The sequence below is a fragment of the Consotaella salsifontis genome, from assembly GCF_900167365.1.
In the GTDB taxonomy this organism is placed as follows: Bacteria; Pseudomonadota; Alphaproteobacteria; order Rhizobiales; family Rhizobiaceae; genus Consotaella; species Consotaella salsifontis.
Map to the genome: position 1 here is coordinate 1 of NZ_FUXL01000014.1, position 57671 is coordinate 57671.

The window sequence follows — 57671 nt, forward strand, 5'->3', positions numbered from 1 at the left end:
CGCGAGGAGCAGCGGCAGGCGCAGGAACAGGAGGCGGCCCTCACCAGTCGCCTGTTCGTCGCCCAGCAAGGGGGCCGTGGAGCCGCAGTTGGCGACCAAGGAACGGCGTCAGCGGCGCCGGGTACCGGCGCGCCGCTTGCTCAGGATCGACAGCTCGCCTTCCTCAACGCCGCAGCCGATCACCGCACTGTCTCGGCCGAGCGCCTGGCCGCTCCCGCAAGCCCCTACGTCCTTCAGGCCGGTGCCGTCATTCCCGCCGCGCTCGTCACCGGAATCCGCTCCGATCTGCCCGGCCAGATCACCGCCCAGGTGACGGAGAACGTCTTCGACAGCCCCACCGGCCGCTTCCTGCTCATTCCCCAGGGAACGCGCCTGATCGGCACCTACGATCACGGCGTCGAGTTTGGCCAGCGGCGCATCCTCCTGGTCTGGAACCGGCTGATCCTGCCGAACGGCAAATCGATCGTGCTGGAACGCCTGCCGGGTGCCGACACCCAGGGCTATGCCGGTCTCGAAGATGGCGTCGACCACCATTGGTGGGACCTTGCCAAGGCCGCCGGTCTCTCGACCCTTCTCGGCGTCGGCACGGAACTGGCGACCGACGATGACGATCGCCTGGTCCAGGCGATCCAGAACGGCGCTCAGGACACCCTCAACGACGCCGGTCAGGAGATCATCCGCCGCAAGCTCGACGTCGCCCCGACGCTCACCATCCGTCCGGGCTTCCCCGTTCGCATCATCGTCACCCGCGACCTCGTGCTCGAGCCTTATGGCGGTTGATCCCGAAGCCGCACGGCATTGGACGTCGGTCGCGCAATCGGAAAGGCATGCCCATGGTCAAGTTGAAACTCGGTCCCCTGGCCGACGAGAAACCTGTGAAGGTCACGCTGGAGCTTCCCGCCAGCCTGCATCGCGATCTTGCCGTCTACGCCGAGATCCTCGCCCGTGAGACCGGCCATCCCGCCGCCGATCCCGTCCGCCTCATCGTCCCCATGCTCCAGCGCTTCATCGCGACCGATCGTGGATTTGCGAAGGCGCGAAGGAGTGGGCCAACGCAGTGGCGTGATGAATGACCTATGCTGACGGTGCGTTCTCTTTTGCCATCGACCGAGCCAAACTGAGCAGCTGACGGAACGCTGGGTTGTCGTTCCGCGGCGACCAGACTGCACTGAAGGACACTTGTTCGTTCGAAATCGGCCGATAGATGACTCCCGGAAATACCACGTCTGTAGTCGCCTCGCTGGTAAGCGTTAGCCCGCGTCCAAGCGCAACGATCTGCATCAAATTGTCTCGGCTGACATCTTGTGGATCAACGCTTGGATGCTCGGAACCCCTCGAAAGATGTCTAATCAAATACTCTGTAATCTTGGGCCCTGGATAATCTGAACTCACGACAAAAGGCTGACCTCGTAAGTCTGACCACGTTATTTCCGTCAGTTCTGAAAGAGGATGGCGCGACGGCAGAACAACGAAAACGCGCTCTGTCCATAGCGGAGCTATATCACATCCCTGTACAGTCGTAGCATCAGTGATGAAGGCCACGTCAAGACGAAACCGACGAACTTCCATAAGATGATTATCTTGATTACCTTCAACAAACTCCATACGAACGCTCGAGTGGGTAGCGTTGTATCTATGCAAGAGGTTGGAAAGAAACCCCGAAGCTAGCGATGAATATATTCCAACCCGCAGTAACCCGATCTGCCCCTGGCCAGCTGCGCCAGCATCCTTAACTGCATAGTTCAGTTGATCTATTGCCTTTTTTGCTCGTGCAAAAAACCGCTGCCCAGCTAGTGTCAGGTGAATCCCACTGCTGTGACGTATGAACAAGGCCGCGCCGATCTCGTCCTCGAGGTCGCGAATACGGCGACTGATAGTCGATTCTTGAACCCCAAGCTCAAAGGCGGCACGGCGGAAACTACCGTGTTCGACGGCCGCTGTCAGATACCGAAGATGGCAAAGTTCCATCTGATGCATCCGCATTGGCGCAGCATTTCGAGCAGCGCGGCGGGCGGAGCAGGCCATCAGAACGTTGCAGTGTGGGCTTGAAAGCCAACTTCACGCCGCAAACGCAACACGAGCTTCGAAAGCTGGTGCCCTCTACACAGTATCAAAAGGAATCTCTTGAGGCCCTTGCGCGAGCGCAGAAGTCGCCCACTATAAGGCGTTCTTGAAGTAGTTTCAAAGGCAGTGATTGGCAAGAGCACGACTTGTGACGCTCCGGCCGATGGGCGCTCGTGCCAAGTCACCTGCCGAAATCAAAGCTCAAAGCCAGGCCTCACTCCCATTTCCTACGCTGCAATATCCTTCTACACGCCGATGGCGGACAAGCTCTTTCCCCATCGTTTTTTCGCTCACATTGTCGTCGATAGCCTAGAATTGATGGAGGTCGACTTGAGCACCCCGAATTCCGAACTGTCAAAGTCCGTTGGCTTCAGCCGGACCATTCGCCGAGATCAGCTCCGCAAGATTGTGCCGCTTGCCGACACCACGATCTACGAGATGGAGCAGCGCGGGGAATTCCCTCGTCGCTTCTATCTCACCTCCCGTTGCGTTGTCTGGGATCTGGACGAGGTGGAACAGTGGCTCGACGACCGTCGCAGGCTGTCAGCCGCAAAGGCGGCCCGGCGAGCTCCGATGCCAGACGTCCACCTCCGTAAAACCCGGCCTGTCAAACGTTAGGCTCCGGCACCAGTAGGTCCATCGAGGGCGGATAGAGGGTCGGAACATACTTCTGCCCTGCCGTCCAGGCATCCACCAGATTGGCCCATTCCTGCAGCATGTGCCGACGCTGATGCTCGTACTCGGCCTTGTTGTAGACGCCCCGGGACGAGCGGCCATCTTCGTGCGCCAGGCACTTCTCGATCCAGTCGCTATTGAAACCGAGTTCGTTGAGCAGCGTCGATCCGGTCCGACGCAGGTCGTGAACCGTGAAGGGCTCCAGCGGCAGATCTTCATCCTTTGCACGTTTGATGATGGCCATCGTGACGCGGTTGAACGTGGCGCGCGACATCGGTGCATCGGCGTCGTAGCGCGACGGAAGAAGATACTTGGAATTCCCAGAGCAGGTCTTGAGGGCAACCATGATGTCGAGCGCTTGCTGGGCCAAGTAGACATTGTGCGGTTTCGACCGCTTCATGCGTTCCTTCGGTATCGACCACACCGCGTTCTCGAAATCGACCTCATCCCAGGTGGCATCCTGCAACTCACTCTTACGCACCATCGTCAGGAGGATCAGCTTCAGACCCAGCCGGATCGTCGGAAGCGTTGCTACATGCTCAAGCTGATTGAGCATGATGCGTATCTCCGCAGGCGACAACGCCCGGTCTTTCGGTGCAAAGGTCGCGATCGACGAGGGGCCGACCTCATCCGCAGGGTTGGCGACCTTCTCGCCATGCAGGATGGCGAAGCCATAGATCTGCTTGACGATGTCGCGGACGTGTATTGCAGTCGCAGGAGCGCCCCGATCTTTCACTTTGGCGCATAACGCTCGGAGGTCATCGGGTTCGATCTCTGTGAGCAGTCTCTTGCGGAACTTCGGCAGGATGTCGCGTTCATAGATCGTCCGGCGCATGGCGCGCGTGCTGTCGGCCATCGGCGCTTCCTGGAAGTAGCGCTCGCCGAACTCACCGAAGCTCTTCGCTTCCTTCAGACGTCGCTTTTGCTGCTGCTTCTCACGCGCGGGAGATCGGCCTTCCTGAACCGCTCGCTTCGCGTCAATCAGCTTTTCCCGCGCTCGCGCCAAGGAAAGGCCAGCGGGTCCGTACCGGCCAAGGATGACCGTCTCCCGGCGACCGTTTATCCGATAGTCGTAGCGGAAGCTTATGGCTCCCGTCGGTATGACGAGCACGTACATGCCGTCGCGGTCCGTCACCTTGTACTTTTTGTCTCGTGGCTTCAAAGCCTTAAGGGCTGTATCGGTCAGCATATTCCCTCCGATATCGGTGGAAAATCGAGGGAAAGTCGCCGAAATGTCCGTCAGGGCATTTTTGCGCCACCTTGGCGGAAAATTCTATTTATTTTCAGCGCGATAAGCTCAAAAAAAGTCCGTCAGCGGCTTTCACACTGCTGACGGTACTTTCAATTTTGATCGACAGCAACGTTTCGGAGGTCCGTCACCCGGTCCGTCATTCGTAACGCTTGCGGGGTGATAGTTCACGAAAGGTCACGGACTATTTTTTATTGTTTTTCAGTGTGTTATGTCGAACTCTGGCGTGCCGCCGGATATTCCCGGCAAGGCCTGAATCATTCCCACTCGATGGTGCCGGGAGGCTTGGAGGTGATGTCGTAGACGACGCGGTTGATGCCGCGCACCTCGTTGATGATGCGGGTTGCGGTGCGGCCGAGGAAGTCCATGTCGTAGTGGTAGAAGTCGGCCGTCATGCCATCCACCGAGGTGACGGCGCGAAGGGCGCAGACGAACTCGTAGGTGCGCCCGTCGCCCATGACGCCGACCGTCTGGACCGGCAGAAGAACCGCGAAAGCCTGCCAGATCGCGTCGTAAAGGCCCGCCTTCCTGATCTCGTCGAGATAGATCGCGTCCGCCTGGCGCAGGATATGAAGCTTGTCGCGCGTGACGCCGCCCGGACAGCGGATGGCAAGGCCGGGCCCCGGGAACGGGTGGCGGCCGACGAAGGCCTCCGGCAGGCCGAGTTCGCGCCCGAGCGCCCTCACCTCGTCCTTGAAGAGTTCGCGCAGCGGCTCGACCAGCCGCATGTTCATGCGCTCGGGCAGGCCGCCGACATTATGATGGCTCTTGATCGTCACCGACGGGCCGCCGGTGAAGGAAACGCTCTCGATCACGTCGGGATAGAGCGTGCCCTGGGCGAGGAAATCCGCCCCCCCGATCTTCTTGGCCTCGGCCTCGAACGTCTCGATAAAGAGGCGGCCGATGGTCTTGCGCTTCACCTCCGGGTCGCTCTCGCCCGTCAGCGCGTCGACGAAAAGATCCTCCGCCTGCACATGGACCAGCGGAATGTTGTAGCTGCCCCTAAACAGCTCGACCACCTGCTCGGCCTCGTTCTGACGCAACAGGCCATGGTCGACGAAGATGCAGGTCAGCTGGTCTCCGATCGCCTCGTGGATCAGCACCGCCGCGACAGCGGAATCGACGCCGCCCGACAGGCCGCAGATGACGCGGCCCGATCCGACCTTGGCCCTGATGTCGGCGATCGCCTGCTCGCGAAACGCCGCCATGGTCCAGCTGCCGGAAAGGCCCGCGATGCGATGAACGAAATTGGCGAGAAGCCGCCCGCCGTCCGGGGTGTGAACCACCTCGGGGTGGAACTGCACGGCATAAAGCCGCCGGCGCTCGTCCGCGATGGCGGCGAAGGGCGCGCCGGGCGACGTGGCGATGACGGCGAAACCCTCCGGAATCTGCGTGACGCGATCGCCGTGGCTCATCCACACCTGATGGCGCGTGCCCTCCGCCCAGATGCCGTCGAAGAGCGGCGAGGATCGCTCGATCTCGATGAAGGCCCGGCCGAACTCACGGTCGAGGCCGCCCTCGATATGGCCGCCGAGCGCCGAGCACATCACCTGCTGACCGTAGCAGATGCCGAGCACCGGCAGGCCCGCGTCCCAGAGGGTTTTCGGCACGCCAGGCGCCTTCTCGTCGAGCACCGAGGCGGGGGAGCCTGAGAGAATGACGGCCTTGGGGCGGAGACGCTTCAGCCCCTCTTCCGCGGACTGGAAAGGGACGATTTCGCAGTAGACGCCGGCTTCGCGCACCCGGCGCGCGATCAGCTGGGTGACTTGGCTGCCGAAATCGACGATGAGAACGGATTCAGGATGGGCTGTCATGACGAGCCATTAGTCGAGGCGATGAAGGAAGGCAAGCGGCGGCCCTTATGAGCCGCTTTTGCGATGCAGTCACGCCTATCGAGTTTCGGAGATTTTCTCAAGGAACACCGTTTGGGGGTCGGCGTTGATGCGCGACGGTCGGAATGGCCGCATGTTTTGAGGAGATACGCCATGTCCGTGAAGACCCTGGACGATCTTTTCCTGCACACGCTGCAGGACATCTACTACGCCGAGAAGACCATCACCAAGGCCCTGCCGAAGATGTCGAAGAAGGCATCGTCGGCCGACGTCAAGAAGGCCTTCGATAGCCATCTGGAAGAGACCAAGGGCCATGTCGAGCGCCTCGACGAGGTCTTCAAGTCTCTGGGCCAGAAGCCGAAGGCCGAAAAATGCCCCGCCATCGAGGGCATCGTTTCCGAGGCCGAAGAGCTGATGGAAGAGATCGAGGACGCAGAGACCCTCGACGCGGCGCTCGTCGCGGCCGCCCAGGCGGTCGAGCACTACGAGATGACGCGCTACGGCACGCTCGTCTCCTGGGCCGAAACCCTCGGCCACAAGGACGCCATCAAGATCCTCGGCGAGACGCTGAAGGAAGAGAAGGCGGCCGACGAGAAGCTGACCAAGATCGCCGAGGCGAAGGTCAACAAGAAGGCCGCCTGATCAGGACGGCTGACTCATGCAAGAGGGCCGGCCCGCGCCGGCCCTTTTTGCTGGGCAGTGGCATGACTGCGCGGCCCCGTCCGTCACCGGCCGTTCATCGACCTGTCAATCGCCTGTCACCAAATTTCGCTGTTGTCCCGCCGTTCACGAAAACGGGGAGACCTCATGAAAGCGATCCTTCTGGCGACGACGATCCTCGCCGCCACCACCAGCATCTGTGCCGCCAACGAGGCCCTCGAAGGCAAGGCGTTCGACGCCACTCTCGTTTCCCAGGCGGTCCTGCCGGCCGATTCCATCGTGGCCGCGCCAGCCGATGCCCCGGCCCACCTCCAGCAGGCCGGCAAGTTCACCACCGCCGACCGCGCCCGCACCGCCGAGCTCGGCGCGCAGAAGGGCAAGGACGGCGTCCGGCACACGGGTTACGGCCTGCCGATCGACGGCCAGAGCCTGCAAGGCTTCTCCGGCATCAAGGCGATGCCCGACGGCACCTTCTGGTCCCTGTCCGACAACGGCTTCGGGTCCAAGATGAATTCCAACGATTCGATGCTGATGCTCCATCACCTCGGCTTCGATTGGGATGCCGGCACGGTGAATCGCATGGAAACCGTCTTCCTGTCGGACCCGGACAAGGTCGCTCCCTTCCCGATCGTCATGGAAGGCTCCGACACGCGCTATCTCACCGGCGCCGACTTCGACGTCGAGTCGATCCAGCCCGTCGAGGACGGGTTTTGGGTGGGTGAGGAATTCGGCCCCTACATCCTGAAATTCGATCGCGACGGCAAGCTCAAGGAAGTCCACGCGACGCGCGTCGGCGAGACCGAGGTGATGTCGCCCGACAATGCCAAGCTCCAGCTTCCCGGCAACCCGACCCAGCCCATGCCGACCTTCAACATCAAGCGCTCGGGCGGCTATGAGGGCATGGCCATCTCTCCCGACGGCGGCCACCTCTACGGCCTTCTGGAAGGCCCGCTCTACAAGGACGGCAAGGCCGAGACCGCCGAGGACGGCCGCACGGCGCTCCGGATCGTCGAGTTCGACACCGCCAAGGGCGACTGGACCGGCCGCTCCTGGCTTTATCCGCTTGCCGCCGGCGGCGAGGCGATCGGCGACTTCAACATGATCGACGCCAGCCACGGCCTGATCATCGAGCGCGACAATGGCGCCGGACGCGCCGACAAGGCCTGTCAGGGCGAGGCCAAGCCGGACTGCTTCGCCACGCCCGCCAAGCTCAAGCGCATCTACAAGATCGAGCTTTCCGACGACAATGTCGGCAAGGCGGTGAGGAAGATCGGCTATATCGATCTTCTGGACATCAAGGACCCCAAGGGTGCGGCGCGCCAGGGCGGCTTCGAGGGTGGCTACGACATGCCGTTCGTGACCATCGAGAACGTCGACAAGGTGGACGACACCCACATCATCGTGGGCAACGACAACAACTTCCCCTTCTCGGCCGGCCGCGCGCTGGACAAGGCGGACGACGACGAGTTCGTGCTTCTCGAGGTGGGCGACTTCCTGAAGGCCGAGTAGACCCTTTCAAGCGAGGGGGCGGCGCCGGCCGGAAATGCCGGCGCCGCCTTTCCCGCTTCAAAGATCCGCAGCGGCGATCGCCTGCTCCAAATGGTCGATCGCGTCCGCAAGGCGCTCGTCGATATGGCCGAGCAGGCTCGTCCAGTCGTCGTAATGGCGAAGTTCCGCCGCGCCGTCCGAAATGCCGCGCAGGCCGATCAGCGGCAGGCCGAAGCGCTGGCACGCGCGCAGCACGGCGAAGGTTTCCATGTCCACCATGTCAGCATCGATGGCGTCATAGGCGGCGCCGGAAACGATATTTCCACCCGTCGAGAGGCGCGCGCGGGCGATGCCCTCGATCGGCGTCGGCAGAGGCGTATCCACCGGATGATCGACGAACGGCGTCACGCCCTTGGCAAAGCCGAGAGGCGAGGCGTCCATGTCGCGCCAGGACACCGAGGAGACCTGATAGACCTCGCCCTGTTCCAGGGTGCGCGATCCGGCCGAGCCGAGCGAAACGACGACGTCCGGCGCTTCGCCCGCATCCTTCAGGGCCTGGAGCGCCAGCCCGGTGCCGAGCGCGGCCTCGATAGGGCCGACGCCGGTCATGACGGGGCGAATGCGCGCCTTCAGCCGCTCGCGGTACTCGGCCCGCGCCGCCATGACGAAGAGAACGCGGCGCCCGGCCAGAACGTCCGTGGCGATCTCCGCCCGCCCGAGAACGCTCATGGCGCCGTCCTCCTCAGTTCATCCACCAGATCGAGGCATTGAGCACCCCGGCATAGGCGACCCAGCAGGCATAGGGCACGAAGCACCCGGCCGCGAGGCGCTCGCCACGCCAACTTTCGGCGATGAAGCTCAGGATGATGACGAGCATGGCGGCGACGACGAGGAGCGAGACCCCGGTCCAATGCAGCGCGAAGAACAGCGGCGTCCAGGCGAAATTGAGGACGAGCTGAAGCCACCACAGCGCGCGGGCGCGGGCGAGCCCGGCGAGATGGACGCGCCATCCGGCAATGGCGATCAGGACGTAAAGCGTCGTCCAGGCGACGGGGAAGACCCAGTTGGGCGGCGTGAAGGAGGGCTTGGCGATCTCCTGATACCAGCCCGAGGTATCCGTCAGCGAGCCCATGATCCAGCCGCCGCCGAGCGTCAGGAGAAGGAAGAGAGCGAGCAGGCCCCAGCGTTTCATGGTCATCTCCGTTCCAGGGCGGCGAAGAAGAAGCCGTCCGTGCCGGAGCGCAGCGGCGTCAGCATCAGGGCGCGCCCCTCTCCCGCAGCGACGGCGTGATAGGCAGGCGCGGCGTCGGGCAGGCTTTCGCGCCACAGGGCTTGCGCATCGAGAACGGCGAAGTCGGGATGGCGTTCAAGGAAGGCGGCGATGCGCTCGCGGTTTTCCTGCGGCAGCAGGGAACAGGTGATGTAGACGAGGCGCCCGACGGGCCTGACGAAGGCGCTCGCGGCATCCAGCGCCGCGTCCTGCTCACCCAGCCGCTTTTCAAGCGCGGCTTCCGATAGGCGCCACTTGGCGTCGGGCCGCCGCCGCCAGGTTCCCGTACCTGTACAGGGCGCATCGACGAGCACGAGGTTCATGCGCTCCCTCAGCTCGCCGAGATCGTCGCGCGGCGCATGGACCTGAACGTTGCGCGCGCCGGCGCGCGCCAAGCGATCATGGATGGGTGCGAGGCGTTGACGGTCGGCATCGTAGGCGTGGATCTGGCCGCTGTTTTCCATCGCGGCGGCGAGCGCCAGGGTCTTGCCGCCCGCCCCCGCGCAAAAGTCCAGCACCTGCATCCCCGCGCGTGCACCGGCAAGGCGCGCGGCGAGCTGCGAACCCTCGTCCTGAATCTCGAACCAGCCTTTCTGGAAGGCCGCCTCGACCTGAACATTGGGATGACGCGCAGCCCCCGTGGTCGGGGCGATGCGAAGGCCCTCCGGGGCCAGCGCCGTCTCGACGGTGGAAAACGGCGCCAGTGCCTTTACCACCTTGTCGCGCGTCGCCTTCAGCGCGTTGGCGCGCATGTCGAGCGGCGGGCGCTCGGCAAGGGCGGCCGCCTCCGCCACCCAGTCCTCGCCGAAAGCCTCTTTGAAGTGCGCCGCCAGCCACTCCGGCAGATCGGCGCGCACGGCATCGGGCGCCTCGGCGAGATCGCGCGCCGCACAGCGCTCGAAGGCGGCATCGTCCGGCAGTGGCGGCGCGAAGCGGTCACCGTCGAGCGCCTGGCGCAGATCATTGGGCGACATGTCCTGACCGGTGAGCATGGCGGCGAAGACGAGCGCGTCCGGCGTCTCCGCCTCCATGCGCCAAGCGAGTGAGCGCTTTCTGCGCAGAACGTCGTAGACCACATTGCCGATGGCGGCCCGGTCCCCCGATCCGGCGAAGCGGTGAGACAGGCCCCAGTCCTTCAGCGCATCGGCCACCGGGCGATGCCGAGCCTCGATATCGGCGATGATCTCCATCGCCGCCGCCATACGACCACCCAGTCTCATGAAGCCTCCTTCTTGGTCAGGGGCCATCTACCGCCCATCCCGCGTCGCGGCAAGAAAAAGGGCCGGCGCGCGGGCGCCGACCCTCGTGATCTCAATCAGGCGAAAGGCGTTGCCTTATTCGGCCGCCGCGCTGTGGCTGGTCGAAAGGCTGGCCTCCGCATCGTCTCGGCCCTGCTCCTCGATGGCCTTGCGCACGCCCGCGCCATAGGCCGGGTCCACCTGATCGAACAGCGCCAGCTGGCGATCGACGATGAACTGCGGGACGCCCTGCATCGCCCCGGCGATGGTGTGGAACAGGCGCTGCTTCTGCCCGTCGTCGAACAGGTTGAACAAGGCGCGCGGCTGGCTGAAGTGATCCGCCTCGCCGCGATGGTCGTAGCGGCCGACCTGCCCCGCATAGCGATGCGGCGGCTCCTCGACGCTCGGGTCCTCGACCGGGCCGTTAAAGCTGTTGGGCTCGTAATAGGCATCCGGATTGGTCTGCAGACCGAAAGGCATCGTGCCGCCCATGTGGTAGTGGGCGACGGGGCTCTTCGGCTTGTTGACCGGCAGCGACTCGTAATGGGTGCCGATACGGTAGCGGTGCGCGTCCGGATAGGAGAACAGGCGACCCTGCAGCATCTTGTCGGGCGAAAAGCCGATGCCGGGGACGATGTTGGACGGGTTGAAGGCCGACTGCTCGATTTCGCAGAAGTAGTTTTCCGGGTTGCGGTTCAGCTCCATCTCGCCGACCTTGATCAGCGGATACATGCCGTGCGGCCAAACCTTGGTGAGGTCGAAGGCGCTCCAGCCCGTCTTCTTCTCGAAGTCCTCAGCTTCCATCTCCGGCATGACCTGGATGTAGAAGGTCCACTTGGGGAAGCGCCCTTCCTCGATCATGCCGTAGAGGGCCTCCTGATAGCTCTCGCGCGACTTGGCGATGACCTTTTCGGCTTCCTCGTTGGTGAAGTGCGCGTGGCCCTGTTCCGTCTTGAAGTGGAACTTCACCCAGAAGCGTTCGCCCTTGTCGTTCCACAGGCTGTAGGTGTGGCTACCATAGCCGTTCATGCGCGAGGGATCGGTCGGGATGCCGCGATCCGACATCAGGATCGTCACCTGATGGAGCGACTCCGGGCACAGCGACCAGAAGTCCCACATCGCCGTCGCCGAGCGGAGGTTGGTGCGCGGATGGCGCTTCTGCGTGTGGATGAAATCGGGGAACTTGTAGGGATCGGCGACGAAGAAGACGGGCGTGTTGTTGCCGACGATGTCCCAGTTGCCTTCCTCGGTGTAGAACTTCAGCGCGAAGCCGCGAACGTCGCGCTCGGCATCGGCCGCGCCCTGCTCGCCCGCCACCGTCGAGAAGCGCGCCAGCATCTCGGTCTTGGCGCCGGGCTGCAGCACCTTGGCGCGCGAATAGCGGCTCACGTCCTCCGTCACGGTCAGGGTGCCATAGGCGCCCCATCCCTTGGCGTGGACCACGCGCTCCGGCACACGCTCGCGGTTCTGGTGCGCCAGCTTCTCGATGAGCTGGTAGTCTTCCAGAAGCACGGGGCCGCGCGGGCCGACCGTCTTCGAATTCTGGTTGCTGGACAGCGGCGCGCCGGCCGTCGTCGTCAGTCTCGTGCGATCAGCCATGATGGCCTCCCTCGATCTCTTCTCTTCGCTTGCCTTCCATCACATCAACGCGATAATTTCCAATCGTATTTGCTTCGCATGCTGATTGGAAAAAATTATGGCATCGCCCACCATTCGCCAGATGCGCTATTTCGACGCCCTGGCGGAGGTGCTTCATTTCGGCAAGGCGGCGCGCCGGCTCAACATCAGCCAACCGGCCCTTTCCGCCCAGATTCAGCAGATGGAGGCGTTCTTCGGCAGCCCGCTTCTGGAGCGGCGCGCCAGTGGCGTCATGTTGACGGCGGAGGGGCGAGCCGTGGCGCAGCGTGTGCGCCACATCCTGGCCGATATCAGCGACCTCGAGGCGCTCGCCGCGCGATCGGACGAGGTTTTGGGCGGCCGGCTCAAGATCGGCTTCATCGCCTCGGTGGCGCCCTATCTGCTGCCGGCGCTTCTGCCCGAGCTGCGCACGCGCCACGCCCGGCTGAAGATCGAGATTCGCGAGAGCATCACGGCGACGCTGGTGGATGCGCTGGATGGCGGCGAGCTGGACTGCATCGTCCTGGCTCTGCCGTTCCGCAGACCCGGGATCGAGGTCATCGACCTCTTCGACGATCCCTTCCACCTTGCGGTTCCCGAGCGCGAGGCCGACGCCTTCCCGTCGCCGGTGAGGCTCGACCTCATCGACAAGGAGCGGCTGATCCTTCTGGAGGAAGGGCACTGCCTGCGCGATCAGGCGCTGCAGATCTGCGGCATCATCGAGCCGGGACGTCTCGCCGCCCTCGGCGCCACAAGTCTGGCCACGATCCTGCGCATGGTGGCCGAAGGACTCGGTGTGACGTTGGTTCCAGAGATCGCCGTCGCCGCCGAAAGGCTGAGCGGGGGCATCGCCATCCGCCCGATCGCCGCGCCCGTTCCGTCGCGCCGCCTGGCTCTCGCCTTCCGCTCGACCTCCGGCCGGCGGCAGGACTATGAGGCGCTGGCTGAAACGATCCGGCGCGTGGCGGAAGTCGATCGAGAAAAACAGGAACAGCCTGCCTTCCGGTGAACGATCGGCCCGCCCTCTCCATCCAAAGATCGACGCACTGGCGTCTCAAAACAACTCGATAGCCGGAGCCCCCGAGGCGGTATCGGCTTCGTCGCCGACACTATGGCGATGGGCATCGCGCTGCGCCGTGCTGACATAGCTGTGGTAAAGCGCTTCGACCACCGCTTGGAGTTGCTCGCCGTCGGCCTGCGAGGGCGCCACGAGCAGCGAAGCACCCATCTCGGTCACCTCGCGCACCCCCCTTTCGATGCGCTCAGTCTGCTGGCGCACGACATCCTGGAACTGGACACAGGCAGCTATCTCCTGGATGGGACCGGCGATGTCGCGGCCCAGCGAACGCACCCCGTCAATCATTTCGGCCTGCTGGCGCCGCATGAGGTCGAGATCGCGCAGCATGGCCTCGCTGACCCGGCTCATGCCCTCGCGCATCTCCGTCTCGTGGTCGTCGCGCTTGTCGACGCAGCCCATCAAGGTGCCTTTGACGAGATCGTCGATGCCGCGCACGCTGTTTCCAAGGCTCGAGGCTATGCCGTCGGTCTGGTCGGACAAGGCGCGGATCTCGTCGGCGACGACGCCGAAGCCGCGCCCCGCCGTACCGGCCCGCGACGCCTCGATCTTGGCGTTGAGCGAAAGGATGCGCGTCTTTCGGGTGATGTCCTCGATGCTATGGAGGCCCTTGACCAGTTGGTTCACGAGGTCGCCAACCTGGTGGATCATCGCCTTCATCCGGGCCGCCTGCTGCCGGTTGATCTCGGCCGTGCGGTTGAACAACTCCACATGCTCGCCCGCCTCCTGCCGCATGCGGCCGATCAGGGTTTCGACCGGCTTGGCCGAGGCGGAGACGTTGTCGGAAAACGATCCGACCAAGCCTTCCAGGGGGCCGAGCAGGCTGAGGATGTCCATCGCAACCTGCTCGGTCTGGTCGCGCACGAGCTGCAACTGCCCGGCGGCGATGTCGCCGAACGAGCGCAGCGCTTCCGCCTCCAGCCGAATGCCATCGTGGGATGGAACAGGATCGGGCGCGGCGACGGGCATAGTGACCGTGTCCTCTTCCCCTTCCCCCGCTTCTGGTTGAAGGGCCTGGAGGCGCGCGGCCGTTGCCGCGTCGGCTGCGGCGACAGCCACCGTGGAGGACTGCGCCGGCCGTGCATCCGGTCCACGGCGCCGCCGCAGCCAGTCGAGCGGCGACCAGCGCGACTGCCGACGCCCTGCCGTCATCAGACCAACCTCACTCACCGCAGTCACCTCACGCAGGCACGAGCTGCTTGACGACGCCGATCAGGGCGTCAGCCGCCACAGGCTTCACCAGCCATCCGGCCGCGCCGGCCGCCTTCGCCTCCGCACGCCTCGCCTGCTGGGATTCCGTCGTCAGCATCAGCATCGGCGTAAAGGCCATGCCGGAAACCTTCTTGGCCTGGCGGATGAAGTCGATGCCGTTCATTCCGCCCATGTTGAGGTCGGTAATGACCAGCCGCGGCTTGGTGCCGGCCTTCAGCTTCGACAGCGCCTCCTCGGCCGATAGCGACTTGACCACGTCGTGGCCGGCCCGCCTCAGAACCGATTCCATGCTTGCCAGAAGGGTCGGCGAATCGTCGACCAACATAACCATCATCGTTGCGACTCCTTGGCTTGCGCGTTCGCGGGCCGGATCAGCGGGACGATCCAGCGTGACAGGAAGGGATCGGTCGGCGCGGCGACGAGGCGCGCGTCGGATTCGTGGAGGATCTGCACGATGGCCGTATGCAGGTACGTGCAGTCCGACAGATCGACCAGGGGATCGGCGGCGTTCTGCAGCCATTCCAGGAGCTGGGGCGCCTCTTCGATGGGGCAGACGCCGGAGCAGCGCACGGTGTGGTCGTCATAGACGATGGTCATGTCCGCCTCCTTCACAGCAGCTCTTTGAGGTTGAGAACGAGCAGCACCTGGCCATTGCCGAGGACGGCCGTCCCGGCATAGCCGGGAAGTCCGGCGAGCAGGCCCGTCATGGGCTTGAGGACCACCTCGATACCGACGTTGAAATCATCGACAACTAGGCCGATCGGCGCGCCGTAGAGCCGGCAAACGAGGACTGCCTCGCTGTCGCGTTCGGCCTCGTGACGCGGTAGCGCCAATCGCTCGCGCATCCGCACCAGCGGTACCAGCGCCTCGCGCAACGTGAACATCTCGGCCTGCTTGAACCGGCGCAACGAGCCCTTCGGCACGCGCACCGTCTCGATCACCGTGTCCATGGGAATGCCGATCAGCATGTCGGCCACCTCGACCATCATGACACGGGTGACCGCCATCGAGAGCGGTAGGCGCAGGAGGATTCGGGTTCCCCTTCCCACCTCCGAATCGAGCGCGATGTCGCCCCCCATGTGCTCGACGGTGGTGCGCACGACATCCATGCCGACACCCCGGCCGGAAAGGTCGCTGGCCTCGTCGCGCGTCGAGAAGCCCGCCATGAACACGAGTTGGACCGATTCCCGGTCGTTGAGCCCCGCCGCACGGGCCTCGTCGATCAGTCCCTTTTCGACGGCCTTGCGCCGGATATGCGCCGGATCGATGCCGCGACCATCGTCGCTCACCTCGATGCAGACGCGATCGCCCTCCTGGAAAGCCTTGAGCTTGATCTGCGCCGTTCGCCGCTTGCCAGCGGCGCCGCGCTCGTCCGGCAGCTCGATGCCGTGGTCGAGGGAGTTGCGCATGATGTGAAGCAGCGGATCCGACAGCGCCTCGATGACGTTCTTGTCGGCCTCGGTGTCCTCGCCCTCGATAACGAGCTCGATGTCCTTGCCGAGTTTGCGTGACAGATCGCGCACGAGCCGCGGATAACGCTGGAACAGCGTGCCGACCGGCATCATGCGGATGTGCATGATGGCGCCCTGCATCGCCTGGCTGATGCGATCGAGCGCACCGTACTGGTGCTTGATCTCGCGAGCCAGTTCGCGGCAACCGAACTCGTTTTCGGCGCGCCGGGCGAGATAAGGCAGAGCGTTCTTGGCCACCACCAGTTCGCCAACCAGGTCCATGATCGCATCGACGCGGCTCTGCTCGACCTTCAGCACCTTCTCGCCATCGCGGCGCGGGGTATCGACGGTTGCCGCGGCTGCGGAGACCGAGGCTTCGGCCGCTATGGCGGGCGCCGGTGACAGGATCTGGGACAGCGCGGTGAGAAGGGGTTCTGCCGCGTTGGCGGCGAGCGTTGCCTCGAACGCCTGCTCGAGCTCGTCGCGGACATCGCGCTGAAATTCGACGTAGACCACCCGGCCGAGCGTTTCGACAACGGCGGCGAGGCGGTTTCGCCACTCCTGGGAACCGGGCTCGGTGGCGATGATCGCCTGCTGTACCTGGAGCACTAGCGCCCCCAAGCTTTCCTCGGAAAGCTGGCGCACCGGCGAGTCGCCAGGGCGAGGCTCCGCCTCAGGCGACGCGCCCAGCCGCTCGATGATCGCGACGACGCCATCAATCGGGGGATTCGGCGCTTCGAGAAGCGTGCGGATCAGGCGGGCGGACGAGCCGATCGAGTCCTCGCGGTCGCTCGCCTGTTCGGCAGCGTTGGCGAGGGCCATCCAATCATGATCGGCCGCGTCTTCCCGCCATTGCGCGACGATCGCCTCGGAATCGGCGGGCAACGGCGTGACGGAAAAGGAAAGAAGCTCAGCGAGCCGCACCTCCCGGACGTCAACTTGTTCCGAAACATAACGGAAGAGCTCGCCGGCCGCATCCCGCGACGCATCGGCCAGCACGCGCAAGCGGACGCGGCAACTGAAGGGGTCCCCCTCGCAGAGCGTCTGCCAATCCTGGCGCCACTCCATCGCAACGCTCAATACGCCAGGCATCTGCTTGACAGTGAACAGCGGATCTTCGCCGTTATAGAAGCACTGGGGATCGGGGTCGTAGGCGATCGCCAGCAACCTGGCATCGTTGCCGAGTTCGGCGAGAAGTCGGACGGCGGCGAGTTGGTCGGCCTCGGGCAGCGTCGCTAACCAGTTTGCGCCCGGCCCTGTCTCCGCCGCTTCATCGACAGCGGCGGCAGCGGGCGCCGGCGCACTCGCCTTCAGGCGCTGGCGGTAGACGGCAACGCATCGTTCGCCGACAGAGGCGGCGTCGTTCGGCAGTTCGCCTTTTTCGTGTAGCCACTCGACCCAATGCGCCAGAACGTCGATGCCCGCCAAAAGCTGGTCGACCAGTTCTGGATCGAGGGCGAGTTGGTCCTCGCGCACGAGATTGAGAATATCCTCGGCAGCGTGCAGCAGCTTGGTGAAGGACGGGATCTCGAAGATCCCCGCGGTGCCTTTCAGCGTATGCACCGAACGGAACAACCGATTGATCGCCTCGCCGTCGGCGGGGTTCTTCTCCAGGGTGAGCAACGCCTCCGACGATTTATCGAGAAGGTCGCGCGCTTCGGGCACGAATTGCTTGAGCAGATGGTCCATCACTGCACCGTCGCGGTCAACAGCCGGACGCAGGCCAGGAACGGCTCCGGTCGGATCGGCTTGAACAGATAATAGTTCGCTCCGGCTGCGTAGGCCTTGTCGACGTCCTCGGGCTTGGATTTCGTGCTCATCATGACAGCGGGGATCGCGCTGAGAACGGGCTGCCGGCGCACTTCCCTGAGCATCTCGTAGCCGTCCATCTTCTGCATGTTGACGTCGACTACAATGAGATCAATCGTGCCCTGCAGAAGCTGCTCCAGACCTTCGAGGCCGTTGATCGCTTCGATCACCTCGAAGCCGGCCTTCTCTAGGATCTGGCGGCAGAAAAGCCGGATCGTGATGGCATCGTCGACCACGAGGACGCGAGTGCCCGGCCAGGTGAATCGGCGCGCGCCCGCTTCGGCGGCGGATGGGGTGGGCAATGCGTTTGTCATGCGCCCCTCGATGGTGCTGGCTTCTGGTAGACGAGCGCCTCGGCGAACTGACGCGGCCTGAAGAGATTGGTGATGCGGCTCATGCTTTCGGAATGGCCAAGGCAGATGAAGCCGCCGGGCGACATCGCCTCGAACATGTTCTCGGCGGCCAGGCGCCTCGATACGTCGTCGAAATAGATCAGGAGGTTACGGCAGAAAATTAGGTCGATCTGGCGATAGCGCGCGGTCTCCAGCGGATCGCTGAGATTGACCGAGCCGAACGCGATGGAGGAGCGCAGCTCGTTGATGACCTGCCAACGTCGCTCGGAAACGAGCTTGAAGTAGCGCGCGCGCAACTGCGGCGGCAGGCGCGAGAGAGAACGCTCGTCATAGGTGCCATCTCGCGCGCGCTTCAGGACATTGCTGTCGATATCGCTGGCAAAGATCTCGATGTCGTAGGAATCCGCCCGCGCCCAGTACTCCAGGATGTGAATGGCGATCGTGTATGGTTCCTCGCCGGTCGAGCAGGGAATGGACCAGATGCGGATCGGCTCGCCGGGACGCTTGCGCCGGGCGATCTCGTCGAGCATCGAGCGCGTCATACACTCGAACTGGTAGTTTTCTCGCCAGAAATAGGTCTCGTTGACCGTCATCTCGTTGATGAGGGCCTCGAGTTCCCCGGCCGCCCCATTCAGCTTGAGGGTCGTGAAGTATTCGAAGAACGAGCGGCATCCCGTGCGCCGGATGCGTTCCACGATGCGCCGCTCCATGTAGTAGCGTTTGCGCTCGTCGAGGCGGATGCCGGTCTTGCGGTAGAAGAACTCCGAGAATTTTGCCAGTTCCTCATCGCTGAGCGGATGCGGCGGCCCCTCCGCCCCCTGTCCTTCCGATGCAAGCGCGCTCATTGTTCGGCCGCTCTTGCGATCGCAACGTCGATGGCGAAGCTGAGGAACGGCTCTTCGGGGAACCGCCTGGCGCAGGCGCGCAGCGCCGGCACGCAATCGGGCCGCCCGATCTCGGTCAGCGCATCCACCGCGGCGGCGCAAACGTTGACGTGAGAGTCGTTCTCCAGGACGTGGCTCAGCCACTTCGGCACGTCGGGATGGGCGAGGCCGACCAGGAGGTTGCAGGCGAAGATGCGCACGTCCGGGTCGTGGTCGGCGAGCAGAAGCTCGATATTCGGCGCCACTGCGTCGGGCATGGCCTCCAGGGCTTCCACCACGGCGTTGCGCAGCGATGCGTCCTCGCTGCGCAGGTGCTCAGCCAAGCCGCGCACCGCATCCTGCGTTCCGAGCTGCATGAGCGAGAGCACCAGCATCTCGCGGACGCTCGCCTCGTGTTCGAAGGCGAGCCTGTCAAGCAGGGCGGCTTCACAGCCCGTCGTCGAACCGAGCCGACGGGCGGCGCTGCGCCTTTCGGCGGGGTCGGCCGCCTGCAACGCGGCGCTCAGCCCGACCATATCATCGCTCGCGCCCGAACCGGTCTTGGTCTTGCGAATCTTGGCTTTGACTAGGCCCATCGACGCTCTCCCCGGGAAGCGGATTTCGAGACGGTGCCGGCGGCCCAGCGGCCGATTTCGCGACCGATGCGATGGCTCGGCAGGACGGCGGTGGCACCGTCGAGCAGGATCAGCTCCCGCGGCATGCCGAAGACAACCGCCGTCTCCTCAGCCTCGGCGATCGTGCGCCCGCCCAGCCGCTTCAACTCCGTCATCTCGGCTGCGCCGTCATCGCCCATGCCGGTCAGCTGGACCCCGATCAAGTGCTCGGGCGTGACGATGTCGAGCGCGCTCTGGACGAGGCGCGAAACCGACGGGTGCCAGAGGCGCGACGCATCCGCCGGAACCGTGGTGACTTCGACGCGCGTGCCGCGCTGCATCAGGATCACGTCGGCGGCGCCGCGCCCAAGATAGATGTGGCCGGGCTTCAGCTCCTGCTTGCCGTTCACCTCGGCGACCGTCCAGGGCGTGATCCGGTTCAACCGCTCCGCCAACGCCTGCGTGAAGCCAGCCGGCATGTGCTGGGCGATCACGATCGCGGCAGGCAGGGATTGCGGCAACGAGAAGAGCAAGTCCTCCAGCGTCGCCGGACCGCCGGTCGAAACCCCGACGAGCACGATGTATTCGAGTGATGTCGCGGTGGCCTTGGGTGGGGCGGAAGACGCTTCGACCGTGCGTTGCCGACTTGCGGTGCGCCGGCGCAGCCGCGCCTGGGCCGCGGCGCGCACCTTGGCGACCATTTTGTCCTGCAGGAGGTGCAGCGATCGCGAGACCGTCCCGTCCGGCTTGTGCAGAAAATCGACGGCGCCGAGGGCGGTCGCCTCCAGCGTCGCGGCCGCGCCCTTTTCTGTCAGTGACGAACACATGACGACGGGGGTCGGACGTTCCGTCATGATCCGCGCCAGGCAGGTCAAGCCGTCCATCTCGGGCATGTTGATGTCGAGCGTGATCGCGTCCGGCTGCTCGCGCCGGAGCGCCTCCAGCGCCTGCACGCCGTTGTGGGCCGTGACCACCTCGAAGCCGCCTTCCGTCAGCATCGTGGCAATCACCTTGCGCATCAGCGCCGAGTCATCGACGATCAGAACCTTCGTCACGATGTCGTCTCCTTGCCCGCACCGTCACGCGGCTGCCTGTTCGCCGTCGACGGCGGTCTGCAGCAGGCGGCTCTCGCGCGTGTCGAGCAGTTGGTCGACGTCCAGGAGTTGGATCATCCGCCTCTGCTCGGCGAGGTTGGCAACGCGCCGGATCAGCTTGGATTGGGCTTCCGACATCTCCGGAGCATCGTTGATCAGCGAGCGCGGGATGCGGCGCACCTCCACGACACTGTCGACGATGAAGGCGGAACGCACGCCCTTCATGGTGAAGACCACGACGCGCTGGCGCTCGTTGCGCTCCATCGGGGCAAGTCCGAAGCGACGGCGCTGGTCGACCAGCGGCACGATGGTGCCGCGCAAATTGATGATGCCCTCGATGAAGCTCGGCGCCTTCGGCACGCGGATCAGTCTTTCGGGCAGGCGGACGATTTCCTGCACGGCATCGATCGCGACACCGAACTCTTCGTCGGCGAGCTTGAAGATGACGACCTGCTCCTCGTCGGCAGTGGCTCTTGCGAGGTTGCGCTCCATGGCCTCGTCCGCTTGTTCCGGGGTTTTGGTGTGATTGGCGACCACCTCGCGCACGTCGCGCTTGTCGACGACGGCGGTGGCATCGAGGATCGAGACCAGCCGCTTGCCGCCGTCGAGCCGGCAGACCGAGACAATCTCATTGAGCGTTTCGCCCCGCACCAGCATCGGCGGCATTGCGTCGATGACCGACGAACCGATCCGCAGCACCTCGCGGACCGCATCGGTGACGAGGCCCACGGTCGTGGTGTGTCCTGTGTCAGCGGGGGAGACGACGATGACGCGGTCCTCCTCGCTGACCGGCTTCTCCGACAGTCCGAGCAGCCGCCTGAGGCTCAGGATCGGCAGAAGTCGGTCGCGCAGCGTCACCATTCCGACGACGGCGGCGGGCGCATTGGGAACGGCTGCGATTGTCGCGGGAACATGCACGATTTCCTGCACGTCCTCGATCGGCAACGCGTATTCCTGACGGTCGACGACGAAGCTCACGAACTGCCGAACGTCCTCGCTCGCTGTCTCACGCGCCGCGGCCGCCGTCTCCATCAGTGCCTGGTCCGGCGCGCGGTTAGCCTGCGTCGTGGTCGGCGCCGCGCATTCGCGTGCCACCACCTCTTCGATGTCGAGGATCATGGTCATCTGCGCCTCTCCGGCGCCGGCGGGCCTCTGGCGGATCACGCCCTTGATCAGCTCGCTATCGACCTGGCTGCGGATGCGCTCGGTGCCCTCGATCAGGGTGGGATCGACTGTCTCCACGGCCGACATGCGGTCGACGACGATGCCGACCGGGCGCCCGATGTCGAGGACGACGACGCGGGTCGCGTCGTCGCTGCCGACGTCCTCGATGCCGAAGGCGCGCCGCAAGTTGAGAACCGGCAGCACCGCGCCCCTGAGATTGGTAATTCCCTGCAGACTGCGTGGCGCCAGCGGCAGGTTCATCAGCGCCGGCATCCGGATGATTTCCTTCACTTGGCGCAGCGGCACCGCGAAGGTCTCTGCCTTGATGAAGAAGGTGACGAACTCGCACCCGCCTTCGCACATTTTTGCACTGACAGACCCGAGAGTCGTGTCCTGAGCTGTGATCTCGCTCATGGCAGTTCCTTTGAGGGCAGGAGGCGGATCGCGGCCGCCGAGCGGCGGCCGGCGCGGCGTCTCGTCAGGCGGCCGACTGGAGCTCGTCGGCCATGGCCGCGATCTCCTCGACGGCGCGCGCGAGTTCCTCGGCGCCCTGGCTCTGCTGGTTGGCGGCGGAGGCGGCTTCCTGAGTGGCCGAGGCAGCCTGCCGGGCGGCGACCAGCACCTGCTCGACGCCCTTCTGAATCGACTCGATCAGCCCTTCCATTTCGTCGCTGCCCGACAGCACCTGACGGTTGCCGTTGACGACCACTGTGATGTCGCTCTTGACCTGGGCGAGATTGGTGGTGATGCGCTTGTTCTTCTCGACCTCCTGCATTGTCTGCGTCGAGATGTCCTGGAGATCGTGCGTCACCGTGCCGATCTGGTCCTGGATGGCGCGCACCAGATCCTTGATCCGCTCAGCGTTCTCCGAGGAGTCCTGCGCGAGATTGCGGATGTCAGTGCTGACCACCATAAACCCCTTGCCGAACTCGCCGGCGCGCGCGGCCTCGACCGAGCCGTTGACCGCCAGCATGTTGGTCTGCACCGAGACCATGGTGATGGAGTCGACGATCTTGTCGATCTTGCGCGACACCTCGGAGAGCGCGCCCATCTGCTCACGGATCCTGGCATTGGCGGCCAGCGAAGCCGACACGCCGCCGATGAGGCTGTCGACGCCCTTGTTGGCTTCGCCGATCAGCGTTTCCACCGCCGTGCCACGATCGAGCGCCGCACCGGCCTTGTCCTTGGTGACGGCAATGCCTTTGCGGATCTGCTCGATCGCCGCGCTCGACTGTTCGGCGGCGGCGCTCTGCGTATCGGCCCCTTGGGAAATCTGGTTGACGGCAACGAGGATCTGCTGAGAGGCGCGGTTGATCTCCTCGACGGTAACCGACAGCTCTTCGGCGGTCGAAGCGACTTCTTCGGCGCTCTTGGAGATATCGGCGGAAGTGCGCAGTTCGTCAGCCACCTCGCCGAGATTCTCCGTCGCCTTCTCCGCCTCGGCGAGGGCATTGGCCTGCTCCTTGAGGGCGTTGAGGCTCTCCTCGCAGGCGGCCGACTGCTGCTCCGCGCCGGCCGCGATCTGCTCGGCACCCTTTTGCGTCTCCTGCGCGGCGGTATCGGATTCTAGCGCATAGCGCGCGATCTCGCGGCCGCCGTCGACGATGACCACCATGTCGGTGCGGACGCGCTCGATCTGCTCGCTGACGTTCTTGCCGTTCTCCACTTCGGTCTTGACCGCATCGTTGGCGGAACGGATCGCCTCGGCTATGCCCTTCACCTCGACCTGGATCTGGCCGATCAGTGCCGAAATCTCGCGGGCGCTCTTCTCCGAAACCTCGGCAAGCGTGCGCACCTCGTCGGCAACGACGGCGAAGCCTCGGCCATGTTCGCCGGCGCGTGCGGCCTCGATCGCCGCGTTGAGCGCAAGCAGGTTTGTCTGGTCGGCTATGTGCGCGACGGTCTTCACGATCTCGCCGATGACGCCCGCCTGGCGCTCCAGCTCCTCGACCACGCGCACCGATGTCCCCTGGCGCTCGGACGACTGGCTGATCGCCGCAATCGAATTCTCGATCTGGCCGCGGACCTCGGTGAGCTGCGTCTGCAACGCCACCGTCTTTTCGATCGACTCGTCGGCGACCGCCTTCGAGCGGTTGATCAGGTTGCCGAGCCCATTCATCGCCTTCAGCGATTGCTGAGCGTTCGACGACGCCTCCTCGGCCGCTTGGGCGATCTGGTCCATCGCCTGCTTCAGCTGTTCGGACGCCGAGGCGGCCTGGGTCATGCCCGAGGCGAGTTCGGCCGTTGCCGAGGAGATGCGCTCGGCCGCCTGCTGTTGGCGCGCGAATGTCCGCGCGCGACGCTTCTGGTTTTCCGCGGCGGCATTGGCGGAGCGCGCCTTGGGCTCGCTGGTGGATGCAGGAAGACGATGGGCAACGTCCTTGACCATATCGGCCACGGGGCCGCCGACCCCGGCGCTGCTCGTGCGCGAGGAAAGCTTGCCTTGATCTTTTCCAGCGAGATTGTGCGTTTTCACAAGCGCCATGGGAGTCCCCGGGGAAGTTGGTTCGGTAAAGAAGGAAGGACGCGCGTCGATCTTTCTCTTGGTCCGGCTATTCCACGTAACTGTTAAGTATTCTTTTATGGCATAATAACATACAAGAGTATATTTGCTGTCCATATATTTCTGCAAGGTTATTCTTATATCAAGATATAATTAGTATTTACCGTTGGGAACGCCGATTTTATGGAATGCTGAAAAAGATCACCCATTGCGGAAGCAGACGACTGGCGAGGCGCGCCGCGACATACATATGGCTCTGCGCGGCTGGAAGGGCTTCGCGGGAGGGCGAAAAACGCCTGCGGCCACGCGCCCACCATCATCTGCGGCAGAAAGGGCAGGCAGGAGCTGGATCCCGGCCACCCCGGAGCGGGGGAAGCACGGCGAAAGCCGGGTATCGATCTGAACTCCATCGGCCCGCTGGCGCCCAAGGTCGACGTCGCACGGCTGGACACAATCGGCCAGATGGGGAACTTGGATCCCCAACCAGATGAAATCTAATCTTCTGATCCTTGGCGTTTCTGCCCCGGAGCCGATGGGCATCAGCTCTGCGCCCCGCAGCGCAAAGTTGCCGTTGCGCAGTCGGCCGGACGAGACGGAAGGCGGATTGGCCGCTTTGGAGCGTTGATCACGTCGTAGCGGACATTTGGTCGATCCCGACCATCCGCAGCGCAGTGCAAGCCTGATGCGACGAGGCGCCAAGCCTGCCAATTCTGGATGGCTCAGCGTTTCATGCGCGCGGCGACGCCATCCAGAATGATCCGGAGGCCGCGCTCGAACTCCTCCGCCTGGGAGGGGTGCTCGACCTCCTCCACGATCCTGGCGATGTTTGGAAAGCGGCCTGTGGCCAGCACGCGCTGAAGATAGGGATAGGTGGCGAGCTGCCACTCCTCCTGGGTCATGCCGCTCGCCTGGATGGCATGGCGTTCGCTGGCCTCGTCCAGGAGGGCGCCGACAACATAGGCGGTGACGGTCTTCAGCGTCTGAAGCGTGACGGCGATATCCTCGAACCCCTTCTGGCTACCGAGCGCGGCGAGTGCCGCCTCGCTATAAGTCATGGCATTCGGGCCCCGGAGCGGGCGTCCGCTCAGAAGCTCGGTCAGCCAGGCGTGTCGATGGGCGGCCCCGCGCATGCGATGCGCCATCGTCCGCAGGGTATCCTGCCAAGTACCCTCGAACGGTCCTTCCGCAATCATCTCGCCGTAGACGGCATCGACCATCAGGTCGAGCAGCTCTTCCTTGGTGGCGATGTAGCCATAGAGCCGCATCGGGCCGGAACCGAGCTGAGCGGCAACCTTGCGCAGGGACACGGACGCGAGCCCTTCCGAGTCCGCCAGTTCGATCGCCGCCTGGACGATACGCTCCCGGCTGAGCGGAGCCGGCGCCGGCCGCCTCTCGGGCTCTGGCCTCTCCCAAACAAGGAGTGGATTCGGGGCGTCTAATTCTTCTTCTCGGTCGGTCATAGCGTTTCGTTGTTGCGCATCGCGACAGCGTTGACAACACTGGATCGCAGCGATACGGTGTATCGATGAAATACGCCATATCGGCGCGATGATCTTTTGATCTCAAAGACCCTTGGAGGTCTTCTCTCGTGTGCCACACCGCTTCCATTCCCTCCCCGGCCCCTGGCCGGCTCTGGTCCATCCTTGCCGTCGTCCTTGTCGCCGACGCCATGGACCTTCTCGACTCAACGCTGACAATGATCGCCGCGCCCTCGATCGCGGCCGATCTTGGTGGCGGAGCCAGTCTCGTGACGTGGCTCGGCGCCAGCTATGCGCTGGCCCTCGGCGTACTCCTCGTCCTCGGCGGGCGGCTCGGCGACAAATTCGGCCAGCGCCGCATGTTCCTCATCGGCATCGCCGGCTTCACGCTGGCATCATTGCTGTGCGGCCTGTCGACCTCGCCGGTCATGCTGATCGCGGCACGGCTGGCGCAGGGCGCTTCCGGCGCTTTCCTCATTCCCCAGGGCATGGCGATCCTGACGGCGACCTTTCCTCGCGACAAGCTGGGCGCCGCCTTCAGCGTCTTCGGGCCGGTTCTCGGCATCGCCGCGGTGCTGGGGCCGGTCCTCGGCGGCTTCCTGATCGATGCCGACATTTTCGGCCTGGGGTGGCGCGCGATGTTCCTGATCAACATCGTCATCGGGTCCGCGGGCTTCCTCGCCGCCCTCAAGATCCTTCCGGAGATCGAGGTCGGACGCGGCGTCGTTCTCGATCTCGTCGGGGCGGCCTTGCTGGCGTTGGCGATGTTCGCCTTCATCGCCGGTCTTTCGCTCGGTGCCGAAACCGGGTGGACCGGTTGGCCGCCGATCGCGCTGGCGCTGGGCGCCGTCTCCTTCATCCTGTTCTGCTGGCGCCAGGCGAGCGCCGCGAATCCGCTGATCGAGCCGAGCCTGCTTGCCAACCGGGGCTTTACGTCCGGTCTTCTGGTCGGGTTCGGCTTCTTTGCCGCGGTCAGCGGGCTCTGCTTCGTGATCTCGCTGTTTTTCCAAGGCGGCCTGGGCCGCAGCCCGACAGGCGCCGCGCTCGGCCTCATCCCCATGGCGATCGGCATCGTCGTCGCGTCGGGGGCGTGCGCCCCGCTGCTCGCACGCCTGGGACGCTGGCTGGTGGTGAGCGGCCTCTTGATCACGCTGGCGGCCGCCGCCTTCCTGTTTGCCGTCGTCGCGAGCCATGGCGGTAGCGTCGGCTACTGGCCGCTGGTGGCGCCGATCTTCCTGCTCGGGCTCGGCATGGGGGCTTGCTTTGCCACCATCTACGACGTCGCGTTGGGCGATATCGCCACCGAGGAGGCCGGCAGCGCCAGCGGTTCCCTGAGCGCCGTTCAGCAGCTCGCGGCCAGCACCGGCATCGCCGTGATGACGACGGTCTTCTTCAGCGTGGCCTCCCATGCCGATCAGGGCCAGGCGATGCTTCTCAGTCTCGCCGTCGTCGCGGCCATCGTCCTCGTCTGCCTCGGCCTCGTCTGGCTGATGCCGGCGGCGGCCCCAGCCGAGCAGCAATGAGCCAGCGGGCGATCCGCGAAAGGAGGCTCCGATGAGCCGGAAAAGAACCCTGTTCCTCACATTGCTCTGCCTGACGGGGCTTTCGCTCGCTCCCACCCGCGTCGCGGCCGAGAACGGCGCGCCAGCGCCCGCTAAGCCGGTCCTGACCGTCCGGGCGGTCGAGCCGCGGCAGGAGCGCTGGACCTCCACCATCGCCGCCAGCGGCTGGATCGCCCCCTGGAACGAGGCGTCGATCTCCACCGAGATCGGCGAGCTCCGGGTCGAGGAGATTCTCGTCGACATCGGCGACAGGGTGAAGAAGGGGCAGGTCCTGGCCCGCCTGTCGCACGACGCCTTGGAGGCCGACCTGCGCCGCCACGAAGCCGTCGTCGCCAGCGCCGAGGCGAGCCTAGAAAAGGCGACGACCGACGCCAGCCGCGCCCGCCGCCTTTCCGAGAACGCCAAGGGAACGATGTCGCAGAAGGACATTCAGGACGCGCTGATCGGCGAGAAGGTGGCCAAGGCCAATCTCGGAGCCGAGCAGGCGAACCTCGACAGCATCACGCTCAAGCTTGAGCAGACCACCATTCGCGCCATCGACGATGGCGTCGTCTCGCAAAAATCCGCGACGCTCGGCGCCGTGCCGGCAGCCGGCACAGAACTCTTCCGTCTCATTCGCCAGAACCGAATCGAATGGCAAGCCGAAGTCACGGCCAAGGATCTGACGCAAATCGTGACAGGCCAGCGGGCGCAGATCTCCGACCAGGGACAGGCGCTGTGTTATGGATCCGTCAGAACCACGGCACCGACGGCGGATCGCACCACGGGACGGGCAACGGTCTATATCGATCTGCCGGAGAACTGCGCTCTTACCCCCGGCTCGTTTGCCAGCGGATCAATCGAAATCGACACCAAGGCTGTCACGACCGTTCCATCGACGGCCGTGACCATGGAGGGCGGGGCCAGCTACGTCTACAGCCTCGCCGATAATGACACGGTCGAGCGGCGCCCGGTGACGATCGGTCGCCGCCGCGACGGCCATGTCGAAGTGGTCTCGGGGCTCGATCCTCACGCGCGACTGGTCGTGAACGGCGGTGGGTTCCTGTTCGATGGCGCTCCCGTCGCGGTGGTTGCCGAGGAGGCGCAGAAATGAACGTCTCCGCCTGGGCCGTCCGCAATCCCGTTCCCGTCATCCTTCTCTTCGTCCTGCTCCTGATCGGCGGCCTGTTCTCATTCTCGAAGCTGGGCGTGCAGTCGTTTCCCGATCTCGACCTGCCGCTCATCCAGATCTCCGCCAATCTCGAAGGTGCGGCGCCCGCGCAGCTCGAAACCGAGGTGGCGCGCAAGATCGAGGACAGCGTCGCCTCCCTGAGCCGGCTCAACCACATCACGACGACGGTGAACGACGGCTCCGTCGGCATCATGGCCGAGTTCGAGATCGCCAAGGATCCGGAGGAAGCGCTCAACGAGGTCCGCAATGCCGTCGACAGCGTGCGCGCGGACCTGCCGTCGGAAATGAGCGCGCCGAGCGTCACCAAGCTGTCGATCCAGAACTCGGTGCTGATCACCTATGCCGTGACCTCCGGAAAACTGGACGAGGCCGAGCTATCCTGGTTCGTCGACAACGACATGACCAAGGCGCTGCGCTCCGTCGAGGGGGTTGGCGACGTCGCGCGCGTCGGCGGCATCGATCGCGAGGTCGTCGTCGCGGTCGATCCGGGGAAGCTCGCCGCCCTCGGCCTGTCGGTGACGGACGTTGCGGGTCTTCTGCGCTCGGTCCAGCTCGACCAGTCCGGCGGCCGTGTCCAGACGACGTCCTCGCGCCAGTCGATCCGGGTTCTCGGCGCCGCCGATACCATTGACCGCCTGTCCTCGGTCTCCGTGCCCGCCGCCAACGGAACCTCGATCCAGCTCGACCAGATCGCGACGATTAGGGACGCGCACGCCGACCGAACCTCGCTCGCCTATCTCAATGGCGATCGCGTCATCGGCGTCCAGATCAAGCGATCCAACGGCTATTCCGACGTCGCCGTCGCCGAGGGCATCCGCTCGGTGATCGCCACCTTCGCGGCAGCCCATCCGGAAGTCGCGATCGCCGAGGCTTCGAACACCGTCAAGGCGACCGCCGACGACTACGAGGCCTCGATGCACATGCTCGCCGAGGGTATCGTGATCGCCATCGTGATCGTGTGGCTGTTCCTCAGGAGCTGGCGCGCGACCGTGGTCTCGGCCGCCGCGCTGCCGCTGGCCATGATCCCGACCTTCATGATCATGGACTTGTTCGGCTTCACGCTGAACGTCGTCTCGCTGCTCTCCCTATCGCTGGTGGTGGGCATCCTGGTGGACGACGCCATCGTCGAGGTCGAGAACATCGAGCGCCACCTGTCCTATGGCGGCACGCCGCGCGCGGCCACCATTGAGGCGACGCAGGAGATCGGCATCGCCGTCATCGCCACGACCCTGACGCTCGTCGCCGTGTTCCTGCCGACGGCGTTCATGGGCGACATTCCGGGCCTTGTCTTCCGGCAGTTCGGCATCACGGCCGCGGCCGCCGTCCTCGCCTCGCTCCTGGTGGCGCGGCTGCTGACGCCGATGATGGCGGCGTCCCTGCTCAAGGCCAAGCGCACGGCGAGTGCGCGGGCGGACGGCCGGCTGATGCGGACGTATATGCGTCTCGCCCGCTTCTGCCTCGCCTGGCGCAAGCTGACCATCCTGGCGACCATCCTCTTCGTCGCGGCCTCCCTGTCGCTGGTACCGCTGCTCGAAACCGCCTTCGTTCCGCCCGCCGACATCGCCCAGACGACGGTGACCCTCAACGTCCAGCCGGGCAGCAGCCTGGAGGAGACGGATGCGGTCGTGCGACAGGCGGCCACCGCCATCGCCGAGGTCGGACAGGTCCGGTCTGTCTTTGCCGTGGTGGGCGCCTCCGGCAGCAACAGCGGCGGCCCCAATCTCGCCATCATCCCCGACGTGACCGGGGCCCTGCTGACCGTCGATCTGACACCGCTCAACGAGCGCGATCGGTCACAGACACAAATCGAGAACGACATTCGCGCGGCGCTGGACCGTGTGCCGGGCGCGCGGGTTCAGGTTGGGGCCGGAGGCGACGGCAGCACCCTGGGCATCGTCCTCGCCAGCAACGACGACGCGGCGCTGCTCCAGGCAGCGAAGACTCTCGAGGAGCAGATACGCGGCCTGCCCGGCCTCGGCGCGGTCACCTCGACCGCCGCCCTGGAGGCGCCGGAAGTACAGATCGTTCCCGACAGCGCTCATGCCAGCGCCGTCGGCGTGACGCCCGAGGCGATCGCCGATGTCGTGCGCATCGCCACCTATGGCGACTACGAAGCCTCACAACCGAAGCTCAACCTTCCGGAACGCCAGCTTCCCATCCGGCTGAAACTCGATGCCGACCCGGAAAGCAATCTCGAGGACATCCGCCAGCTGCGCGTCGACGGCAACGGCGGCAGCGTGACCCTCGGATCTGTCGCCGATGTCGGGCTCGGCACGGGGCCGACAAGCATCTCGCGCATCGACCGGGAGCGGAACGTCACCGTCAGCGTCGAACTGAACGGCAAGAGCATCGGCTCGGTGATGGAGGAGGTTCAGGCGCTTCCCGCCATGAAGGCGCTGCCGGCGGGCGTCAAGACGATCGACGAAGGCGAGGTGGAGAGCATGGATTCCATGTTCGCCGGCTTCCTGGTCGCGCTGGTGATCGGCCTGGTGTGCATCTATGCCGTGCTGGCGCTGCTCTTCCACGATTTCCTGCAGCCGTTCACGATCCTGATGGCCATTCCTCTGTCGCTCGGCGGCGCCCTCCTGCCGCTGGTCCTGACCGGCACCAGCTTCTCGATGGCGACCGCCATCGGCCTTTTGATGCTGATCGGGATCGTCACCAAGAACTCGATCCTGATCGTCGAATATGCGGCGGCGACCCAGCAAAAGGGTTGGCAGCGGGGCGAAGCCTTGCTCGACGCCTGCCACAAGCGGGCGCGTCCGGTGGTCATGACGACGATCGCGATGATCGGCGGCATGTGCCCCGTGGTGCTGGGCCTGTCGGGCGGCGATCCGAGCTTCCGCCGGCCGATGGGGCTCGTCGTCATCGGCGGGCTGCTGGTCTCGACCGCCCTCAGCCTCGTCGTCATCCCGGTGATCTACTCCTTCGTCGACGATTTCTCGTCATGGCTGCGCAGGCGCTTCCTGAATACCGCGACTGAATCCCACGACGGCGAGGTCGCCGTCGCGAGTCGATGAATCAGCGCGCCAACGACGCGAGCATTGGCCGCCCCGAACGCGCGCTCGGAAGCTGCCGGTCAGCTTAAGGACGGATCTTAGCGAGAAGCGGACATGCCGCGGATGAAGGATTAAGACCGGAGGCGGCCTCTCGCCGCCTTACGCGCCGAACGCAACGCCGGGTGTGGAACGAGCGGGAATGGCCGCCTTCCGAGTGAACGGGGCTCGCGCAAGCGAACCCCGTGCAGCCATCTGTCTTGGCAATCACCAGGGCAGCGTGTTGCCTTGCCAATCCAGATAGCGGTGTTCCCGGCATCCCATATTGGCTTTCAGCACCTCGGCCATTCCGGTCACGCTTTCCTCCACGCTGATCTCCGCCTCGACCGTCCCGTCCAGCGTCCCCATGGCGGTGGCGACCCAGCCGGGATGGATCGACAGAACGGTCAGCCCGGTGTCGGCATGAATCATGCGGGCAAGCATGTTGAGGGCCACCTTGCTCGCCCGATAAAGGTCCAGCTTCAGGCCCGGCTCGGTGTTCATCGCAATGCTTGCGCGGTGCGAAGACATCACGGCGAGCGTTCCGCCCTCGTTCAGCCGGTCCAGCAGGTGATGCGCCAAGCGTATGGGACCGAAGCAATTGGTCATAATGATTTCGGACAGTTCGTCCTCTGTCGCCTCGACAACCGAGTTGTGCAGCGGACCGTAAACACCGGCGACCAGGAAAATCACGTCGAAGGTGCCAATGGCATCCCGCAGCGGCGCGATCTCGTCGACGCGCGTGACATCCACATGGGCGACCTGCGCGACCCTGCTCAGGCTGCCTGTGTCTGCACCGTGACGGGCGGTGCCGGTGACCTGCCAGCCCTCAGCGTGGAGGGTCTGCGCCAGACCAAGACCAAGACCGCGCTCGGCCCCGATGATGAGAATGGAGGGCATGGTGTTTCCTTTCAAAGTGCGGTGAAGCCGCCGTCGGCGGTCACAAGCGCGCCCGTCATGAAGGCGGAGGCGGGCGAGGCGAGGAAGGCCACGACCTCGGCGATATCCTGCGGCTGGCCGACGCGACCGAGCGGATGGGCGGGGCCGTAGCTGGCCAGAGTGGCACGGCTGTCGGGCACGATATCCTCCAGGATGTCGGTTTCGATCACGCCGGGCAGGACCGCATTGGCGCGAATGCCGCGATCGCCATATTCGACCGCAATCACCTTGGTCAGTTGTGCAATCGCGCCTTTGGACGCCGCGTAGACGGCGGTATCCTTCATCGCCACCCGCGCCACGATGGATGCCATATTGACGATGACGCCTCCGCTGGGCAGCATGGCCCTTATCGCCTCGCGAGCATGCAGGAAGGTGCCGCGGGCGTTGACGGACATCACGCCATCCCAATCGGCCAGGCTCATGTCGACCAGCGGCTTGTTCATCGTCCGGCCGGCGTTGTTGACGAGGATATCGAGCCTGCCAAAGCGTTCCACGGCCAGGGCGACGCTGCGAACAGCGGTTTGTTCGTCCGCGACGTTTCCAGTCAGGGTCGCGATGCCGTCGGCCGCCAGATCATGCACGGCTTCCGACATGTCTGTGGCGAGGATCTGCGCGCCGCGTGCACGCAGTGTCAGGGCGGTGGCACGGCCGATCCCGCGGGCGGCACCGGTCACGAGGGCTGTTTGGCCGACAAGATCTTCAGTCATAGGTATCTCCTTTGCGACGGAGATACGCTTGGCTACAGGGCTTTATAATCCACGAGTAATTTATTAGGCTTGTTAGCTCAGCTTCATGATCGCAACCATGACGCCCACCGATTTCGCGCAGATTCGTGCTTTCCTTGCCGTCGCCGAGACGCTCAATTTCTCGCGCGCGGCAGAGAGGCTGGGTGTCACGCCCTCGGCTCTCAGCCAGACCATCCGCGCCTTTGAGGCCGAGGTGGGGCAGCAGATGTTCCAGCGGACGACCCGAAGCGTGGTGCTGACCGAGGCGGGCTTGCATCTGAGGGGACGCATGGAGCCTGCAGTGGCGGAAATGGCCGCGGCGCTAACACAGGCGCGCAGCAAGGGCGGCCCGCGGGGAACGGTCCGCATCGTCGCCTTTCGGTCGGCCGCCGAGAGATTCCTGCTGCCGATCCTCCCTGACTTGCGCCGGGACCTGCCCGACGTGACGCTCGACATCACCCTGGACGATGCCGTTGGCGATCCCGTCGCCGATGGCTTCGACATCGCCATCCGTATCGGCGAGGTCATCGCTCAGGATATGATCGCCGTGCCCTTGGGCGCGGATCTGCGCCAGATCGCGGTTGCGGCCCCGGCCTACCTGTCGCGGCACGGCGTCCCCGGTCATCCGCGTGATCTATTGGCCCACGACTGTATCTGCTGGCGCTGGCCCGGCCAGCCGCATCCCTTTCCATGGGAGTTTTTCGAGGACGGCCGCTGGTTCTCCATCACGCCGTCGGGCGGCTTGATCGTGAACGATAAGACGATGGCGCAGCGGGCCGCTCTGGACGGGCTCGGCATTGCCTTCTCTATCGAGGACACGGTTCGTGATCATATCGCGGCAGGGTCTCTGATCCCCTTGCTTCAACGCTGGAGCGCGCCATTCGCGGGCTTTCATCTGACCTATCCCCGCCAGCGCCATATGCCCGCCGCCACGCGCGCCGTCATCGACAAGATCAGGTTGGGAGTTCGCAAGGACGCGGGATGACGGTCCAAGGCGATGGCAGTTTCGTCCGCGAACGCGGCGTACGAATGCGCAGAACTCGGTCGGGGCTGCCCGCCATGATCGCGCCGCCGATGACAGTTAGGCATTTTCCCGTGCATCAACGTTGATGGCCATAAGGTCAGCCGAATGATCCGGATTTCATTGAGCGCGCTGAGCCAGCTGGAGTACGAATGCAGCGGAGGCATCGATCCCCGCCACCCGATGAGGTGAACTTGCGCGCCGCAACGACGGCTTGATTGGCACTTGCTAGGGAGATCGGGATCTCCCACGCCGGCATTTCGGCCAGAGCAAGCGTGTTCAGTTGCGGCTGTCTTCGCTGCCGACCGCAACGATCACCGCGATGATGTTCAGGCCGCTGAAGACCAGCCTCGGCAAAATAAACGCCGGAAACGAACTCTCGGCTGGATAAGACTCGGGGGCAACGTCAAGGCGCCCCGCGCTTCGGAACGGCAATGAAGGGTCGACTGGGGAACGTCGGCTTTTCGCCAAACGAAGTCTTCGCGACGCTGGACTGCGTGCCTGCCTGCTTTCGGATATCGGTTGGGGTTGAGCGAGGGCCGAGCATAGGCGCAGGCGATGCGGCTGAAAGCCGGCCGAGCCGCGATATGGAGAGACGGGGATGGACCTCTGGCCTAAAGCTGCCGCCAGCTCGAGTGCAGATCAACGATTTTCTCCGCTCACCGACGTTCAAGCTAAACAGCATCAGGTTGCTCGCTCAGAGCTTCAGGATCGAATCTGTCTGAGGTTCATCGGGGCGTTAACCCAGTCCTGGATGTTTCCTATTTGATCGACACTATCGATGTATAATCGGGAAAGGATAGAATGGTGCTTTGATATGCTTCGTTGTTTAATCGTTGTTTCCATAATGACGGCCAGCGCGCTGTCTGCAAACGCTCAAGTTTCGGATTCCAAGAACACTGAACCGAGCGGCCAAAGTCCATTCTGGTTCACGGACACCATATCGGACGCAGCCGCAACGCTGTTGAAATGGAATGCCTCCTTACGCGACAGGCCAAAAAGCGGCCCTTGCAAGGGCGAGAGGGTTGAGAAACCCGAGCATTGTTCTGTCGTCATTACGGCTTCCGTCCTTAAGAATGAGGGCAGCGCGGCTGCTGCGGCCATCATTGCGCGTGTTAGCGAGCGACCAAAGGCCGAAATCCGGGCTTGGATCGTCCATCGCGGCATCCTTGAGAAGATGGCCGAAAAAGGTGGGAGATTGGATGAGGCCCTTATTACTAATTTTACGGAAAATCTCGCTAACGCGATTAAAGACAAGTCATGCTCTGAATCAATACGATTGAGTGAAGTCGAATACTGGTTGCAAGTAGGAGACGAGGCTAATGCGAAAAATTACCTTAGGACGATCTCTCCAGAAAAATCACACCAGACGGATTCTCTATGCCCGTATGCGGGAAAATTAGATTCTTATCGGTATGCTCTGCTCGACTATCCGGCCTCTTCAGGGGAAATATCCTTTATCGACGTAACGACGGCAATTATATACACTGGCAAGATGCCTCTTCCTAAAGTGCGTTACAAGCTAGCGGATCTGGCCATCTCCGTCGCCGCAGCATCGGGCATTGAAGAGCCCATCCCTCTCTTGATTGCCGTTGCTCGAGACATCGAGAACACAGATTTGGAGCGGTGGCTCGCAGCCAAGTCGCAGTCAAGGTAAGGTCAATCTGTTAACTCAACGTCCTTGACTGACGAATTGATTGAAGGTCGGGGGCGGTCATCCTCGACGCCCGAATGTCGACTTTCAGTAATGGACAACGAGCCGAGGAATGCCCTGCCGCCCCACCCCGGCCAGGGGGGCGACCAGAAAGGCTCCCACGGAACGGCAGCTCTCCGCCGGTCGCTGCTCTGGAGTTGCCAGTCCGCTTTCGGCCCTGAAGTGCTTTCCGGCTTGCACGGCTGAGACTGAGTGGGGAGTTGGATGGTGTGCGGGCCCTGACAAAAACTGAACATATGGCGCCGCGACCTCTTGCGCGGCGGCGGGTGGGATGGTTTGAGGCGGCTCCCTCCTAGAGCATGATGCCGACTAGCACCGACCGGGAATTTCCGCATGATCCGCCTCGAAAGCATCGGCAAGCAGAACGGCAAGCAGATCGTCTTCATCGAGGCGTCGGCGGCACTCCAGCGCGGCGAGAAGATCGGCCTCGTTGGCCCAAATGGCGCTGGCAAGACGACCCTGTTTCGAATGATTACCGGCGAGGAAATGCCGGACGAAGGCCAGGTTTCGGTCGATCGGGGCGTGACCGTCGGCTACTTCAGCCAGGATGTCGGTGACATGGCGGGGCGTAGCGCCGTGGTCGAGGTGATGGACGGCGTCGGGCCGGTCAGCGCTCTGGCAGCCGAGATGGCGGAGCTGGAAGCGGCCATGGCCGATCCGGACCGCGCCGACGAGATGGACGAGATCATCACCCGCTACGGCGAAGTGCAGGGCCGCTACGACGAACTCGACGGCTATGCGCTGGACGGGCGCGCTCGTGAGGTGCTGGATGGCCTCGGCTTCAGCCAGGCAATGATGGACGGCGATGTCGGCAAGCTGTCAGGCGGCTGGAAGATGCGTGTGGCGCTGGCAAAGATCCTGCTGATGCGCCCCGACATCATGCTCCTCGACGAACCGTCGAACCATCTCGATATCGAAAGCCTGATCTGGCTCGAGGGTTTCCTCAAGGGCTTTGACGGCGCCGTGCTGATGACGTCGCACGATCGCGCGTTCATGAACCGCATTGTCACGAAGATCATCGAGATCGACGGCGGCGCGCTGACTTCCTATTCGGGCGACTACGAGTTCTATCGCCAGCAGCGCGCCCTCGCCGAGGCGCAGCAGCAGGCGCAGTTCGAGCGCCAGCAGGCCATGCTGGCGAAGGAAGTAGCCTTCATCGAACGCTTCAAGGCGCGCGCCAGCCATGCCGCGCAGGTGCAGAGCCGGGTCAAGAAGCTCGACAAGATCGAGCGCGTCGAGCCCCCGAAGCGCCAGCAGACAGTGCGCTTCGAGTTCCAGCCAGCGCCGCGCTCGGGCGAGGACGTCGCGACGCTCAAGGGCGTGCATAAGAGCTACGGTGATCGCACCATCTATGACAGGCTCGACTTCCAGGTGCGTCGGCGCGAGCGTTGGTGCGTGATGGGGGTGAACGGTGCGGGCAAGTCGACGCTGCTCAAGCTGATCGCGGGTGCGTCAGAGCCGGATTCCGGAACGGTGACGCGGGGGCCCAGTGTCAAGATGGGCTATTTCTCCCAGCATGCCATGGAGTTGCTCGACGGCGATCACACCGTGCTGCAGTCGCTCGAAGACAGCTTTCCGCAGGCCGGGCAAGCGGCCTTGCGTGCGCTGGCGGGTTGCTTCGGCTTTTCCGGCGACGAAATCGAGAAGAAGTGCCGCGTGCTGTCAGGCGGCGAGAAGGCGCGGCTGGTCATGGCCAAGATGCTGTTCGACCCGCCGAACTTCCTCGTGCTCGACGAGCCCACCAACCATCTCGATATCGCCACCAAGCAGATGCTGGTCGAGGCCCTGTCGCGCTTCGAAGGCGCCATGCTCTTCGTCAGCCACGACCGCCATTTCCTGGCGGCGCTCTCCAACCGCGTGCTGGAGCTGACGCCGGATGGCCCGCATGTCTATGGAGGCGGCTATAGCGAATATGTCGAGCGTACTGGCCAGGAAGCGCCGGGACTGCGGAGCTGAGCCCTCTGTCGCTCTAAGCAATTTATGAAGCCGGGCCTCTGCGGCCACCCAATGCCGCCGACGAGGACGAAAACCTTGAGTCCATTGTCGGTAAAGCCCAGCGGTAAGCGGCTTTCGAATGGCAGCGAACCGTCAATCGGGGGCGGAATACGAAGATCCGCTTTCGCTTACCAAATGAGCAAAAGCAGTCGGTCCATTCCCGGCCCATCTTGACCAAGACCGGAACGACGATGCCGGGTGGGATGGAGATGGTTCGGCCTAGGGCGCGGATCGGCGGAGGCGGTCTTTCCTAGACCGTCGGCCGCTTCGCAGTCACAATAAGAAGGAAAGCCCCAAGGTCGCGCCATCGAGCGAATCTCGGCACGTCCTCGCACGCGTCCGGGGCGGGTTGCGGTTCGACCAGCGCTGTCAGCACGAAGCCAGCGGCCGCCAGGGCGTTCAGGTAGTCGCCGATCGTTCGCGGAAAACGTGGCACGGCAAATGGAACGACATCTTCGTCCTTCGGCCGATCACCGAAGCGCCAATGTTCGGTGAACGTCGAGCGATCAAAGTAGCGTGCCACGCGGAGACCAACGACCTGACCTTCTTCGTCTCGTTCCCAGCCAAGACCTGGCGTGATGAAGCAGGGATGGAGGATGCTGAAGTGAATGAACCCACCGGGCCGGAGCAGACGGAAGGCCTCCCGCACGGCCCCGGATAAATCGGGGCCGTCCATAAGCGCCATTGTGGACAGCACAGCATCGAATGATGCGTCCGGTAGCCCGCAGTGCTCGCTGTAGGAACTCACGAGGTATTTGATACCCAGAGGATCGTCAGCCTCGTTCTGGCAGGCATGCTCGATCATACGCTGCGAGATATCCAGGCCGGTTAATCGCGCTCCGCGTTTAGCGAAAGCGCGAGTGTTGGTCCCTTCACCGCAACCAAAGTCCACGACCTCGAGTCCGTCGATTTGTGGCATGGCGTCAATGAAAGCCGGGAAAGTGAACCTGTCGCGATAGACGTCGAATCCGTTTCGCACGTCGTCTGTCCACTGATCGGCGTTACTGTCCCAACATCTTGCCACTTCGGCATCGGCGATTTCAGACATTCTCACCTCCAGCAACCTGTCTCGACGTTCGGGAACGATTAGGGGGTCACGACTGCTCCCGAAACCCCCGAACGGTTGCCGGACCGTGCATGATAGGAGACCGGCAGCTTTACGACTGCTGTGCCCCAAATTGGACGACCGCTTCCCGGACCGCCTCACCATTCTCCCCGCGCTTCGGCGATGCGCATGAAATAGCCTCGTAGAGATCCATCTCTTGCTGTGACGGCCGCATCGGCATTGATCCAATCGCTCCGCCCCTCCACAAGTCCTTCTCCAATCGCCTCGGATTCCATCAACTTCTTCGAGTCGACTTTCACGGGCGGGTCATTGCGCTCGGCATCTTCCACCGCAGGCGCCATGCTGCGCGCCGCCCTCAAGGCTTCATGGGCCTGCGAAATCGATCGCCTGGACTTCGCCCGGCCCAGGGCGGAAGCTCCGAAGCTGTGGATCGGGCGGCGAGGCCTGAGAGCAGGGTGTTGAGGCGACGGGCCATGTAACCGCCTTGCCATGGTCCGACAATCGCAGGCTGAGGGAAAGGCGCGCATTTGGCGTGATGGAGGAGAAACGCGCAGGGATGCGGGCGCGCCAATAGAAGATGTTGCCGCGTCGCTCGAGATTGCTGACCGCATGACGAATCGTCACCGCTGATGAACCCTCGGCTGGGTCCAAGACGAGCCTGTTGGGCATCATCTTTGGGCCACAGGTGTGGGCCACACGGCTTCCAGGCGTACTAAGAAGGATTCTCAGTGCCCGAAAACATCAGCGATTACAGAAGGTTAGTGCTTCTCCTAAAGAGAAGTGGCTGGGGGACCTGGATTCGAACCAAGACTAGCGGAGTCAGAGTCCTATGGCTGGCGGGAATTACCTTCCGAAAATTGCCAGAATACGGCCGAATTGGCCGAGATAACGTCGGTTCTGCTACGCAAATTCAGTTTCCATATCCACTCCATATCCACGACCCGGCGTGCGTTCCAGTCTCGGAGAGACACGTTCGGGTGCTGCGAGAATTGATGCGATCTCCTGGGCGCCTCTCTTGATTTCGACATGAGAAAGCAGCCTGATGGGGCGTCCGACTGAAGCGATGAGGATATGACCATCACCACGACCCCATTGCTCGATCCTCGACGACAACGATCTCGGCTTGGCGAGGGCGACCTCTCGCGCTTCGAAGTGATCGGGCGTGATCAAGACCAGGACTGATCCGGGCGCTTGCACGTCGGCTTGCGGAAGACACGCATGGGGCTTCGGAGCTTCGCGCGACCGTGTCCGAACTGATGGGAGAAAGGCAGCCCAAGAGGGGCGGCATCCTGGCAGCGTTACGGCGATCACCTCTGGTGGGCGCCGATCTTGATCTGTGCCGCCCGAGCGAGGACAGGCACGATTTCGGAATGTGAGGTGCTCTTGCTCGGCGCAGGCAGTATCAGCACGCCGCGTATGGCGCTCGATCTCGGCAAACTTTTCCGGCCCGACGTACCTGGCGCTGTCGTGAATAATTCGATGGCATGCACCGCTTGGTCAGGCTGAGTGTTTCCTATTCTGGCCATGAATGAACCGAGCGCCGGACCGGCGCTCGGCTGAACGTCGTCTCTACTTGATGACCTTGTCGATAAACCCGAGCGTCGTCGCATTCTCCACCAGCGTTCTCACCTTGGAGCGGTCGAGCCCGGACGGAACTTCCGCATCGATCTCCAACTTCAGCGAGACCTCGCTGCCGGGCAGCGTGGTGAGCTGTTCGACAATCGCCTCGACGATCTGGTGAATTTCCCGTGCTGGACGGTCGGGTGAAATCATCACCGTTCCCATGAAGCGCGTCGGCTTTCGCTCCTCATCGGGTTTTGACCCAGTTCCCAGTCCACCAGAACCAGATTGTGACTCGTCTAACCCTCCCGCCGGTCCTGCGACCTTCTCGTCGCGCGCCTCGGCCGCGGCGGCTGCCAGCTTGGCCCGATGGGCCTCCGCCACTTCGGGTTTGACGATGATCGACTCGCTGTCGATCACCACGGCGATGTTGCCCGACCCGGAGATGGCAAGTCCGGCATAGGACTGACGCGCCTCGTCCCACCGTTCTGCGTAGGCGAAAGGCCCGGGCAGCATGCCTGAAACCGCGGACTGGACCGATCGCACCAGAACGTTTCGGTCCTTGAGCCTGGGAAGGTAGGTGTATCGGTTGAGATACTCCCAGAGGTCCTTCAGGAAGAGGTGGTCCTTTCCGTTCCAGATGTACTTCTGCAATTCGCGATCGAGACGCGCCGGGCCAAGCTCGGGCAGCAGTCCTTCGTCGCTCACGAGCTTCTTGCTGGCGCGGGCGAGAAGCCCGTCCTGCGCCGGAACCTTGCTCGTGGTCCACTCGACCTCGCTCTGGGCGCTTTCCTGAACCGGGTAGAGCAGGTAGCACCAGGCCTCTTTCATGCGCGTCTTCAGGGTGTCGCTCGCCTCGGCGACCTTCGATTCCGCAAGCTTGGCGTCGCTCTGTGTAAGGTTGAGCCGTTCCCGATCCTTGACGATCTGCGCCCAGGCCAGCGCCGAGCGCATCGCCTGCTTGAGGCTATCGAGCTGGCGCTGCTCCGCGGCCAGGAACACCAGCATGTTGCGATAGACGCGCGGCGTGCTGCCACGCTGCATCAGGATGTCCTTGGCCTCGGCGTAGGCCTCGGATCCGTCACGTCCCGTGTGCGGATGGGCGACACCGAGTACGACTGCGCGGACGCCACCCGGCTCATCCGGAACGTCGGCCGAGCCGCCAGGTGCGACCTGGACCGCATCGAAATGGCCGCGGTCGGCGAGACCGTTGATGTAGGTGCCGAGCGCCTTGTCGATCTCCAGAAGCACCAGCGCGTCCTCGATTTGGCCAGCCCGGTCCGCCGCGATGCGATTGAGGCTCGCCGACATCGAATACCAGTATCGGCCAAGATCGCTATGCATGAACTTGGCCTGGTTGGTCAGCCGCCGCAATGCATCGCCGAAGATGGCGGGCCGCTCGCCCGGCTGCACCACGCCGAGGTTGATCTGCTTGTCGTCGAGCCCCTTGTTCTCCTGCCCGTGGGTCGGCGACGTGCCCATGAACACGGCGCGCGCGACGCGCCGGGTGGCGGAGTAGCGGTTGAGGTTGGGTGCCGACTGGTCGATCTTGTAGGGGGTCGACGTCACGCCGTCGACGTCGCCCGCGATGATCGATTGCCAGCTCGCGTCGAGATAGTGCAGCAGCTCCGGTTCCACGCGCGCCGAGCTGATCATCACGCTGCCCGGCATGATCATCACTGAAGGATCGTTCCCCATCCAGAGCTCATGGATGACCTGCGCCATCAGGCGCAAAACGCCGCGGGTCCGCTGAAACTTCTCCAGCGATCCCCAGCTCGTATAGAGCTGATCGAACAGTTCGGGATGAATGGGATAGGCCTTCTCCAGCTTGCGGCGATAGTCCTCGTCGGCGCTGCCCTGGGGGAAGTCGTTGGAGTTCTCGCGATAGAGCTTGGCGAACTGCTTCAGCGTGTTGTCGCGGTGGTGGAACTTGTCGCCCGGAATGTCCTTGAACAGCCGCCGCCGAACGATCTCGTAGCTCTCTTCCTGGCTCGCCGGGCGCCAGGACGATTCCACTCGGCTGAAGGTCTGCTTCAACCGCGCAAGGGCTTCCTGGCCACCTTCGCCGCCCACTTCGATCTGCGAAGCGGGCAGAGAGGCGACGAGCAGCGTGCCCGGGCTCGCCTTCACCGCCTCCGTCAGCGATTGCACGAAGGAAAGGTTTGCGTCGAATGAGCCAGAGGGCAGTCCGTCCACCTTGTAGATCTGGCGCAGATACGCGACCCATTCGTCGATCAGGATGAGGCTGGGCGCGCACTTCTTGAAGATCGCCTCGAGCAGGTTGGAGCCCGGCGCGATGCCACGGGCATCGTTCTCGGCCACCATGGCAAAAGCTTCGTCCCCGCCGAGCTGCCAGGCGAGGTCGCCCCAGATGGTGCGGATGGTGCGCCCGCCCGCAAGGCTGATTGCATCCTGCGGCCCGCGGGACGTGCCGACCAGCACCGCGCGGTTGACCGTCGCTGGCACCTTCAGGTCGTGGCGCGACAGGAGCTGATCGAGACCGGGCAGGTCCTCCACCGCCGTGCCGCCCACCATGTGGTAGAGGGCCAGCATCGAGTGCGTCTTGCCGCCGCCGAAATTGGTCTGCAACTCGACGACGGGGTCACCACCCGCGTTGGTCAGGCGCTTCGCAGCGCCGACGAGAAGGCTGCTCAGGCCCTCCGTCAAATAGGTCCGGGCGAAGAACTCGCGCGGATTGCGGTATTCCGAGGGCGCGCTGCCGTTGTGAACCTTGGCGAGATCTGCGGCGAACTCGGCCTGTTGAAACTCGCCGGTCGCGACGTCCTGGTGCGGCTCGACGACCTCGCGCCAGGGCAGAAGCCCGCCGACGGTGTCGACGGAGATGTCGAGCCGCTGCGTCTTGCGGCGTTCCTCGTTTCGCGCCAGCTCGGCATATTTGGTGCGCAGGATCGTGTCGCGCGATGTGCTGATCTTCTCGGCGACTTCCTTTGCGCTGACCGATTCCAGCAGCCGCCGCATGGTGTCGAGTGCGCGTTCGGCGTCGTCATAGGTGAAGCTCTCATTGTGCGAGAGCTTGTTGCGCACGTCGAGCAGCTCGGAGACGTAGGAGCGCTCCGGGTGCCCGAGCACCATGGCGAAGGCCTCCTTCCAGAAGGCCATCATGGTCTTCAGAAGCCCCTGCTGGTCCCAGCCGACCTCGCCCTTGTCGTTAGGGCGCAGCCCGCCGACGCGCTGCACAACCTCGATCTGCCAGTGTCCGGTGAGCGAGGATTCGAGCCGCTTCTCGACGAAGGGGATCAGCCCCTCAGGCAACAGTTCCATGCCCTCGAAAACGTGCTGGCGAGTGCTTTTGGCCATGGTTCCCCCTCAGAATGCCATGCGTGTCTGGCGGTTGCGGTCTTCGAGCGAGACTGTTGCCGCCAACTGGCACAGCTCCGACCAGTCGGCGATCAGCGCGTTGTAGACCGTCGCTTCGGATGCCTCGCGCCGCTTGTTGGCGGCGATGTCATAAAGGCAGTAGGCGAGATCCTTGACCGCTTCTGCCTGCGGGCCGAAGCGCTTCAGCAGCGCTGCCGCGTCATGCGAAAGGCCCTCCTTCTCGTGCAGGCGCACGAGGTGTTGAAGGCATTCCCAGACTGTCAGGTGGCTGTCGCCCTCCGGCGCCCAGTCCGGATCGAGCTCGTCGCGCTTCAACAGCCGCACCTTGCCCGCCGCGCTTTCGACGATCCCGGCATGCTTCACACTGTCGACCGAGATGCCGCGGGCGCGGGCGAGGTTGTCGGCCACGCCGTACTCGCCCTTGCCGATGCCGTTCTGCTCGAACCAGGTGATGGCGAAGCGGGTATCGGCGTCAAACTCGCCCTGGATGCCACCGAGATACTCGTCGAGTTCGGCATTGATGAGTTGCAGCGCGGTCTTGACCGTCATCGCTCTGTCGTCGGCCTCAAGCACCGCCTTGTAGCGCGAGAAGACGCCCATGCCGGGGCCGATGGCCGATTGCGGCATGTCGGCCGGGGCGATGTTGGCGGCCTGAAGCTCGGCGATGGCCGGGGGCAGCTCGCGTTTCAGCGTGCGGATGAACTCGGCTCGGGTGATGGTGTCGGCAGTCGCTTCCTTCTTGCGGCAGACGAGGACGACGGAGTTGGCGAGGGCATTGGTGCCCGATGCGATCATGCGGTTCGCCATTTCCGTGCGCAGCGGCCAAGTGCCGACGACCGCGTATCCGGCCTCGACCACGGCCTGCAGAAAGGTCGCCCAACCAGTAGAGCTAATACCTTCGTCAGCTATCTCGCTTTGCTTGAAAGCATAGTAAATGGTGGCCGGAAACCCATCTAGGGATAGGGTTGCCATGCGAGAGACCGCCGACGTCATTCCTTCGATGAAGAATCGTTCTGCTCCCTCGCGCCCACCGTGCCGTGAAGCTATCGCCACGAGTTCGTCAGACTTTGGAGTCGCAATTACGCCAAAGAGCGAAGGCTCGATGTCGCGAAGAGCTTTCCGTATCCATCCATAGAAGAAATCAGATAGTATTGAATACGCAATATTGTCATAATATGGCGGATCAGTGCTTATGATGACTGGCTCTGAGCGCGCAGCGGATTGTGCGTTCTGCTGCTCTACGACTCCAGATGCTCCCGGAACGAGCGCTGCAACGACCTTCCAAATCCATTCACAGCAGGAAATCCAATTCCCAGTCGAAGATGAGAAAGGATTTCCTTCGGCATAATCCCAAGACATGGGTATCCCCTGCCGGGAGAAGGTATTCCTAATCTTCGTGTAGCCCGAGTCCCACCCGCAGACAGCGCTTCCTCGGTCGGCAAGGCGAGAAATCGCAAAACCAAGATACATGCTCACGGCCTCAGCATACGCAAACGTTCCTACGCCACCATCGCGGAGCTTATGAGTATTTCTCTGAAGGCCGGCCGAAGCGGCGTCTTCTTCGATCTTATTTCGAACCTCTAAGACAAGGTCAGAGAAAGTGAGCAAAGAAACTAGCTGCCGGTCTGTGAATAGACTACCCCACGTTGTGAGGCCGTAGGCGGAACAGACTCCTCCTGTTATCTCAGCTCTAGTCGGCGTTGCACCCGAGAGGAAAGTCTCTCGCGCTTCTGCGACCTCCGGATACGTTTTTGCTTCCAGCGCAGAGTTTTCCTGTTCGTCTGCTGGGGAAACATACACACGTTTGCGATTGCCCTCGGCAATGACTGCCATCAGGCGCGCACCCAAACGGCCGGCCTTTCCTTCTTCTCGAATGTACTCCCGCTGAATCGGCGTGCCGGATAGGATGCAAACGAAGTCCTGTGCCTTGCCCGCTTTGGTGCCAGTGCTGGCCTGCACCATTTGATCCTTCGGAATAGCGCCGCTCTCGATTGCAAAGGTGACGGTCTTTTTCTCTTTGTCGATTGCGGGAACGATAATAGCTTGGCTGCCCTTTTTCGACGAAAGCACAAAGGAGTTCACGAGCGGAACATGCACGCCTCCGAAAGCTGGGTCAGGGCTCGCAACCGTCCGCGCCCAGATCCAGGCGATCACCGTCGCCTTGCCGCCGCCGTACTCCTTCGGCAGGTCCACCTGCGGGTAGAGATGTCCGATGCGCTCCCACGCCTTCTCGCGCATCCATTCGCCGTAGTATTTCACATCCTCGGCTAGCCCTTCGGCGTTGCGATAGAACGACCGCTCCTTGATGCCCGGGTGGATTGGCGGCTGATCCTTGAACTTCGGCGGGATCTCGATCATCGCCTTGCCGATCATCACCGCCACCGGGTTCAGGTCGGACCCATAAGCGGCGAGGCCCAGCCGCTGCGCCTCGAGCGGGATCGACCCGCCGCCCGAGAACGGATCATAGACTGGCGGCAGTTCGACCTTGTCCAGCGCCCCATCCGGAATCCGCCCATCGAGGCCTCGCGCACAGCTCTTGCGGATCTCGGCGCGCGCCTTTTCCAGCACCTCCTCGTTGGTCGAGTTCTCCCACTTCACCAAGTCTTTGATGATGTCGAACAGCCTGTCGCGCTCGAGTCCGACGACCACGTCTTCCAGCGTCGGCTCCGGCGCATTCGCCGCCGCGCCGTGCGCCGAGGACTTGCTTTTCTCCCAGGCCTTCAGCCGCTCTGGCAGCTCGGCTTCCGCCTGCGCCCGCAGCGTCTCGTCCTTTAGGAGTTCCCCGGCGTACGCCGAAGGATCGTCAACGAGCTGTGCAAACAGCACCGCCCGGCAAGCCGCCAGCGGCCGCCGCGCCCACCACAGATGCAAGGTCGAGGGATGCCCGTGGCGGATCGACTTCTCCCGCGCCGACGCCGCATTGATCGCTTCGAGCGGGATCGCGACCTCGATGAGTTTCTTTTTGTAGGTCTGGGTCATGTCAGTCAGGATTTTCAACTTGAAGGTCGGCTGCGCCGAGCGGATGGGTGGAGGCGTCGTAGAAGTGCAAGGCCGCATTGGGCAAGGCCTCGATGATCGCAGCCTTCTTTTGTCGAACGTTGCCGCCGGGACGTAGGGAGACAGCTATCGAGCGCCCTTGATGGGCGCCGATGACTTCGACAATGTGCTTGTCGCTGTCACCGAGGCCGTGTCCGAAAATCACCAGCGGACCGGGATCATGCACAAGGCAGGAGAAGACAAAGGACAGGTAGTCCGACCTGTAGATCGAGGTGAGCTTCTCCTCTGCAGTCCCCTCTGAGATGAAAAGCGGCGTGGCATCTCCATATTGGACCGCAAATAGATCAAGAAGATTTTGGCCCGGCTGCGCGCTGCGCTTCAGAGTCTGCCCGGTCGGCTTTCTGTATAAATGAAGCCCGCCGTGCAAGAAGTGCATCTTCGATTTCTTTCCCCAAACTTCGGTGTTAGCGATATCAAATTTCTTTGTCCAAAAGTAATCGCGAAACGCCGACGTGTCTCGCATCATGGACCAGTACAATAAAAGGTCGTAGTTCGTACAATATACGGAGGCGTATGTTGCGAGCTCAGTTGCGACGCGATCGAGCGTAGCGTCTGGTACGTTTAGCCAAGGGATGTGAACCGCGTGGACAGCCCGTACCAGCGCGGAGCGAATACTCTCCTCGCTTGCGACGAGGTGTTCATGCGGTTGTCCTAGAGCGGTCGCGACGGCCTTGCTTGTCGCGAGAGCGCTGAGCACGACCTCGAAATTTCGCGTTTGCAGGCGGTCGAAAAGAGCCACGTCCTCATCGCTCAGATGCGCTCCATCTTTTTGCTTTGCGGCCTCGAAAAGGGAGGTGTAGCCGAAGCTTCTCCAAATGTTTTGGCTAAAGCCGTTTCCGATCAGCAAACCCGACCAGTCTTCCAGGCCGCGTAGATCCTTCCAATCCGCTAGCTCATTGTCGAGTTCGTCAACCATCTCGGTGCGTCCTCCCCGTCGGCGCTTCATCGTGAAACCAATATCGTTCTGCTCAAGCGGGCGCGCGCGCTTCCGGCGCCTTCTTTGGCGCTAGTGTGCCGACACTGCATTGCTTGCCTCGAGCGAAATCGCGACCCCGATGAGTTTGTTCTCGTAGGTTGCCGACGGCATCAGGCGGCTCCACCAGAACAGAGGGTTGTCAGTTTCGCGTGGACGAGCTGCGCACGCTTCTTGAGGAAGGCGTCATAGTCGCCGCCGATGAGTTCGTCATAGGGGATGAGGTGGCTGGTCAGGCGAGCCTTCACCTCCTCGTCGCCAAGCGTGTTGGCATCGCGGCGCTGCGCGAGGTAACGCTCCGGCTCGCTGTCTGAGATGTTGCGGTTGGTCTGCCACGTGACCAGCGCGCAGTTCAGCGCGCGATAGATTTCGCCGTTCGAGCGCTGTTTCCTGTCGCGGAGCAGCGCCACCGGAAACAAATGATGGTATTCGCGGCTCGCCAGATTGGCGCGCGTCACCGCGCTGCCGTCCGCCAGGTCCCAGCCGCCATTCCGAAGGGCCGCCGCCAGGATCGCGCGTGCCAGGCGTTCCTTCTTCTTCGGCCAGCCGACAGCTAGAAGCTCCTGCTCGGGTGGCAGCGGGTGGAGCTCATCGTCGAAGATCGCTGGTGTCTGCGAGCTGCTATCTTCGCCCGTGACAAGTGGCTTGAGTTCGGTGAAGTCGACCAACGCTCGGGAGCCCGTCGCCCGCTCGTAGCGATCCGAGAAGGCTGCTCGCCAGAAGTACTTGCGGATCGTCGTGCGCGCTTGGCCCGCGGGATCGAGCGCCTGCGGCGCGACGGCCCACAACGCCACGAGGACCGGAACCGCGACGTCTGTCGGAAGGCGTGCCGCATCGAAAACACGCTCCTCCTCGAGGAACTCCGCGGTTCGTTTCATGCCGCGGACCAGCGTCTGCCAGTTGGCGAGCAGCTCTTTGCCGAAGTCTTTCATGAAATAGGTGGCGCTGCTCGGCGGCCGGCCCTGCAGAAGGGCGCTGGCGTAGAGGGTCAGCTCCTCGATCGGATAATAGATGTCGATCGTTGGGCACTCCTGCTTCGCCTTGGCGATCAGATCGTGCAGCGACTCGCCCATTGCCGCCTCCACCTGAGCCACGACGATGTCGTAGCGCGACAGCGGCGCTGCCGATGTGTTCATCTTGATGAAGACGTCGAGAGCGGTGTCCTTGTTCGTGGTCACAGGCAGCGAGAGGTAGGGCAGGTTGAAGGTCGCGAAGATCATCGCGACCTTGTTGCGGATTTCGATGATGTCTTCGCGCTCGTTGGCGTCCGGCACCGCCACCCTGATCCAGTCCTTGAACTGGCGGCTCGCCTCGTCGCCCGGCGCGCACAGATCGAGCGGGATCATCCTGCGCTGCCAGAGATCCTTGATCTCGTTCGCCCAGAAGGGTCGACGGTCGGTGTCGCCCTCTTTTTTCCACCGGGCTACGGAGTCGATAAAGTAGGGCATGTCTGTTTCCTCTTCTTCTCGGAGATAGAGGAAGAAGGTGCGCTCCTCGTAGTTGTTGTGCAGACCGCGCCAGAGCGCAGTCAGCCGCTGCTGCCCGTCGAGGAGATGTTCGGTGGCCCGCTCTCCGGTCGTCGGTGCTCCCTTGATCGGGCGCGACAAGAACGGCTCCTCGTTGCCGATCTCCAGAACCAGCGTCGCCCCCAGAGGCAGGCCCCGGAGGATCGTGTTGAACATCTGTGTGACGTTCGAGTGGTCCCAAGCCTCAAAACGCTGAAAGCGCGGGAGCCGCGTCTGCAGTAGTCGGATACGCGTAAACCAGTCCGGCAGGGTTCTGTTCTGTGCGTTGATGGTCATGTTTCCCCTCCCTCGGTCGTTCTTGAATGGGTGCGCGCCGTCATCGCGCCCGCTTTTTCAAGCTCACCCTGTAACAGTAGGGGGCCGTTTCTTCGATCCGCACCCGGTCGCCTGCTTGCGCCTCATTCGACACGAAGAAATCCCGGATCCAGCCGCGCGCGCGAAAGAATCGCTTGGACCCGTCGAGGTCCGTGCGGACCGGAACCGGCCCGCCCCACTCGACGAGGACGTCTCGTCGCGCCCTTTCGTGACGGTTCGATCCGCCCACCGCATCTTCGGGGAAGCGTTCGAAGAACGAGCGGAGGTAGATGTGATTGTGGTCGATATTTCCCTGCGTGAGCGTCACCTCACCGATCAGAGCACCAGCGGTTCTTGAGCTGGAGGAAGACAATTGGCTCGCGTGTACGGCATGCTCTGCTGGCGCGAGAGACGAGCGTCGAGGCTCGTGCGATGTGGTTTTGACCGCACGAGGTGACGGGGGCACCGAGACGTCAGTCTCCGAGGGCGTGTTCAATTGCCGCGCGATCGCCTCCGAGACAGCGTCATCGAACTGGACCCATGTGACCGCGCCGCTCTGGTGGCGGTAGGGAACGGAGCGGGCCAAACGGAGCACGCCGTCCAGCTTCCACGGGACATTCCACTTGGCGACCTCGCCCGAGCGGATCATCCCCTCCGGGATGCGATGGCGCTCGAAGACGGAAATCATTTCAGCAGGCGAGAGCGGGGCACCAACATCGACCAAGCGCGCGACGCCATAGACTGCGCCAGTGCCTTTGCGGATCAGGCCGAACCAGCCGCGATGGGAGGCGCTGCTCGAGCGCATCTCCCATGTCTTGGATCTGTCGAGGATGTAGCCGATCCAGGGATCGGCGATGATGAGGCCTTTCGATATTTTCAACGCAGGTACTCTTATTTCGGCGCTTCCGCCCGCTCCAGCAGGCGCTTCATGTTGAACTGGATGGCATTCTGCTCGAAGGGTGGCTCGCGCGTGTCCAGGGCGCCGCGGAGATAGCGCGGCTCGCGGGCGAAGCCTTCCTCGATCTCGACGATGGCGAGAATGAACTTCTGCGGTTCGTGCAGGGAGGTGATCACCTCCTGGCGCGTAATCATGACCGAGTCGGCTCCGTCGATGCGTCCTTTGACCTCGATAAAGCGGAGGTGGTCGACCTTCGGATCGTAGGAGGCGATGTCGTAGCCCACCTTTTGGGCGGAGACATCAGTGGGGGTGTTTCCTAGCGCGCGCTCGGCCTCCATCACCGCCTTCATCGCCGCGAGTTCGATTGCCCGCCGGGCCGCCGGGTCTTCCGCGAAGCCATGCGACGTCGTGCCTGCCGGCGCGCTCCGGGCCAAGAGCAAGCCACGCGGCACGATCACCATGCCGCCCCGGACGCGAGGCGGCTGCGCTGATATGAAGCGCTCCTTTTCCAGTGCCGAGAGCCGTCGCTTCAACCGCTCGGCCAGATCCTCAGCGCGGCGCTGTGCATTTTGCCAGTTGAGGCGCGTCTTCTTTCCCGCGCGTTCCTCTTCCTTCAGCTCGAAGGCACGGGCGTCCCAGTAGTTGATCTCCTTTTTCAGCCGGGCGCGGACTTCCTGCTCGACCTTATCGATCTCTGGAACACGGCGCGCCTTGACCTCCGCCACATGGGTTTGCGCAAGTTCCACGGTGGCAAACCGCACCGCCGATTTCTCCAGATCTTGGCGCAGCCACGGCTCGTTCAGCCGATCCTCGACCAGCGTCAATTCGTCCGCCTTGATCGGACGCAGGTTGAGGTGGGGAGCAATGCCAGCATTGGTGACCGCTCCACTCTGGTCGATCGCTGCGAACTGGAGCTTCTCCGAGATAATGTGTGGCCGGCCAGTGGCCGTCGGTCGCCCGTCCTGGACGCTGTGCTCCAGGAGGAAAAGCGCAGCGATATCCTCGCCTGGGTCCGAGTCGTCGACCAGGATAGCGCCCTGGCGCATCAAATGGTCGTACTGCTCTCGCACGACGCTGATGATCGCCTCGAGAAGTGGATGGCCGGGACAGACGAACGTGGCGACAGGCTGCTGATTGATGTGGCCCTTTTCAAAACAGATGCGCTCATAGCGCTTCTGGACCGCCGAGCCATTGCCGATCTGCCGATCTCGCTCCCGTAGGCTCATCGGAACATGCGTGATTTCCCAGCGCCCTTCCTCCCGCCGCCTAATCTGGCCGCCGAGACGCTGGAAGGCCTCGACGAAGAAGCTCTGGATATGATGGGGTTGAAGGCGCTGCGCCTCGGCCCGCTCCATCTCCAGACGCAGCTCCTGTACTCTGGCCTGTGGCATGGTGTCGTTGGTCAGTGCTCGGCGCTCCAGCAACCGCAGGAGATTGTCCTGATCGACGGCTCCGTCGACGGCCTGGAGAAGCCGCGCTTTCACATCGTCCTGCTCGCCGTATTGGATCGCCTCAAAGAGAAGATCCCTGAGGGCGGTGCCTTCGAACAGCTCGCCAAGGACATCGTAGACGCGGCCACCCAAGGCTTCGCGAGCGGCTTCGAGCTTCTCCAGCAGGCGGGCGTAAACTTCGCCTTCGCGCGTTTCGGCGGCCACGAGGTTCCAGAGATGACAGACTTCCGTCTGTCCGATGCGGTGAATGCGCCCGAAGCGCTGCTCAATTTTGTTCGGATTCCACGGCAGGTCGTAGTTTACCATCAGGTGGCCACGTTGAAGGTTGACGCCTTCCCCGGCCGCATCGTTCGCGATGAGGATCAGCAGATTGCGATCCTGCATGAAACGCTCGACGACCTTGCGCCGCTCCTCCCGAGTGATACCGCCATGAATGACTTCTACGGCATCGGGGCGGCCGAGCCGGGAACGCACCTTTTCGGACAGATAGTACAGGGTGTCCTTCGGCTCGGTGAATATGATCAGCTTGCGGCGATTGCCCGCGCTGTCCACCATCAACTCGTCGTCGAGGATCCTGTCGAGCTGAGTCCACTTCGTATCCTGACCGGAACGAAGGACGCCAAGCGCCATGCTTTCCAAGGATCTGAGCGTCTGGATTTCGAGTTCTAGCTGCTCAACAGTTTCGGCGGTGGTAGCCCCGGTCGAGATTAGTTCCTCGAGTTCGTCAACTTCTTCCTGACCGTACTCCTCGATGTTGCGGAGGACTTCATCCGTGAGATCGGATCCGCCCAACTCGCTCTTCCGCGTGAGGCGAGCCTCGCCAAGCTCGCTCTCCAGTCGTTCGCGCCGCCGCTTCAGGGACTGGTAAATGGCGGCGGGAGAGGAGGCGAGACGGCGCTGGAGGATCTGAAGGGCGAAGCCGACATTGTTGCGCTTCCTCCCGTCCTGCTCGGCGAAGCGCTGAACCCGATTCATCTCTGTCCGCACGTAGTTCGTGACAGCGCCATAGAGGGCCGACTCCTCAGGAGATAACTCATACTTGACCGTGTACGCGCGGCGTTCCGGAAAGAGCGGGCGCCCGTCGAACCGAAGCAGCTCCTCCTTCGTGAGGCGCCTCATCATATCGGCGGTGTCGGCATAATGGACCCCGTCTCGGAAGCGGCCTTCAAAACGATCGCCATCGAGCAAGGCCATGAAGAGTTGGAAATCTTCTTCCTTGCCGTTGTGTGGCGTGGCCGACATGAGGAGTAGATGCCTGCACTTTTGCCCGAGCTGCTGTCCGAGCTGATAGCGTTTGGTGAACTTCACCTCGCCGCCGAAATAGGTCGCCGACATGCGGTGGGCTTCATCGCAGATGATCAAATCCCACTCTTCCGAGGCAGCCAGATTTTCCTGAAGGTCCTCATTCCGAGCAAGAACGTCCAGCCGAGCAATGAGATGACTTCTGTCGTTGAATGCGTTGCCGGATCGGGATGTCTCGATTAGGTCGCGCGTCAGAATGTCGAACTCCAGACCAAATTTCTCGCCAAGCTCGTCCTGCCATTGTTCAACGAGACTGCCAGGCGCAACCACAAGGCAGCGTTCAAGGTCGCTGCGTGCAATCAATTCCTTGATCAAGAGGCCCGCCATGATGGTCTTGCCGGCTCCAGGATCATCGGCCAGCAGAAACCGCAGTGGCTGTCTTGGCAGCATCTCGCCGTAGACCGCCGAAATCTGGTGTGGGAGAGGATCGATCAGGCTGGTGTGAATAGCCAGGTACGGATCAAAATAGTGCGCTAGCTTGATGCGGGTTGCTTCCGTGACCAGTCGAAGCAGCGCGCCATCGGCATCAAAGCACCAGGAACGACCGCGACTTTCAATGCTCAAGCGATGCTCGTCGTCGCGGTAGAGCGTCGTTTCGGCCACGACTCCTGATTGGGTTCTATAGACGATGTTGACTGCTTGACGGCCAATCCAGTCGGTTGAGACGATCTCGACGGACTGTTCAGGCACCAAGCCACGAACAAACGTGCCGTTTTTCACCTGCTCGAGGGATGCCATTTCGATCAGTCCAGTTCTCGCAAGAGTCGTCGTATGAACCGTGGACCAGTGGCGCTTCTTCGTCGCTTCCGATGAGCACTGGAAGATCCACTTCGGCGGGATTGGTCGCGCAATTCTTGCGATCGAATCACAGGAGGATGTCTTCGTCAGTTTTGCTGATCGATCGCTAACCTGCAACCTGTGCGATCGGAGGCGTTGGACCGACGTGGGGAAATCTTTGTGGGGTGGTGCTCAGCAACTGAGGCGAGGATAGCTGACCTACTGCTGATGGTGGCGACGTGGAGTATGGCAGCACGATCGCCGCTCGTTAACCACGCGATCGCTTCGAGCATAAGGCGCCTTGCGATCGGTGGTTGAAGAGCCCACCTTGCTTTGCGTTCCGGCGAGGCTGGAACGAGATCGGCCCTCGCGGGTGTTTGCACCACCCAACGAGGGCCTGACCCGCAACCTGCGTAAGAGGTCTTGGGCTATGACGAGCCATATCGCCTTCGTCGATCCGAGAAAAGTTCTCCTGAGAGTTGGGACGGCTGCGCCGTCGATCGGCCGCGGCCTTGGCGTTCGCCGCTGCGCGCACCGCGCCGCGTAGGCCGCGAGCCTTTCACCCAACGTCCTTTCCCAATCCGAGATGATCGAGCGCACGCCGTGCGAACGCATAATCTGCGTTGGCGCCAAGACGCTAACCGGGCCGACACAATCGGCAATCGGCGGCGGGACCATTTTGCCTGCCGTAGACCCGTCGCATCCGGCTGCCTGCTCCGCGCGGCGCACCGCGATCATCTCCATCCGGAGAACCCTTCCTTGGATCACTTTGATGCACTCGAGGCGGAAGCCAACGAGAGAAACACCTGCGACTATCGCACCCAGTTCATGCCCTTTGAGGTTCAGCGCGAATTGACCGCGCTGGTCGACAAGACGATCGCCGACATCGTCGCGGGCGTGCCCGCGCCCGATGCCATCCTCGGCGACTATGTCGGGCTGGCCTCGCTGATCCGCTCGCTCTCCTTCCACGAGGGCAGGCTGCTAGAGCAGGCGATGGTCGCCCTCTGCCAGCGGAACACCGATCTGGTGGTGTTGTCGCAGAGCCTGCGCCTGCCCGTCACGTCAACGGCGCTGGAAGCGATCGCCAACAATCGCACGGGTACGCTCAAGGGCCTGGCGTTCGATGCCGACGTGAAGACCCGGATGACGTACACGCCGGATCTGATCGTCGTGAACCGTCGGCGTCACAGCGCCACCGTCATCGACATGAAGCGCTCGGTTGCTTCCTATCTCGACACCAATCGCCTGGAGGAGCTGAAGCGGCGGATGCTGGCGGTGTCGCTGATCCTGCCGGACTGGCTCTACAAGGAACACAAGCGGCTGATGGTCGACGAGGTCGGTATCGCCATCGTCGACGGGGCGAGCGCGCCGAGCGACCACGACGCCGGGATCTGGGCGCTCGAGGAGATCGACGATCTCTTGGAAATGCATGGCGCCGCCACCGCCATGAAAGCGATGCGCCTGACCTTCGGCGACCGCGTCCGCGAGTTGCTCAAGGCGGAGGCCGAGCGGGTGGTGGGCAGACCTGCCAAGCGGTTCGACACCGCCTTTGACAAAAGCCATTCGCACTTCCGCTGTGAGCTCGTCCAGGACAACGTCAACTACGGCGTCGAAGCGGAAAACATTTCCGCAGGTTGGCCGGGCGCCCGGATGATCCGGGTCGGCGTCGCGCGGACATGCGCCAGCGCCTGATACTGCGCTGAACCGGAGCGGGGTCAGCCCGCTCGCTTCCTCATCACTTCCCATCGAATTTGCCGCCGTCGGCTTCGGCCTTCGGCGTACGAGAGACAGCGTCCATGAAGACCATCTATCCCGCTCCCATCAGCCCGCGCGACCGGGCCGCGGCGTACCGCCGCCGTGCCCATGCCTCGGCCCGCCTTCGCCCGCCGGAACCCGCTGCAACCGACGCCGCGCCGCAATCAGCCGCGCCGAACTCCGATCCGGCCATCATCGTCAGCCTCGCGATGCAGCACGCCAAGCTCTGCAAATACGGCGGCACGATCCCGGCGCCGATCCTCGACGAGTTGCGTCGCCACGTCGCGGCCGGAAACGCCACCTGCCGCCTCGTCGCCGAATGGATCGAGCGCCGCGCTGATCGGCGCGGGCCGCTCCGCCCCGTCTGCGGGGGAGAGCTCTGATGGCCGGGAAACTGGGAAGCCCAAAGCCCGCACCGCGTTCGAAGACCAAATCGGCCGAGGGGTTCGACGCCGACAATATCCTCGGCCTGATGGCAAGCGACGAGCCCGAGGCCAAAGACGCGCCGCCCGTCCAGGATGCCAGCGCCGTCGCCACCCAGCTCCTGATCGACCGGGCGCTGGCTCGCGCGAAGATCAGCCGCACCGATCTCGGCGAGATGTTCGGTACGTCCAGCACGATCATCACTCTGGAGGCTCGGGCGCCCGGCTTTGCCGGGGCCGCCTTGCGGCTGCTCGACGATGGCCTGCTGCTGCCCGGTTCGGTCGAAGCGACGGATATGTCGACCGTCCGCAACTGGGCGAGCAAGATGCTCCGCCGATCCGACAGCCCGGACTTCATCGTCGCCACCGCTGCGCTCAGCATGGGCGACACGCTCGAAGCCGACGTGATCTATCGCCGTCGTCTCGGCATCGTCATGCGCAGTGGTCTGCCGCTCCTCGTTGTGAGCGAAGTCGCCGTGCCGACGGTGATCGGGCTTTCCGCCGATGCGATCCTCGATGGCGGCATCCTCGATGCGGAGATCGTCGCTGCGACCATGGTCCAGGTCATGGAGGAGGAGGCTCGCCGCGTTCGCCTCGCCCTGGACGAAGCCAGACTCGATCTGTCGCGATTGGACATCGCCGATCTCGCCGTCGCCATCCGTCCCGGCCTGCCGCTGGAGCGCAGTATCGCCATCCTCAAGTGGTTGACCTCCGGCGGGCGGGCTGACCAGTCGTCCGGCAGAGACAAGGCGGGAGACGGGGGCGGTGGAAGCGAACCCGCGGATGACGACGATCGGCGGTCGCCACGGGCCCTGTCGAAAGCGGACCGCAAAAGGCTCGGCGAATCCGGCGCCGAGCTGATCCAGCCCGTCGCGGCGGACGACCTCCGCCGCGTCACGGTCGAGACGCTGCCTGGGCTCGGCGAAGCTCGGGACTGGGCGCTGGATCTGAAGGCCGACCTCGCGCTCTGGCAGGATGGTGGGCTCGGTTGGGGCGCGGTGAGCTCGCGTCTGCTGCTCAGTGGTCCGCCCGGAACGGGCAAGACGACCTTTGCCAGCGCGCTCTGCAACACGCTCGATATTCCGCTTCTCGCGACCTCTGTCTCGACCTTTCTGGAGAGGGGACATCTGGGCGATGTTCTGAAGCGGATGACAGCGAGCTTCGACATCGCCAAGGCGTTGGCGCCGTGTGTGCTCTTTATCGACGAGGCCGACGGCATCGGCCAGCGCGTATCGATGGATCGCGATTATGCCGACTACTGGAATGCCGTCGTCAACAAGGCGCTCGAACTGATGGACGGGAGGGTGAAGACGGAGGGCGTTGTCATCGTCGGCGCAACCAATCGCCCGGATCAGATCGAGCCTGCGCTCCGCCGCTCGG

The 57671-nt window shown here is 63.4% G+C and carries 43 protein-coding genes and 2 pseudogenes (1 of these 45 running past the window's edge); 16 read left to right on the top strand and 29 right to left on the bottom strand.

The window, feature by feature from the left end:
• Together B5D38_RS16950 and B5D38_RS16955 are read left to right on the top strand one after the other, a co-directional pair.
• Positions 1 to 780: TraB/TrbI/VirB10 family type IV secretion system protein (locus tag B5D38_RS16950; RefSeq protein WP_131829949.1), on the top strand; the 780-nt coding region annotated here is incomplete at its 5' end.
• A 53-nt stretch (positions 781 to 833) separates the two neighbouring features.
• The gene (locus B5D38_RS16955; protein ID WP_078709636.1) at positions 834 to 1073 is read left to right on the top strand and encodes a DUF2274 domain-containing protein; all 240 of its coding nucleotides are present in this window, start codon (positions 834 to 836) and stop codon (positions 1071 to 1073) included.
• A gap of 1 nt (position 1074) precedes the next feature.
• Here B5D38_RS16955 and B5D38_RS16960 read toward each other — a convergent pair whose 3' ends face one another.
• Entirely contained in the window at positions 1075 to 1968 is an 894-nt protein-coding gene (locus B5D38_RS16960) for a LysR family transcriptional regulator (protein WP_207552981.1), read from the bottom strand.
• Positions 1969 to 2382: 414 nt separating this feature from the next.
• Here B5D38_RS16960 and B5D38_RS16965 point away from each other — a divergent pair, with 414 nt between their 5' ends.
• Positions 2383 to 2682, top strand: coding sequence for a helix-turn-helix transcriptional regulator (locus B5D38_RS16965; RefSeq protein ID WP_116002810.1), 300 nt, complete (start codon positions 2383 to 2385; stop codon positions 2680 to 2682).
• Here the strand turns inward: B5D38_RS16965 and B5D38_RS16970 are convergent.
• Together B5D38_RS16970 and guaA are read right to left on the bottom strand one after the other, a co-directional pair.
• A complete protein-coding gene (locus B5D38_RS16970) occupies positions 2672 to 3928 on the bottom strand; it encodes a tyrosine-type recombinase/integrase (protein WP_078709638.1) in 1257 nt (418 codons plus the stop codon). The two genes, B5D38_RS16965 and B5D38_RS16970, sit on opposite strands and share 11 nt — an antisense overlap.
• Before the next feature lie 317 nt (positions 3929 to 4245).
• Positions 4246 to 5802 (bottom strand): glutamine-hydrolyzing GMP synthase, encoded by a 1557-nt coding sequence (guaA, locus tag B5D38_RS16975; RefSeq protein ID WP_078709639.1) that lies wholly within the window; start codon positions 5800 to 5802, stop codon positions 4246 to 4248.
• Between the two features lie 171 nt (positions 5803 to 5973).
• Between guaA and B5D38_RS16980 the strand changes: the two genes are divergently transcribed.
• Entirely contained in the window at positions 5974 to 6462 is a 489-nt protein-coding gene (locus tag B5D38_RS16980) for a YciE/YciF ferroxidase family protein (RefSeq protein ID WP_078709640.1), read from the top strand.
• A gap of 165 nt (positions 6463 to 6627) precedes the next feature.
• Complete coding sequence (locus tag B5D38_RS16985; protein ID WP_078709641.1) at positions 6628 to 7989, top strand: esterase-like activity of phytase family protein; 1362 nt, start codon at positions 6628 to 6630, stop codon at positions 7987 to 7989.
• Positions 7990 to 8046: 57 nt separating this feature from the next.
• Here the strand turns inward: B5D38_RS16985 and B5D38_RS16990 are convergent, their stop codons facing one another.
• From B5D38_RS16990 to B5D38_RS17005, 4 genes are all read right to left on the bottom strand, one after another.
• Positions 8047 to 8697, bottom strand: coding sequence for a 5'-methylthioadenosine/S-adenosylhomocysteine nucleosidase (locus tag B5D38_RS16990; RefSeq protein ID WP_078709642.1), 651 nt, complete (start codon positions 8695 to 8697; stop codon positions 8047 to 8049).
• Positions 8698 to 8710: 13 nt separating this feature from the next.
• Positions 8711 to 9160 (bottom strand): TspO/MBR family protein, encoded by a 450-nt coding sequence (locus B5D38_RS16995; protein ID WP_078709643.1) that lies wholly within the window; start codon positions 9158 to 9160, stop codon positions 8711 to 8713.
• A 2-nt stretch (positions 9161 to 9162) separates the two neighbouring features.
• Positions 9163 to 10458, bottom strand: coding sequence for an RsmB/NOP family class I SAM-dependent RNA methyltransferase (locus B5D38_RS17000; protein ID WP_078709644.1), 1296 nt, complete (start codon positions 10456 to 10458; stop codon positions 9163 to 9165).
• Between the two features lie 114 nt (positions 10459 to 10572).
• Positions 10573 to 12075: a catalase gene (locus B5D38_RS17005; RefSeq protein ID WP_078709645.1), complete on the bottom strand. Its 1503-nt coding sequence runs from the start codon at positions 12073 to 12075 to the stop codon at positions 10573 to 10575.
• Positions 12076 to 12172: 97 nt separating this feature from the next.
• On the opposite strand from B5D38_RS17005, the gene B5D38_RS17010 reads away from it, so the two are divergent.
• Positions 12173 to 13102, top strand: coding sequence for a hydrogen peroxide-inducible genes activator (locus B5D38_RS17010; protein WP_078709646.1), 930 nt, complete (start codon positions 12173 to 12175; stop codon positions 13100 to 13102).
• Between the two features lie 45 nt (positions 13103 to 13147).
• Here the strand turns inward: B5D38_RS17010 and B5D38_RS17015 are convergent, their stop codons facing one another.
• The 12 genes and pseudogenes from B5D38_RS17015 to B5D38_RS17065 all read right to left on the bottom strand — a co-directional run bounded on the left by B5D38_RS17015 (position 13148) and on the right by B5D38_RS17065 (position 25538).
• Complete coding sequence (locus B5D38_RS17015; RefSeq protein ID WP_131829950.1) at positions 13148 to 14338, bottom strand: methyl-accepting chemotaxis protein; 1191 nt, start codon at positions 14336 to 14338, stop codon at positions 13148 to 13150.
• A 10-nt stretch (positions 14339 to 14348) separates the two neighbouring features.
• Positions 14349 to 14714: a response regulator gene (locus tag B5D38_RS17020; protein WP_207552982.1), complete on the bottom strand. Its 366-nt coding sequence runs from the start codon at positions 14712 to 14714 to the stop codon at positions 14349 to 14351.
• Positions 14711 to 14977, bottom strand: coding sequence for a hypothetical protein (locus B5D38_RS17025; protein WP_078709722.1), 267 nt, complete (start codon positions 14975 to 14977; stop codon positions 14711 to 14713). The genes B5D38_RS17020 and B5D38_RS17025 overlap by 4 nt, the downstream gene beginning before the upstream one ends.
• An 11-nt stretch (positions 14978 to 14988) precedes the next feature.
• Positions 14989 to 17520 (bottom strand): chemotaxis protein CheA, encoded by a 2532-nt coding sequence (locus B5D38_RS17030; RefSeq protein WP_078709648.1) that lies wholly within the window; start codon positions 17518 to 17520, stop codon positions 14989 to 14991.
• Entirely contained in the window at positions 17520 to 17954 is a 435-nt protein-coding gene (locus B5D38_RS17035) for a response regulator (protein ID WP_078709649.1), read from the bottom strand. The genes B5D38_RS17030 and B5D38_RS17035 overlap by 1 nt, the downstream gene beginning before the upstream one ends.
• Positions 17951 to 18838, bottom strand: coding sequence for a CheR family methyltransferase (locus tag B5D38_RS17040; RefSeq protein WP_078709650.1), 888 nt, complete (start codon positions 18836 to 18838; stop codon positions 17951 to 17953). Before B5D38_RS17040 ends, B5D38_RS17035 begins: the two co-directional genes overlap by 4 nt.
• Positions 18835 to 19452 carry a HEAT repeat domain-containing protein gene (locus tag B5D38_RS17045; protein ID WP_207552983.1) on the bottom strand — a complete coding sequence of 206 codons (618 nt, stop codon included), beginning with the start codon at positions 19450 to 19452 and terminating at the stop codon, positions 18835 to 18837. Before B5D38_RS17045 ends, B5D38_RS17040 begins: the two co-directional genes overlap by 4 nt.
• Complete coding sequence (cheB, locus tag B5D38_RS17050) at positions 19443 to 20525, bottom strand: chemotaxis-specific protein-glutamate methyltransferase CheB (RefSeq protein WP_078709651.1); 1083 nt, start codon at positions 20523 to 20525, stop codon at positions 19443 to 19445. Before cheB ends, B5D38_RS17045 begins: the two co-directional genes overlap by 10 nt.
• Before the next feature lie 24 nt (positions 20526 to 20549).
• The gene (locus B5D38_RS17055; RefSeq protein WP_078709652.1) at positions 20550 to 22142 is read right to left on the bottom strand and encodes a chemotaxis protein CheW; all 1593 of its coding nucleotides are present in this window, start codon (positions 22140 to 22142) and stop codon (positions 20550 to 20552) included.
• Between the two features lie 64 nt (positions 22143 to 22206).
• A complete protein-coding gene (locus B5D38_RS22865) occupies positions 22207 to 22779 on the bottom strand; it encodes a methyl-accepting chemotaxis protein (protein ID WP_425349337.1) in 573 nt (190 codons plus the stop codon).
• Between the two features lie 507 nt (positions 22780 to 23286).
• A pseudogene (locus B5D38_RS22870) lies at positions 23287 to 24348 on the bottom strand (methyl-accepting chemotaxis protein); the annotation flags it as partial.
• 602 nt (positions 24349 to 24950) lie between these two features.
• Positions 24951 to 25538, bottom strand: a complete 588-nt coding sequence (locus B5D38_RS17065; RefSeq protein ID WP_245319320.1) for a TetR/AcrR family transcriptional regulator C-terminal domain-containing protein — start codon at positions 25536 to 25538, stop codon at positions 24951 to 24953.
• A gap of 281 nt (positions 25539 to 25819) precedes the next feature.
• Here B5D38_RS17065 and B5D38_RS17070 point away from each other — a divergent pair, with 281 nt between their 5' ends.
• Genes B5D38_RS17070 through B5D38_RS17080 form a run of 3 tightly spaced genes read left to right on the top strand, consistent with a single transcriptional unit; the run spans position 25820 to position 31462 of the window.
• The gene (locus B5D38_RS17070) at positions 25820 to 27232 is read left to right on the top strand and encodes an MFS transporter (RefSeq protein ID WP_207552984.1); all 1413 of its coding nucleotides are present in this window, start codon (positions 25820 to 25822) and stop codon (positions 27230 to 27232) included.
• 31 nt (positions 27233 to 27263) lie between these two features.
• Positions 27264 to 28364, top strand: coding sequence for an efflux RND transporter periplasmic adaptor subunit (locus B5D38_RS17075; protein ID WP_078709654.1), 1101 nt, complete (start codon positions 27264 to 27266; stop codon positions 28362 to 28364).
• Positions 28361 to 31462 carry an efflux RND transporter permease subunit gene (locus B5D38_RS17080; RefSeq protein ID WP_078709655.1) on the top strand — a complete coding sequence of 1034 codons (3102 nt, stop codon included), beginning with the start codon at positions 28361 to 28363 and terminating at the stop codon, positions 31460 to 31462. The genes B5D38_RS17075 and B5D38_RS17080 overlap by 4 nt, the downstream gene beginning before the upstream one ends.
• A 243-nt stretch (positions 31463 to 31705) precedes the next feature.
• On the opposite strand, the gene B5D38_RS17085 is transcribed toward B5D38_RS17080, so the two are convergent.
• Positions 31706 to 32377 carry an SDR family oxidoreductase gene (locus tag B5D38_RS17085; protein ID WP_078709656.1) on the bottom strand — a complete coding sequence of 224 codons (672 nt, stop codon included), beginning with the start codon at positions 32375 to 32377 and terminating at the stop codon, positions 31706 to 31708.
• Between the two features lie 11 nt (positions 32378 to 32388).
• Positions 32389 to 33123, bottom strand: a complete 735-nt coding sequence (locus tag B5D38_RS17090) for an SDR family NAD(P)-dependent oxidoreductase (protein ID WP_078709657.1) — start codon at positions 33121 to 33123, stop codon at positions 32389 to 32391.
• A gap of 97 nt (positions 33124 to 33220) precedes the next feature.
• Here B5D38_RS17090 and B5D38_RS17095 point away from each other — a divergent pair, with 97 nt between their 5' ends.
• From B5D38_RS17095 to B5D38_RS17105, 3 genes are all read left to right on the top strand, one after another.
• Positions 33221 to 34126: a LysR family transcriptional regulator gene (locus B5D38_RS17095; protein ID WP_245319322.1), complete on the top strand. Its 906-nt coding sequence runs from the start codon at positions 33221 to 33223 to the stop codon at positions 34124 to 34126.
• 817 nt (positions 34127 to 34943) lie between these two features.
• Positions 34944 to 35819 (top strand): hypothetical protein, encoded by an 876-nt coding sequence (locus B5D38_RS17100; protein WP_131829952.1) that lies wholly within the window; start codon positions 34944 to 34946, stop codon positions 35817 to 35819.
• A 390-nt stretch (positions 35820 to 36209) separates the two neighbouring features.
• Positions 36210 to 37832, top strand: a complete 1623-nt coding sequence (locus B5D38_RS17105) for an ABC-F family ATP-binding cassette domain-containing protein (RefSeq protein ID WP_078709660.1) — start codon at positions 36210 to 36212, stop codon at positions 37830 to 37832.
• Between the two features lie 289 nt (positions 37833 to 38121).
• Here the strand turns inward: B5D38_RS17105 and B5D38_RS17110 are convergent, their stop codons facing one another.
• Together B5D38_RS17110 and B5D38_RS17115 are read right to left on the bottom strand one after the other, a co-directional pair.
• Positions 38122 to 38919 carry a class I SAM-dependent methyltransferase gene (locus tag B5D38_RS17110; RefSeq protein WP_078709726.1) on the bottom strand — a complete coding sequence of 266 codons (798 nt, stop codon included), beginning with the start codon at positions 38917 to 38919 and terminating at the stop codon, positions 38122 to 38124.
• A 155-nt stretch (positions 38920 to 39074) separates the two neighbouring features.
• Positions 39075 to 39278: a hypothetical protein gene (locus tag B5D38_RS17115; RefSeq protein ID WP_078709661.1), complete on the bottom strand. Its 204-nt coding sequence runs from the start codon at positions 39276 to 39278 to the stop codon at positions 39075 to 39077.
• A gap of 730 nt (positions 39279 to 40008) precedes the next feature.
• On the opposite strand from B5D38_RS17115, the pseudogene B5D38_RS22595 reads away from it, so the two are divergent.
• Positions 40009 to 40313: pseudogene (locus B5D38_RS22595) on the top strand (hypothetical protein).
• Between the two features lie 193 nt (positions 40314 to 40506).
• Here the strand turns inward: B5D38_RS22595 and B5D38_RS17130 are convergent.
• The 6 genes from B5D38_RS17130 to B5D38_RS17155 all read right to left on the bottom strand — a co-directional run bounded on the left by B5D38_RS17130 (position 40507) and on the right by B5D38_RS17155 (position 54075).
• Entirely contained in the window at positions 40507 to 43815 is a 3309-nt protein-coding gene (locus B5D38_RS17130) for a DUF499 domain-containing protein (RefSeq protein ID WP_078709662.1), read from the bottom strand.
• A 9-nt stretch (positions 43816 to 43824) separates the two neighbouring features.
• Positions 43825 to 46815: a DUF1156 domain-containing protein gene (locus B5D38_RS17135; protein ID WP_078709663.1), complete on the bottom strand. Its 2991-nt coding sequence runs from the start codon at positions 46813 to 46815 to the stop codon at positions 43825 to 43827.
• A 1-nt stretch (position 46816) separates the two neighbouring features.
• Complete coding sequence (locus B5D38_RS17140; protein WP_165690890.1) at positions 46817 to 47809, bottom strand: DUF4917 family protein; 993 nt, start codon at positions 47807 to 47809, stop codon at positions 46817 to 46819.
• A gap of 170 nt (positions 47810 to 47979) precedes the next feature.
• Complete coding sequence (locus B5D38_RS17145) at positions 47980 to 49668, bottom strand: DUF262 domain-containing protein (RefSeq protein ID WP_078709665.1); 1689 nt, start codon at positions 49666 to 49668, stop codon at positions 47980 to 47982.
• Between the two features lie 40 nt (positions 49669 to 49708).
• Entirely contained in the window at positions 49709 to 50491 is a 783-nt protein-coding gene (locus B5D38_RS17150) for a hypothetical protein (RefSeq protein ID WP_131829953.1), read from the bottom strand.
• Positions 50492 to 50577: 86 nt separating this feature from the next.
• On the bottom strand, positions 50578 to 54075 hold the full coding sequence (locus B5D38_RS17155) for a helicase-related protein (RefSeq protein WP_078709667.1): 3498 nt from the start codon (positions 54073 to 54075) through the stop codon (positions 50578 to 50580).
• A gap of 891 nt (positions 54076 to 54966) precedes the next feature.
• Between B5D38_RS17155 and B5D38_RS17160 the strand changes: the two genes are divergently transcribed.
• The 3 genes from B5D38_RS17160 to B5D38_RS17170 all read left to right on the top strand — a co-directional run.
• Positions 54967 to 55806, top strand: a complete 840-nt coding sequence (locus tag B5D38_RS17160) for a hypothetical protein (RefSeq protein ID WP_131829954.1) — start codon at positions 54967 to 54969, stop codon at positions 55804 to 55806.
• Positions 55807 to 55910: 104 nt separating this feature from the next.
• Positions 55911 to 56252, top strand: coding sequence for a hypothetical protein (locus tag B5D38_RS17165; RefSeq protein ID WP_078709669.1), 342 nt, complete (start codon positions 55911 to 55913; stop codon positions 56250 to 56252).
• Positions 56252 to 57671 carry the 5' portion of an ATP-binding protein gene (locus B5D38_RS17170; RefSeq protein ID WP_078709670.1) on the top strand. Its footprint extends 224 nt past the window's final position, so 1420 of the gene's 1644 nt are visible here — the first part of the coding sequence; the start codon lies at positions 56252 to 56254; the stop codon falls past the right edge of the window. The genes B5D38_RS17165 and B5D38_RS17170 overlap by 1 nt, the downstream gene beginning before the upstream one ends.

Bases quoted from the DNA above. Each gene is read 5' to 3' on its own strand.
- B5D38_RS16955 (WP_078709636.1), top strand. From the start codon at position 834: ATGGTCAAGTTGAAACTCGGTCCCCTGGCCGACGAGAAACCTGTGAAG.
- B5D38_RS16960 (WP_207552981.1), bottom strand. From the start codon at position 1,968: ATGGAACTTTGCCATCTTCGGTATCTGACAGCGGCCGTCGAACACGGT.
- B5D38_RS16965 (WP_116002810.1), top strand. From the start codon at position 2,383: ATGGAGGTCGACTTGAGCACCCCGAATTCCGAACTGTCAAAGTCCGTT.
- B5D38_RS16970 (WP_078709638.1), bottom strand. From the start codon at position 3,928: ATGCTGACCGATACAGCCCTTAAGGCTTTGAAGCCACGAGACAAAAAG.
- guaA (WP_078709639.1), bottom strand. From the start codon at position 5,802: ATGACAGCCCATCCTGAATCCGTTCTCATCGTCGATTTCGGCAGCCAA.
- B5D38_RS16980 (WP_078709640.1), top strand. From the start codon at position 5,974: ATGTCCGTGAAGACCCTGGACGATCTTTTCCTGCACACGCTGCAGGAC.
- B5D38_RS16985 (WP_078709641.1), top strand. From the start codon at position 6,628: ATGAAAGCGATCCTTCTGGCGACGACGATCCTCGCCGCCACCACCAGC.
- B5D38_RS16990 (WP_078709642.1), bottom strand. From the start codon at position 8,697: ATGAGCGTTCTCGGGCGGGCGGAGATCGCCACGGACGTTCTGGCCGGG.
- B5D38_RS16995 (WP_078709643.1), bottom strand. From the start codon at position 9,160: ATGAAACGCTGGGGCCTGCTCGCTCTCTTCCTTCTCCTGACGCTCGGC.
- B5D38_RS17000 (WP_078709644.1), bottom strand. From the start codon at position 10,458: ATGAGACTGGGTGGTCGTATGGCGGCGGCGATGGAGATCATCGCCGAT.
- B5D38_RS17005 (WP_078709645.1), bottom strand. From the start codon at position 12,075: ATGGCTGATCGCACGAGACTGACGACGACGGCCGGCGCGCCGCTGTCC.
- B5D38_RS17010 (WP_078709646.1), top strand. From the start codon at position 12,173: ATGGCATCGCCCACCATTCGCCAGATGCGCTATTTCGACGCCCTGGCG.
- B5D38_RS17020 (WP_207552982.1), bottom strand. From the start codon at position 14,714: ATGATGGTTATGTTGGTCGACGATTCGCCGACCCTTCTGGCAAGCATG.
- B5D38_RS17025 (WP_078709722.1), bottom strand. From the start codon at position 14,977: ATGACCATCGTCTATGACGACCACACCGTGCGCTGCTCCGGCGTCTGC.
- B5D38_RS17030 (WP_078709648.1), bottom strand. From the start codon at position 17,520: ATGGACCATCTGCTCAAGCAATTCGTGCCCGAAGCGCGCGACCTTCTC.
- B5D38_RS17035 (WP_078709649.1), bottom strand. From the start codon at position 17,954: ATGACAAACGCATTGCCCACCCCATCCGCCGCCGAAGCGGGCGCGCGC.
- B5D38_RS17040 (WP_078709650.1), bottom strand. From the start codon at position 18,838: ATGAGCGCGCTTGCATCGGAAGGACAGGGGGCGGAGGGGCCGCCGCAT.
- B5D38_RS17045 (WP_207552983.1), bottom strand. From the start codon at position 19,452: ATGGGCCTAGTCAAAGCCAAGATTCGCAAGACCAAGACCGGTTCGGGC.
- B5D38_RS17055 (WP_078709652.1), bottom strand. From the start codon at position 22,142: ATGAGCGAGATCACAGCTCAGGACACGACTCTCGGGTCTGTCAGTGCA.
- B5D38_RS22865 (WP_425349337.1), bottom strand. From the start codon at position 22,779: ATGGGCGCGCTCTCCGAGGTGTCGCGCAAGATCGACAAGATCGTCGAC.
- B5D38_RS17075 (WP_078709654.1), top strand. From the start codon at position 27,264: ATGAGCCGGAAAAGAACCCTGTTCCTCACATTGCTCTGCCTGACGGGG.
- B5D38_RS17080 (WP_078709655.1), top strand. From the start codon at position 28,361: ATGAACGTCTCCGCCTGGGCCGTCCGCAATCCCGTTCCCGTCATCCTT.
- B5D38_RS17085 (WP_078709656.1), bottom strand. From the start codon at position 32,377: ATGCCCTCCATTCTCATCATCGGGGCCGAGCGCGGTCTTGGTCTTGGT.
- B5D38_RS17090 (WP_078709657.1), bottom strand. From the start codon at position 33,123: ATGACTGAAGATCTTGTCGGCCAAACAGCCCTCGTGACCGGTGCCGCC.
- B5D38_RS17095 (WP_245319322.1), top strand. From the start codon at position 33,221: ATGACGCCCACCGATTTCGCGCAGATTCGTGCTTTCCTTGCCGTCGCC.
- B5D38_RS17100 (WP_131829952.1), top strand. From the start codon at position 34,944: ATGTATAATCGGGAAAGGATAGAATGGTGCTTTGATATGCTTCGTTGT.
- B5D38_RS17105 (WP_078709660.1), top strand. From the start codon at position 36,210: ATGATCCGCCTCGAAAGCATCGGCAAGCAGAACGGCAAGCAGATCGTC.
- B5D38_RS17110 (WP_078709726.1), bottom strand. From the start codon at position 38,919: ATGTCTGAAATCGCCGATGCCGAAGTGGCAAGATGTTGGGACAGTAAC.
- B5D38_RS17115 (WP_078709661.1), bottom strand. From the start codon at position 39,278: ATGGCGCCTGCGGTGGAAGATGCCGAGCGCAATGACCCGCCCGTGAAA.
- B5D38_RS17130 (WP_078709662.1), bottom strand. From the start codon at position 43,815: ATGGCCAAAAGCACTCGCCAGCACGTTTTCGAGGGCATGGAACTGTTG.
- B5D38_RS17135 (WP_078709663.1), bottom strand. From the start codon at position 46,815: ATGACCCAGACCTACAAAAAGAAACTCATCGAGGTCGCGATCCCGCTC.
- B5D38_RS17140 (WP_165690890.1), bottom strand. From the start codon at position 47,809: ATGGTTGACGAACTCGACAATGAGCTAGCGGATTGGAAGGATCTACGC.
- B5D38_RS17145 (WP_078709665.1), bottom strand. From the start codon at position 49,668: ATGACCATCAACGCACAGAACAGAACCCTGCCGGACTGGTTTACGCGT.
- B5D38_RS17150 (WP_131829953.1), bottom strand. From the start codon at position 50,491: ATGCGCTCGAGCAGCGCCTCCCATCGCGGCTGGTTCGGCCTGATCCGC.
- B5D38_RS17155 (WP_078709667.1), bottom strand. From the start codon at position 54,075: ATGGCATCCCTCGAGCAGGTGAAAAACGGCACGTTTGTTCGTGGCTTG.
- B5D38_RS17165 (WP_078709669.1), top strand. From the start codon at position 55,911: ATGAAGACCATCTATCCCGCTCCCATCAGCCCGCGCGACCGGGCCGCG.